Raw genomic sequence first — 56,782 nt, 5'->3', positions numbered from 1 at the left:
AGCGACCGTCACTAATAACCATGGCAATACGGGAACGGGCGAGCGCGATATCACTATCGACGCCAGCCTGCCGGGGCTGCGCGTGGATACCGTGGCGGGCGACGACGTGATCAACAGCATTGAGCATGGTCAGAATCTTATCGTCACTGGCTCAAGCGACGGGCTGGCGGCGGGGACTACGCTCACCGTCACCGTGAATGGCAAGACCTATGCCGCGTCGGTACTCGCAGACGGCTCCTGGACCGCGGCGATCCCGGCGGCAGACGTGGGTGCTCTGGCCGCAGGCACGGTGACCGTCACCGTAGCGGGTCAGAGCACGGCGGGCAACCCGGTCTCTGTCAGCCACGACGTCACCGTCGATCTGGCAGCCGTGGCGATCAGCATTGATGCCATCGCCACCGACGACGTGATTAACGCGGCGGAGAAAGGCGCGGATCTGGTGCTTTCCGGCAGCACCTCCAATGTGGAAGAGAACCAGACCGTGACCATCACCTTTGGCGGCAAGTCTTACACCGCCAAAGTCGATGCCGACGGCAACTGGACGGCCACCGTACCTTCCTCGGATCTTACGGGTCTGAAAGACGGCGACGCCAGCGTGCAGGTGAGCGTGACCAATGTGAACGGCAACAGCGCGTCTGCGGGCCGGGAGTACAGCGTCGATGCCACGGCGCCAACCGTGACGATTGATACGGTGGCAGGCGATAACGTGATCAACGGCAGCGAAGCGGCTGCGGGCGTTGCCATTTCCGGCACCACCACGGCTGAAGTTGGGCAGACGGTCACCGTTAACCTCGGTGGAAACAGCTATACCGCGCAGGTTCAGCAGGGCGGTATCTGGAGCGTGAGCGTGCCAGCCGCCGATCTGTCCACGCTGGCGGATAACGGCTACACCGTGCAGGTGAGCGTGAGTGACGCCGCAGGTAACCCGGGCAGCGCGGGGAAAGCGATTACGCTTGATACCACGCCGCCGAGCGTCAGCTTTAACGTCGTGGCGGGTGATGACGTCATCAACAGCGTGGAGCACGGGCAGGCGCAGATCGTCAGCGGCACCGCAACCGGCGCCAGCGTCGGCGATAAGCTGGTCATTACGATAGGTTCGAACCAGTACACCACCACCGTTGACGCCAGCGGCAAATGGAGCGTGGGCGTTCCTGCCAGCGACATCTCTGCCCTGACCGACGGCACCGTTACCCTCAGCGCGACAATCACCGACAGCGCGGGCAACAGCAGTACCCAGACCCATGACGTGGTGGTAAATACCGCATCGGTCGCGCTGACCGTCAATACCCTCAGCGGTGATGACGTGATCAATGCGGCAGAAGCGGGCGCGTCGCTGGTCATCAACGGCTCCAGCGCGCAGTTTGCTAACGGCACGCAGGTCACTATCACCCTGAATGGTAAGAGCTATACGGCCACTATCCAGAGCGATGGCTCCTGGACAACCACCGTACCGGCCGCCGACGTGGGCGCCCTGGCCGACGGCGCGCGCTATCAGGTTACTGTTTCGGCGCAGGACAGCGCCGGGAACAGCGCCTCGGCAACGCATACCATCAGCGTGGATACTACCGCGCCGGTGATTAGCGTGAACACGTTGTCGGGCGACGACGTGCTGAATGCGGCGGAAGCCCAGCAGCCGCTCACCGTACACGGCTCTTCCAGCGCGGAAGCAGGCCAGACGGTGACCGTCACGCTGAGCGGCAAAACCTACACTGCGCTTGTGGCAAACGACGGCACCTGGACGCTGGATGTTCCGGCAGTCGATCTGGCTGCACTGAGCCAGGGGGCGCTGACGGTGACCGCGTCGGTGAACGACAAGGCGGGTAATAACGGCCAGACGACGCATACCTTAACGGTCGATACCGTCGCGCCAGCCGTGACCATCAGCACCGTGGCCGATGACGATATCGTCAACAACGCCGAGCAGCTGGCGGGGCAGACCATCAGCGGGACCACCACCGCGGAGCAGGGCCAGACGGTGACCGTCTCCTTCAACGGCCACAGCTATCAGGCGACCGTGGCGGCGAATGGCTCCTGGTCCGTCTTCGTGCCGGGGCGCGACTTCCTCGGACTGAGCGACGGGGATTACACCATTACGGCTACGGTGAGCGATAAGGCAGGTAACCCGGGCAGCACAACGCATAACGTGACGCTGAACGGTGACGTGCCGACCATCGCCATTAACACCTTTGCGCAGGATGATATCGTCAACGCCGCCGAGCACGGCACGCCGCTGGTTATCAGCGGCACCACCGATGCGCCAACGGGCCAGACGGTGACCATCACGCTTAACGGTAAAACCTACACGGCTACCGTTCAAAATGACGGCACCTGGAGCTATACGGTCGGCAGCGCAGACGTGACCGCGCTGGCGGACGGCGGTTCGTACGTGATTAACGCGCAGGTGAGCAACGCCATCGGCAACAGCGCCAGCGATAACCACACCGTCACCGTGGATCTCACCGCGCCGTCGATGGGGATCAGCATTGATTCCCTGCAAAACGATACCTGCCTCAGCGCGAATGACTTCATCACCAACGACAGCCAGGTGGTGGTGAACGGTTCCCTGACCGCGCAGCTCGGCAATAACGAGAAGGCGCAGATCAGCCTTGACGGCGGTACCACCTGGATTGATCTGACCGTCACCGGCACCACTTGGCGCTACACCGATGGCCGCACCCTGACCGACGGTACGTACCAGTACCAGGTGCGCGTGATCGACAATGCGGGCAACGTTGGGGCAACGGACAGCCAGGACGTGGTAATCGATCTGACGAAGCCTGCGGCGGCGACCATTACCGTGGATTCCGTCTCGCAGGATACCGGCCTGTCCGACAGCGACTTTATTACCAGCGACAACCAGATCAGCCTGAAAGGGACGCTCGGCGCGGCCCTGGGCAGCGGTGACCACGCTCAGATCAGCCTCGACGGTGGCGCAACCTGGACTGACGTCAGCGTCAGCGGCCTGAGCTGGACCTACGTTGACGGCCGCACGCTGGCCGACGGAGACTACAACTATCAGCTGCGGGTGATTGACGACGCGGGGAATATCAGCGCCACTACCAGCCAGGTGGTGACCATTGATACCGTCGCGCCGGACGCCAGCAAAACGATCGCTATCGACAGCATCAGCGACGATACCGGCCTGAGCAGCAGCGACTTTATCACCAATGATACCTCCCTGACGCTGCACGGCTCGCTCGGCGCAACGCTGGTCGACGGCGAATATGCCCAGATCAGCATCGACGGCGGCGTCACCTGGCAGAACGTGATCGTCACCGGCAACAGCTGGTACTACGTGGACGGGCGCACGCTGGGTAACCAGACCTATGACTACTACGTTCGCGTAGTGGATGCGGCGGGCAACGTGGGTGCCAGCGCTCATCAGCAGGTGACGGTCGATACGGTCGCGCCGGATGCGGCGATTACGGTGACCGTGGATAACATCACCGTCGATACCGGCTTCGACAATAACGACTTCCTGACCAGTTCGGCCTCGTACACGCTCAACGGGACGCTCGGGGCCGAACTCGGGGCGGGTGAGTATGTGCAGGTGAGCATGGATGGCGGCACCACCTGGGTTTACGCCACGGTAAGCGGTACTCAGTGGCGTTTTACCGACGCGCGCACCCTGGCCGACGGCGATTACCGCTATCAGGTGCGGGTGGTCGATCAGGCGGGCAACGTCGGGGCCACCACCACGCAGGACGTGACGGTGGATACCCAGGCGCCGCAGTACGGCATCACCATTGACAGCATCAGCGAAGATACCGGGCAGTCCGGGAGTGATTTCATCACCATGGACACCTCGCTGACGATCAACGGCTCGCTGGGCAGCGCGCTGGCGAGCGATGAGCGGGTGCAGATCAGCCTCGACGGCGGAAACACCTGGGTTGACGCCACGGTGACTAATCAGCGCTGGAGCTATACGGATACCCGCGATCTGCCTGACGGGGATTACACCTACCAGGTGCGGATCATCGACCAGGCGGGCAACGTCGGCTCAACCTCTTCGCAGGTGGTAACGGTTGATACCACGCCGCCTGACACGGTGGGTACGGTGGTCAGCTATACCGACGGGGAAGGTGAACGTACGGGCAGCTTCGGCGCTTCGGTGGCAACAGATGACAACTCTCCAGTGATTAACGGGACACTTAACCGTGCGCCGGACAATGGCGAGATTGTGCAGCTGTATCGTGACGGTGTGCTGCTGGGACAGGTGACGATGAACGGCGCCGCCAGCTGGTCTTTCCAGGACAGTGGTCTGAATGACGGTAATCACGTCTATATGCTGCGTGTGACCGATCTGGCAGGTAACTTCACCGACTCAGATGATTTCGTGCTGAAAGTGGATACGAGCATCCCGACCACCACCGTGACCATTAACCCTCAGACGACGACAGATACCACACCGATTCTGAGTGGTCTGGTATCAGCGGGACTGACCAACGGCGAGTACGTGGTTATCACCGTGAACGATAAAACCTACACCTCAGAGTCTGGCGGTGCGGTCGTGGTCGATCCGGATAACAACACATGGTATTTGCAGCTCCCGGACGGCGATGCGCTGAGCGTGAAGAATTATGATGTCACGGCACAGGTGAAAAGCAGCGCTGGCAACGGGAATACCGCTGGGTTGACCACCGGTAGCCTGATTATAGGGAGTGAAGAGTCATTGACGCCGACCTGGTCATTTACCGCCGCGAACTACTCCTATTCTGCCAGCTATATGCTTGATTCGGATGGGCTGTGGACGATTATGGCCAACCAGCAATTCGCATCCGCCAATGCCAGTAGCCGTAACGCTTACACCGTTTCAGGCAATTTCACAATGACGGGGAGTTACACAACCGGTACTTACGCGGATATCAACCGCGACGGGCTGGCTGACGTGCTGGCGGAAGGGACAAGCTACTCGTACATGGTGCAGCTGACTAACAATGGAGACGGTACATACACCTCCAGTACGCTGACCAATATGGGGGCTGCGGTATGGTATGGCGCGGTGGTCGCCATTGACATCAAGGGCGATGGTTACACTGACTTTGTCATCGGCGATGCTGGCGGGCCGGATTCCAGCACCGTCATGCTCAATAACAACGGCACGCTGACGGGCAGTTCGAAGTCAGGGACGTACTCCAGTTTTGTATCGGGATCAACGGTAGGTAACTACAACAGCCTGATTGAAACGTCCGGTGTGGATTTGAACAACGACGGGAAAGTGGATATTGCCCAGCATACGACCAACGGGGGCAACAACTATGCCCTGTCGACCATGTTTAACCAGGGCAATGGCTCATTTACGTGGGGGCAAAACTTCACCAATACCATGTATAGCGGCTATGGCTCCGCCGCAGCGTCCAATGCCGTGAGTATGACCTGGGCCGACTTTAACGGTGATGGTTACATGGACCTGTATATGAGCATGTCCCGTACCTCCAGCGGAACCAGCCAGGGTGGCGTGCTAATGCTGAACGACGGTAGCGGTAATCTTCTTGCCGGCACCGCGGTTGGAACGGCGACCACGGATAAGTTTGTGGGTAACGTCAGCGTGGCGGTGGACTGGAACCTCGACGGTAACATGGACATCATCAAGCTGGCGAATAGCGGGCAGTCCTATCTTTACACCAATGATGGACTGGCGGGTACCGCAAGCTTTACTGCTTCGAAATTCAGTACCGCTACGTCAACCCAGGTATCCGGCGCGGCTCTGCTTGATTACGACTGGGATGGCGCACAGGATCTGCTCATTTTCCGTCAAAACGGTACGGTTTTGCTGGAGCGGAATACCAATACGGTCGCACCAGGTACGGCCTTGCATCTGAAAATTGTCGACAGCGAAGGGATTAACGCCTTCTTTGGCAACACTGTCCAGCTGTACAACGCGGCCGGTCAGCTGGTTGCCAGTGAAATCATCAATGCCCAGTCCGGGATTGGCATTAACGATTCCTCGTCGCTCATCAGTTTTTACGGCCTGGATCCCAGCGAGACGTATCACGCGGTGCTGGTTCGTGCCGTTAACGGTGTTTCGAGTAACGTAACCTGGGACGGGCTGACGGCAGGAGACGGTAAGGAAAGTTACGCCCTGACGGCTGAAGCTGCTACGGGCGGTCACCAGGGCACGCTGACAGGTACCGGCTACAACGATACCTTTATCGCTGAAGCAGGGACGTATACCTACAACGGTTCTGGCGGCTGGACGACGACCTCTGAACACGACACGTGGAGCAGTACGGGCGGCATGGATGTCGTGGATTATCGCAACGCCACTTCCGGCGTCACCGTCGATTTGGGACGCTCTACGGCGCAGAGTACCGGATTCGATACCGCGACACTGGTGAATATTGAAGGCATCAACGGCTCCGACTACGACGACGTGATCACCGGCAACAGCGGTGATAACCAGTTCGAAGGCCGGGGCGGGAACGACACCTTCAACATCGGCAGCGGCGGTCACGATACGTTGCTCTATAAGCTGATCAACGCGTCTGACGCGACGGGCGGCAACGGCAGCGATGTGGTGAACGGCTTTACCGTCGGCACCTGGGAAGGGACGGCGGATACGGACCGTATCGATCTGCGCGACCTGCTTTCCGACAGCGGCTATACCGGCACCGGCTCGGCGAGCTACGTCAACGGCGTGGCGACGCTGGACAGCAGCGCGGGCAACATCGCCGACTATATCCGCGTGGTGCAGAACGGCAGCAACACCGAGATCCAGGTTGACCTGGACGGCACCGGCGGTCAGTTCTCGCCCACCACGCTGGTGACGCTGAACGGGGTGCAGACGGATCTGGCGACGCTGCTGGCGAATCATCAATTGTTAATTGCGTAAAACACCGCCGCGGGGAGGGATCCTCGCGGCCTTTTGGCGTTTCTTTAACGAATTGCGTTAACCCGGAGATTATGAAGACACATCCACAGTACGAACCCTGGTTGCAGGGCATGCTCATCATCGCGAAATATTATCGGCTGGATTTTTCGGCGGAGCATGTTCGGGTCACGATTAACCATGAAAGCCAGTCGCCACGCCAGCTGGTGCTGGAGGAGATGGCGCGCCAGCTTGGGCTGGGGATGCGTTGGGTGGCGGCGGAAGCCGTATCGCTCGATCCCTGGCGCTTACCGCTGCTGGCGGAGTTTACCGGCGGGCAAATTGCGGTCATCAACCGTATGGACAACGACGGGAACGTCAGCGTGCAGTTTAGCGGCGACGGGGGGCTGGAGACAACGCTGACGCGCGACGAACTCGGTACGCGGTTAAAGGGGCTGATGGTGCTGCGTCCTCTGGAGTCCACGCCCGATGCGCGCGTGGATGATTACATCAAACCCTATGAGAAAAACTGGTTCTGGCAGCTGGCGCTGAAAGACTGGCGTCGTTACAGCGACATTATGCTGGTGGCGCTGGTCGCCAACGTGCTGGCGCTCTCCGGCATGGTCTTTTCCATGCAGGTGTACGACAGGGTGGTGCCGTCCCAGTCGGAGGCCACGCTGTGGGTGCTGTTTGGCGGCGTGATGATCGCCATCGTGTTTGAATTCATCATGCGCATGCTGCGGGTGCATATTTCGGACGTGGTAGGGAAACGCGCCGACCTGCGTATTTCCGAGCGCGTGTTTGCCCACGCCCTGAGGATCAAAAACGGCGCACGGTCGAAATCGACCGGGTCGTTTATCGCCCAGATCCGCGAGCTGGAGTCGGTGCGGGAGCTGATCACTTCCACCACCATTGCCGCTATATCCGATCTGCCGTTCTTCCTGCTGTTCGTTTTCATTCTGTGGATGATTGGCGGTCCGCTGGTGCTGGTGGTGCTGCTGGCCGTGCCGCTGCTGCTCATACCCGGCCTGCTGGTGCAGCGCCCGCTGGGAAAACTCTCCAGCGAAGGGATGCGTGAATCGGCGATTCGTAACGCCACGCTGGTGGAAGCGGTGCAGGGGCTTGAGGACATCAAGCTGATGCGCGCCGAGCAGCGGTTTCAGAACCAGTGGAATAACACCAATGACGTTGCCGCGAGCGTCGGCATGAAGCAGCGCTGGCTGACGGGGCTGCTGCTGACCTGGACCCAGGAGGTGCAGTCTATCGTCTACGCCGTGGTGCTGCTGGTGGGGTGTTATCTGGTCATCAGCGGCGACATGACCACCGGTGCGCTGGTGGGCACCTCGATTCTGGCGTCCCGGACCATTGCGCCGCTGTCGCAGATTTCCGGCGTGCTCTCCCGCTGGCAGTCGGCAAAGGTGGCCCGCAAGGGGCTGGATGACCTGATGCAGCGCCCGATTGACGATCCCCAGCACGGCAAAAAAGTGCATAAAGCCCACCTGCGCGGTGATTACCGGCTGGACGACGTCGGGTTTTATTACGACGAAGAAGAGAAGCTCACCGTGCTGAATATCAGCAAACTGCGCATTCGCGCCGGGGAGCGCGTGGCGGTGCTCGGGCGGAATGGTTCGGGGAAAAGCACCTTGCTGCATCTGCTGGCGGGAATGCAGGAGCCGCAGCAGGGCAGCATTTTGCTGGACGATATTGCTCTCAATCATCTTGACCCGGCCGACGTGCGCCGCGACATGCAGCTGCTCAGCCAGCAGGCGCGGCTGTTCTTCGGCTCCGTACGGGACAACATCCTGATGGGTAATCCGCTGGCGACAGACGAGGAAATCCATCAGGCGCTGGTCAACAGCGGCGCGCTGGAGTTTGTGCGCAAGCAGAAAATGGGGCTGAACACCATCATCAATGAGGGCGGAACGGGGCTTTCCGGCGGGCAACGTCAGGCGCTGCTGCTGGCCCGCGCGCTGATCACCTCGCCGAATATTCTGCTGCTGGATGAACCCACCGCCTGGCTGGATGAGGTCAGCGAGAAGCAGTTTATCCAGCATCTGCACCAGTGGCTCGGTAAGCGCCGGACGCTGGTGGTGGCGACGCATCGCCTGCCGATTCTGGACCTGGTTGACCGCATCATCGTGCTGGAAAACGGCAAAGTAGTGATGGATGGCCCTCGTGATGCCATTTTACGCCAGCACGGAATGGCCCCGCAGCAGGCGCCGCAGCGCACGGTCAAACTGAAAACGGAGGGCGTGGCATGAATGATTTCTCCCGTTTTAACAGCCGGCTGAAGGAGCCCCGCCTGCCGCGATCGTCGCTGGTGGCATGGTCGCTGTTTGCCCTGCTGATGGTGTTTATTACCTGGGCCAGCCTGTTCCAGCTGGATGAGGTCACGACGGGCAGCGGCAAGGTGATCCCGTCCTCCCACGAGCAGGTGATCCAGTCCCTGGAAGGGGGGATAATCCACAGTCTGATGGTACGCGAAGGCGATATCGTCGAGCGTGGTCAACAGCTTGCCCAGCTGGACCGGACGAAAACCGAGTCCAGCGTGCTGGAGAGCGAGTCTCGATTAAACGCTGCGATGGCGACGGCCGCGCGTCTGAATGCCGAGGTGAACGACACCGCGCTGGTCTTCCCGGCAGAGCTGGATGACGACGTTGAGCTGGTTAAACAGGAAACGGCGCTTTATCAGTCACGTCGCGAAAGCCTTGAAAAAGGGCTGGCGGGTTTACGCCAGGGAGCAGATCTCGTGCAGCGTGAACTGGCATTAACGCGCCCGCTGGTGACGCAGGGGGCGGCCAGTAAGGTCGAAGTCTTACGCCTTGAACGTCAAAAAAATGAGCTGGAGAGCAAAATCACCGAGATGAAAAACCAGTACTACGTTCGCGCCCGCGAAGAACTGGCGAAAGCGAACGCGGAAATGGAAGCGCAGCGTTCGGTCATGAAAGGACGCGAAGATTCACTCACCCGCTTAACGTTTAATGCGCCGGTGCGTGGCATCGTGAAGGACATTGACGTGACGACGGTGGGCGGGGTGATCCCGCCGAACGGCAAACTGATGAGCCTGGTACCGCTTGATGACCAGATGGTGATAGAAGCGAAAATCTCGCCGCGCGATGTCGCGTTTATCCATCCCGGGCAAAAAGCGCTGGTGAAAATCACCGCCTATGACTACTCCATCTACGGCGGGCTGGAAGGGGAGGTGACGATGATCTCCCCGGATACCCTTCAGGACGAGGTGAAACGGGATGTTTATTATTATCGCGTTTATATTCGTACTGACAGTAACCATCTGACCAACAGGCAGGGCAAGGAATTTCCGGTGTTCCCGGGCATGATAGCCACGGTTGATATCAAAACCGGCAGTAAATCCGTCATTGATTATCTGCTGAAACCGTTGAATAAGGCGAAAGAGGCGCTGCGCGAGCGATAAAAAAGGCGTTCAGCAAACCGAACGCCCGTCAGATCAGAGTGTAGACGTCATGTTGACAGCATGGCGTCGTTCTTTTGGCACCACGTTGATGTAATGTGTAACATAGGCAAAATATAATCCGGCATAATTTTCGACCAGCTCGATAAAGGCCGGGTAAATTGACATCCGGCCATCGCCGCGATCTTTAAGATAACCTGCCTCCTGCGCCGATTTGATAATGCGGTTGACGTGAATACGCGAGACGAAAAATTCTTTTGCCAGCGTGCTGGCTGAATACGCTATTATGGCACCGTGTGCTGTTTTGTTTTTAATGGCCTGCAAATAGAGATAGAGCATAATCATTCGGCCACCATCCTTATCAATAAATAAACCCACCTCCGGAAGCACTTTCCTGAATGTTAATCCGCGGAAAAGGTACTCTGCGGCGCGTCGGAAAAAGTTGTGCCTCAGAATGTCATTGTCCAGAAGATTAACATTAATGTTGAATGCAGGATAAAGAATGCTGACAGGCGTAAACGCCCCGGACATATAGCGTTTAAGCTCATCGAGTCCTTTTTCCGTCGGCGCGATTTTTGTTTTTCGGCGATCTTCAATACAGCGCCAGGTCTTAATTCGCCCGGTGGTTTTAAGTATGGTGATGATCGCGATAACGCTGTTAGGGCTGGCGATATTATAGCGGGTGCATAGCGCCTTAATCTCTGAAACTGACTCAGCCTGATTGCCAAAAACAAAACAACACATGGACAGTATTATGTTGAAGCGTGATTCCTGAAGCATCGTTTTGTAGAACAAGGGTTGTTTTTTATAAATGGCATCATTAATTCTGTAGTGTTCTGTTATAGCTTCACCAAATCGCGGGTTGTTTTTAATGACATCCCTTCGATGTAGCAAAGCCCTGGATGAGATGTGATTATCCATAGCATTTTCTCTTTTTGTCTGGGCCGATAAGATGAAGTGTCCGGTCTTCTTTTTCGGAATTTTCATTATACCTTGAGAAGTGCATATTTACTGTCGTTATATGAAAAGAAAGTAATATTTATGCCGCATATGGATGAGTCGGTTGATTAACGCAAAGATGTTCATGTGCATAACATTGATAACGGTTTATTAACCAGGCAGGGTGCGATAAAATTATTCAACGCGACAGGGAATATTGGTTTCAATTACAGGTGGGAATACTATTTGCATTCTCAGGAGCAGGTTATGTCTCAAAATTTACCTTTTATACAAGGTACGTGCTACAAGCAACGGTTTGTTATTTCAGCCTGCGGTTTCACCTTCGAAGGGTATAGCCTGCTTCTCAAGTCTCGTGGCGTAAACGCCACGCGGCTCCATTTTGTAGAGGATGAAGTTTGCTCAGGTGATGTTCAAAAAATGATGCAAAATCAACGACCTGAGATTTCTGTTTTTCCTGGTCGCGACGTCGCTGCCTTTCTTGAAAGCCTGAAGCGATTGGTATCGGTGCTGAATGCACTGCCGGTTATTTGTAGCGTGACGCTGTATGGCGCAATACCAGAGAGATGGCTTTATGCCACGTTGAGAAGTCTCGTTAATAATACCAAGTCGTTATCGATGATCAGGATAGCGAATATTTCAGATGTAATGGACTGTGCAGACAACATTTATGACGCGCATGCCGATTCGTCACGCTTATTGCGTGAAGGACCTGAGAAAGAAAGTAAGGAAAGCCTGCATGGTTTAACAAAACGCGAATTAACCGTATTGCTGAATTTTTACCGGGGCATTTCGATTAAAGAGCAGTCTGCGAGGTTAGGGTTGTCAGATAAAACCATTTATACCCATCGAAAAGTAGGGCTGGGTAAATTATATCTTATCAGAGTATGGTTTAGCGATGCGCGTGTCTTCAGGGATGAAGTCTGTACAGTAAAAAATAAAGCGCAGGGGTTTTCGGATGCGGAAATAGATATTTTGCAGGCGTTACATAAGCGAGAGATCTTTGCGGCTTACCAAATTATTACCGATGGTGATAAAAAAGGAGTAGGCTTCGAAATTCTGCTGCGCTGGCATAAAAACGGTCAGGTTCTGAAGGCAGCCCAATTTCTGGACGGGGTAAAAAATGGCGAAATCTGGCTCAAGCTGACGGCGTTAGTCATCCACGCGGCCGTATCAGGTATCAACAGATATAATGGGAAATATTATTTCTCGGTGAATATTCCGCCTCCACTGGCTACCGGGAACGCGCTGCCGGGAATGGCGAAAAAAGCCGTTGAGATGTTACTGAAGCCGCAGTGGGCCGGAAAACTTGTCTTTGAATTAGCTGAAACGATTGACGTAACAAAGGACCCAAATATTCCTGTCACTCTCCAGCGTTTACGCGCCGAGGGGTGTCGGCTGTTTCTGGATGATTGCTTTTCCAGAGATCACGCTATGTTACCTATCCGACAGATTAACGTTGATGGACTGAAGCTTGACCGCGATATAGTTGAGCACTTTGTTGCTAACGACAATGACTATAGCATTATTAAAGCGATACAGATATACAGCGACATGACGGGAAGAGAATGCGTTGCGGAAGGCGTCGATAGCGAAGAAAAATTTGAGAAACTTGTCGCGTTAGGGGTTAAACGCTTCCAGGGATATTATCTTTCCCGGGCGGTTAAAGAAGAAGAACTGGATAGAATGGTACGTCTATTTAGTTAATGGCTTCACTGTGCTGGTGGTACGACAGACTTAACTCTTCGACCACCAGCAAAAACAGTCACTCACCAGCGCAATAATTTGTTATCAGATATCATCGCGCGTAAAACCGACAACAATTTCAAGCGTATTTCGAATGACATCGCAGGCTTCGGGCTCCTCGGTAATTTCGAGGGCGTGAATCAGTTGCAGGATAATCTCTTTATTTGAGAGATTGTCACCGGTCAGCATAATACAGCGTATTGCCGAGCCCAACACTTCAACCTCACCACTGAGATGTTTTCCTGCATTAAGAAAATGTTCCGCCAGTCCTTTATCGTGCAGGGCTTCAAAATTATACGTCTGCTGCATAATCGCTTTACTCATGGTGGTCACCGTTTCGGTTAAAATTAGTGTTTCTTGTCTGGGGTCAGAAGCGTGTTGTGAGTAAAGAGAGATCGCATGCGACCAATGTCATAATCGCCCATCACTCTTCCCCGGTCGTGCGAGACGCCGGTTACACGCTGGCGCACTTCATCTTCAGCGGCAATCAATGCATTTTTACGTTCATCATTTGATTCAACGTTAGCCATCGCCCGCAGGCGATTAGCAAGAGACACAAAGGTAATAGGTCCGTTCTCTTTCAGTATGGATAATACGGCCTCACCGATAAGGTCATCCTTAAGTCGTTCAAATTTAGTTCTATGCATAGCTTCAATCTCACTCTGCTACACGCGGCAGGCTGTAGCATGGGGTTAGTCATCGCATTCAGGAACTCTATTCTCACTCAGCATGACTAACTTAGTAAGTTAAAAAACAGTGTTCAGGTTAACGCTCGAAGAAGAGGGCTATCAGACCGTTGTAGTGCGCTTTCTCAACGTCTGACGTTGATTCTTCAATTCTGCGCAACAGCTTTGTACAAATTGTCATTCTGCTCAGTTGTACATTTTCTTTGATGATCTCACTGACGATGGCACCAAGGGTTTCCTGCTGTGTCGGGACGTTATCCTTGTTAAAATACAAGGTGATAGCGCTTTCTGCTGTAGAGGGAGCATGGTTGCGACGCATAATTTTCCACCGTTAACAAACAATTTTGTAACATCAGTGGCATCGAATTTATACTATATGGTCAAATCTGTACATCAAAATTGTACAACTTTTTCGTATGGATCGGGCTTTTATCAGGAGAACTATCAAAATTAGGGGGGAAGAGAAGGAAAGAGGGGGAAAAGAAAAGGCCCCGGAGGGCCTGAAATTATTTGCGTCCCAGCAGAAGTCCCAGAACGATACCTACCGCACCCGCAGCGATTAAGCCCGTTAACGGGTTATTTCTGACGGCTTCAGTAACATCCGAGACGGCATCACTGGCCTGGGCAGCATATTTTTTCGCTGCACCTTTCACCTGGTGTTTAGGGGAGTCAACGAATTCACCAAACTGCTGCTGCGCAGAGCCGGATAATTCATCAAGTTTGTTTTTGGCTTTATCGCCAGCGTATTGTGCATTTTTATCAGTGTCGAAATCAGACATTCCAGCCTCCTTTTGTTGATAGTCTAAGGATAGACGCTGATTTCAGGCGTGAGAGAGATTTCGCTGAAATCGACGCCTGATTGCCCCTTTTTAGGATATGTCTTTCTTACATGGCCACCCTAACGTCCTAAGGATGTCGTTGACCAATATTTCCCTCGCCATCTCTCTACGCAGCACCAGGAGATTATTTTTGTCGTGCGTGAGCGGGAAAGGTAACGTAATAGCCAAGGGATGCAGCAAGGCACAGCATATAGCCGAACGATTCCGAACCTTCCTCCACGGCGTTTTTCACGACACGCATATAGCCATGCTCCAGGATGGCGTGCCACAGCACCTGCATCCCAAAGAGGCGGGAGAAGACCAGTACAGCCAGCAGGCCGCTCAACAGAATACCGTACCAGGGGGATTGGGTATATTTTGCCAGCTGTTCCAGGGTAGCGCGAAAATGCATAACGGGGCGAATTAGCGCCAGCAGAGCGGTAATCAGCGCGAACCACACCCAACTCCCATGAGAAATGAGATCAAAAAGCGCGTCCAGTTCACGAATTAGCATTGTCAGGAAAAATCCGCCCACCAGAATATTACAGTAACGCATGGATTCGTCCATTTTCGCCAGACGAAAATGGAGAAAGACAATAGTCGCTAATACCGTTTCCTGCATAATTTCGGTCAGTGATAATTCCGGAATATCATGGCCGACAAACCGCATATCAACCCAAAGACAAAGTACAATAAGTGCGCAAGCGGCCGCCGCGCCAACGAAGAATAAAAAGCTCTTTAGTACAATCATTAACACCACCATTTTGTTTGTAGCGAGTATGTTAGGTGACGAGAATGTTATTTCTGTTCACATTGTGCCATATAAGTGCGGATTTTTAACATTTCGAGCTAAATAGGGTTGGTCACGACGAGACGAAAGCGTAAATATCGTCAACAACGTCTGTGCTGTTTAGGCGGGGCGATGTCATTGCGGAGGGTGCCATCAGGCAACGTGATGTCAGGGTATTGAGGGACCAGCGAGAGGTGGAAAACACAGCTGCGGAACTATCTTGTCGATGTTTTCTTAAGAACGTACTTTGATTGAGAAAGCGTTCAGTTCCACAAAAAATGCTGTTTCTCCACCCTGGGAATTATTTTTCTTCTGTGTACTCACCTTTTGATTTCAGTTTATCTCTAACCAGGTTGGCGCAACTGGTTGCATTCTGTAAACTCAGGTCGTTTACAATAGAAGATCGAGATTTTAAAACTTCGTTGTAAGCTTCTTTAACTTTCGGACTGACTGTTGCAGCAAAACTATCTGGTGGGAAGTTACCCAAAGGTTCTTTGTCACCGCTTAAGGCCTTAGCACAAGCATTATTAATTTGGTCATCAATGCTTAATTGATTAGCGATAGCTGATAACGAAAAAGATAAAACCAAAGAGGCGAGAACAATTCTTTTCATACTTAGTCATTCCTTAATGATGAAGCGTTGTGATCCGAATTCAATATGTAAAACCCAATTGTGATAGTAATATTTATCAGAGTGTATAAAAATTCTTTTGGATAAACCGGATCAGGACCAGTTTCAGCAATGTTTTCTGTCCGAACATGCTGCACCCGACTTATTTTGTTTACTACAGGCTACATGTTATCAAAGATAAATATATCCAACAGTATTAGTCTATTCTTTTTCGTATTCTTATGATACCTACGTTCTTTAGTGGGGGTTAGTGTGATTGCACAAGTCTTTTAAAGTAGGATTTTTAAGAAAGAATGATGATGTATGACTTCATCTGTACCACACTTGCATTACACTCAATAACAAGAACAACCAACACGTTAATTTTAAAGGGACAGTGCATGGCTGCAATGGATTTATCCAAAATGGGCAATGCCAAAGTGGTGCTGAATACCAGTGATTGCAATCATATAGTTATAGAAAAGTGGCCTGTCAGCGATGTTGAGTGGGCCTTTTATCTCTACGCGGCAACAGAGCTTAATCAGGCAGGGATTGCTATGCCAACGCTTTTGTCTGCTGATGCCACCTTACGCCAGTTAAGACTGGAGTATATTCCTTATAAGGTTAATCAGACCGCTGTGGCAAACGATTATGCCATAGCTATGCTGGGGCGCCTGCATCGCTATCCGGCAAATTCTGAATGGCTCTATCATACGCATACGTGGACAGAAACAGCGCTTGAAAACGCTCTCATGCTTTTGGCATTACCTGAAAAAAATGCCCGGCAGCTTCGACGATTTCAGCAGAATAGTAATGCGTTATTCGCCTGCCAAAGCCTGGTTTCAGGCGACAGCAATGCAGGCAACTGGGGAAGAAGAGAAAGCGGTAATTTAGTTCTTTTTGACTGGGAAAGGTTTGGCAAAGGGAGTCCTGCTATTGACCTGGCTCCCCTCATAAGGGGAATGGGGACAAAACAAGAATTTATAGACCTTGCAGGACGCTATTGCCAGCTATCCTCCCATCAAAATATCAGGGAGCTGGCCAGAGAAATTGCTATTGTCAAAGTCTGGATTGTCACGGAAGTGATTGTCCTGCTTCATATGCGGCAAAAGAGTGCATTTCCCTTGTATCTCAACTGGTATAGAGAACATCTTCCCGACTGGTTAGACAACGTGGAAAAAATGTTATGAAGCATGAATTCTAAAAATTCTGCTTTTTATAGCAATACCTATTTTTCGCTTCTGACGCACCTGATTACCCACTTCTGATATATCAGCGAGTCACTAATATTAACTCGCTGATTTTCACATTACCTACGGTTCTACTTAAAACCCACAATAAACTTCGTGTTTACATAAAATCGTATTAACAGATACAATACCCCCCTATAGTATCAGGAGGGCGTATGCCGCATTCACCCGAAGATAAAAAACGTATTCTGACCCGCGTCCGCCGCATTCGGGGCCAGGTTGATGCCCTTGAACGCGCCCTGGAATCGGGCGATCCCTGTCTCGCCATTTTGCAGCAAATTGCCGCCGTGCGCGGCGCTGCCAATGGCCTGATGGGGGAAATGGTTGAAATTCACCTCAAAGATGAGCTGGTGACGGGGGAGACCACCCCGGATCAGCGGGCTGTGCGGATGGCGGAAGTCGGCCATTTGCTGCGCTCTTATCTAAAATAAACCCACACACCTCACAACAAGGGAAAGACATCATGAAATCTCGCGCAGCTGTCGCGTTCGGCCCAGGCCAGCCGCTGAAAATCGTTGAAATTGATGTTGCTCCGCCGAAGAAAGGCGAAGTGCTGATCAAAATTACCCACACCGGCGTCTGCCATACCGATGCGTTTACCCTGTCCGGTGACGATCCGGAAGGCGTATTCCCGGCGGTGCTCGGCCACGAAGGGGGCGGTGTGGTGGTGGAAGTGGGTGAAGGCGTCACCAGCCTGAAGCCCGGCGACCATGTGATCCCGCTCTACACCGCAGAGTGCGGCGAGTGTAAGTTCTGCAAATCCGGCAAAACTAACCTTTGTCAGGCCGTGCGCGCCACGCAGGGCAAAGGTCTTATGCCGGACGGCACCACCCGTTTCTCCTATAACGGCGAGCCCATTTATCACTACATGGGGACCAGCACCTTCAGCGAATACACGGTGTGCGCCGAGATCTCCCTGGCGAAAGTGAATCCGCAGGCCCCGCTGGATAAAGTCTGTCTGCTCGGCTGCGGTGTCACCACCGGCATCGGCGCGGTGCATAACACGGCGAAAGTGAAAGAGGGTGACACCGTGGCGGTGTTCGGCCTGGGCGGGATCGGTCTGGCGGTCATCCAGGGCGCGGTACAGGCGAAAGCTGGCCGTATCATTGCTGTGGATACCAACCCGGAAAAATTTAAGCTCGCAGGTGAGATGGGCGCGACCGATTTCATCAACCCGAAAGACTACGACAAACCGGTTCAGGAGGTGATCGTTGAGCTGACCGACGGCGGCGTGGACTTCAGCTTCGAATGTATCGGCAACGTCGATGTGATGCGCTCAGCGCTGGAGTGCTGCCACAAAGGCTGGGGCGAGAGCATTATTATCGGTGTGGCTGGCGCGGGTCAGGAGATCAAAACCCGTCCCTTCCAGCTGGTCACAGGGCGCGTATGGCGCGGGTCGGCATTTGGCGGCGTGAAAGGCCGTACTCAACTGCCGGGCATGGTTGAAGATGCGATGGTCGGTAAAATTCAGCTCGACCCGTTCATTACGCACCGCCTGCCGCTGGAGCAGATCAACGAAGCCTTCGATCTGATGCACGAAGGAAAATCCATTCGTACCGTTATCCATTTCGGCGACAACTGATTATTCTGCCAGCGGTTATTTCCGCTGGCATTTCTTCCCTGATCTTCTCTAAAGTGTGACCTGTCTGGCGCTTTTAGACGTAATCTAATTCCCCGCCGTGCCGATGACTCTTTTACAGGCGTGTTTTTACGCATCTTACCTATAAGAGAGTCGACGGTCATGGACAACACAACATCGATGCAGACGCAGCACAAGCTGAGTTTCTTGCATCACATCCGGCTGGTTCCGCTGTTTTCCTCCATTCTCGGTGGCATTATTCTCCTGTTTGCATTGAGCTCGGGTCTGGCAGGCTATTTCCTGCTCCAGGCCGATAACGATCAGCAGGATGTCACGGCAGAAATCCAGGTGCGCACCGGTCTGTCAAACAGTTCCAACCATTTACGCACCGCCCGTATCAACATGATCCACGCGGGGGCGGCGAGCCGTATCGCGGAGATGGAGGCGATGAAACAAAACATCGCTGAGGCTGAGACCCGCATCAGGCAGTCGCAGGATGGATTTGCCGCCTATATGAAGCGCACCGTTCGCACCCCGGCTGATGAAGCGCTGGACGGCGATCTGAAAGCCCGCTATGACGCCTACATCGCCGGTATGCAGCCGATGCTGAAATACGCCAAAAACGGCATGTTTGAAGCCATTATTAACCACGAAAATGAGACCGCGCGTCCGCTGGACGATGCCTATAACGCGGTGCTGCTGAAGGCGATAAAAATCCGCACTGAACGCGCCAACGCGCTGACGGCGCAGGCTCACACCCGCACCCGGCTGGGGCTGATGTTTATGTTCGGCGCGTTTGGCCTGGCGCTGGCGCTGGCGGTGATCACCTTCGTGGTGCTGCGCCGTACGGTGATAAACCCGCTCCAGCGAGCCGCTACGCGTATCGAAAATATCGCAAAAGGCGATTTGACCATGCCGGACGAACCGACCGGGCGCAGCGAAATTGGCCGCCTGACGCGCGATCTGCAAACGATGCAGCACGCGCTGGTGACCACCGTAGGCACCGTGCGGCAAGGGGCGGAGGAGATCTACCGCGGAACCAGCGAGATTTCTGCGGGTAACACCGATCTCTCTTCCCGTACCGAGCAGCAGGCGGCGGCGATTGAACAGACGGCGGCCAGCATGGAGCAGCTTACCGCGACGGTGAAACAGAACGCCGATAACGCGCATCATGCGAGTAAACTGGCAGAAGATGCCTCCGGTAAGGCCAGCCGCGGGGGGCAGATGGTCTCCGGCGTGGTGAAAACCATGGGTAATATTTCCACCAGCTCGAAGAAGATCTCTGAAATTACCGCCGTGATTAACAGCATTGCGTTCCAGACCAATATTCTGGCGCTCAACGCGGCGGTCGAGGCGGCGCGTGCGGGTGAACAGGGACGCGGCTTTGCGGTCGTGGCGAGTGAAGTTCGCACCCTGGCAAGCCGCAGCGCGAACGCGGCGAAAGAGATTGAAAGCCTGATTAATGAATCGGTGTCGCTTATCGATCAGGGTTCCGGGGAAGTGGTTGCGGCGGGCAATACCATGAATGAGATCGTCGAGGCGGTTAAACGCGTCACCGATATCATGCTGGAGATTGCCGCGGCGTCCGATGAGCAGAGCCGCGGCATTGTTCAGGTAAGCCAGGCGATTTCCGAGATGGATAAGGTGACGCAGCAGAATGCCTCGCTGGTGGAAGAAGCTTCTGCGGCGGCGGCCTCGCTGGAAGAGCAGGGCGCACGTCTGACGGAAGCCGTTGGCGCGTTTCGTCTCAACGGGGCGCGCGCAGGACGGACTACAGCCGCTGCAACCGCAGCGAAACCCGCGCCTTTAACCCCGGCGGCGGCCGTCTCAGGTGATAACTGGGAAACGTTCTGAGTAAGACAGACCCGCCCTCGCGGCGGGTTCTGCGTTTAGGATCAGAGAGGCATTGATTTACGAATGGCGCTTAACAGCGTTTGGGCGCCCTCAGAGAGCGGGGCATCTACCCGCGTCAGGATCCCAATCGGTTCTCCCGCGCCGGGCGATGTTACCGGCAGCGCCGTAAGCACGCCGCGTCGCAGATCGTCCTTCACCGCGCCTGACGGCACAAACCATACGTAGTCGTAATCCACCGTAAGCTGGCGCGACAGCGACGCCGAGAGCGTTTCAATACACCCGGAAGGCAGCGTGCAGCCCTGCATTTGCAGCAACGCTTCCGCATTCTGACGCGGAACGGTTCCTTTTGGTGAGACCACCACCGGCCACTCCATCACGCGGCTCAGGGTCACGGTGTCCTGCAACAGGGGATGATTCGGACGCACCACCAGCTTCAGCGATTCCAGGAATAGCAGTTCGTAGTTAAGGCCGCTCATCAGTTCCGGATCGGACATCCGTCCAATGCCCAGATCCAGCTCGCCTGACTTCAGGCCCGCCAGCAGCATGGTATTATTCATGGTCGCGACCTGAAGCGTGGCGTGCTTTTGCTGACGGTGGAACTGGCCGATCGCCGCAGGCAGTATGCCCAGCGCCGCCGTTGGCAGCGCGCCCACGCGCACGATGTCGCTGGCCGGTTCCTCTTTACGGTTTAACGCCTGACCGGCGGTATTGAGGGCATCGAGAACTTTAACGGCATGCGTCAGGAACTGTTCGCCCACGAGCGTAAGCTGTGCCCCCAGACGGCCGCGATCGAACAGGCGGGTCCCGGTAAGCTGTTCCAGTTCGTTCAGCGTTTTGGATAGTGCAGGCTGACTGAGGTTAAGGGTTTCAGCCGCTCGCCCCAGCGTTCCCTGTTGAGCGACGGCCACAAAAGTATGCAAATGGCGCAAGCGTATGCGCTGACTGAACAGACCATTTTTTTCCATAGGCGATGTTAAAAACAGAGCGACGCGGGTGACAAGTTAAGATGTTTGAATTTGATAACCTGATAGCAAAATATTTTTAACATTTGATCTGTTTGAGTTACAACCGTTTTTCGAAAATGCCCACGCTTTGACCACTCGTCTGCCTGGATCACAATTCGTAAATTCTTCCCAACGAAAGGAACGGGCTTCTCTACACTCCAGGTAGTATTCACTGGAGGCATGACATCATGGCGAACACCATCACGGCTGATGATATTCGGGAACACTTTTCGCAGGCTATGTCGGCGATGTACCAGCAGGAAGTTCCGCAGTACGGCACCTTGCTGGAACTGGTGGCGGACGTTAACCTGGCGGTTCTGGAAAATAACCCACTTTTACATGAACAACTGGCAAACGCAGACGAACTGGCGCGCCTGAATGTTGAACGTCACGGTGCGATCCGCGTTGGCACCGCGCAGGAGCTTTCCACCCTGCGCCGGATCTTCGCCATTATGGGCATGTACCCGGTCAGCTATTACGATCTCTCCCAGGCGGGCGTGCCCGTCCACTCGACGGCGTTTCGTCCGACAGACGATGCGGCGCTCTGCCGTAATCCGTTTCGCATTTTTACCTCGCTGCTGCGCCTGGAGCTGATTGAAAACGTTGCGCTGCGCGAAAGGGCGGCGGAGATCCTCTCCCGGCGCAACATCTTTACCCCGCGCTGCCTGGAACTGATCGACCTGCATGATGCGCAGGGACACTTTACCGAGGCACAGGCGCGCGAATTTGTGCAGGAAGCCCTGGAAACCTTCCGCTGGCATCGCCATGCGACGGTCGATCAGGAAACCTATCTGGCGCTGAGCAACGAACATCGCCTGATTGCCGACGTGGTCTGTTTCCCGGGGTGCCACATCAACCATCTCACGCCGCGCACGCTGGATATCGACCGGGTGCAGGAGCTGATGCCGAAGTACGGCATTGAGCCGAAAATTCTGATTGAAGGCCCGCCGCGCCGCGAGGTGCCGATCCTCCTGCGCCAGACCAGCTTTAAGGCGCTGGAGGAGCCGGTGCTTTTCGCAGGAGAACACAAGGGCACCCATACCGCGCGTTTCGGTGAGATTGAGCAGCGCGGCGTGGCGCTTACGCCGAAAGGGCGCGAGCTGTACGACAGTCTGTTAAATCAGGCCGGGACCGGCAAAGACAACCTGACCCACCAGCTTCACCTGCGCGAGATCTTCAGCGCGTTCCCGGACAGCGAAATGTTCCTGCGCCGTCAGGGGCTGGCCTATTTCCGCTACCGTCTGACCCCGACAGGTGAGGCGCATCGCCACGCGTTTCGTCCCGGCGACGATCCGCAGCCGCTGATCGAACGCGGCTGGGTTGTGGCACAGCCCATCACCTACGAGGATTTTCTGCCCGTCAGCGCAGCGGGGATCTTCCAGTCGAATCTCGGCAATGAAACGCAGGCGCGCAGCCACGGCAATGCCAGCCGCAATGCCTTCGAAGCCGCGCTCGGCTGTGCGGTGTACGACGAGTTTTCGCTTTACGAGGAGGCGGAAGCGCGCAGCAAACAGCGTTGCGGTTTGCTCTGAAACCGTTACTCTGCAAGGGTGTGATGGAAAAAGAAGGTTGGTATGGAAAATCCCTCCGCCCCTGTGGTTGAAACGCGCCAGGGCGCATTGATTGGTTTTACTGAAGGCGATACTCATGTGTGGTGCGGCATTCCCTATGCGGCACCCCCTGTTGGCCCGTGGCGCTGGCGCTCCCCGCGTCCCCCCGCGCGCTGGGATGGCGTACGTCCGGCGACGGCGTTCTCCGCCTCCAGCTGGCAGAGCAGCGAAAGCTGTCAGGAGCTGGGCGGCGGCGATCCCGGCCAGTTCTCTGAAGACTGCCTGTACCTTAACGTCTGGTCGCCAGTGGCACGCGCCGATCCGCTTCCGGTGATGGTCTGGCTGCATGGCGGAGGATTTACCCTCGGCGCTGGCGGGCTGCCTCCGTATAACGGCAGGGCGCTGGCGAAGCGCGGCGCGGTGGTGGTAACGATCAATTACCGTCTCGGACACCTCGGTTTTTTTGCCCATCCGGCGCTGGAGGGGGAAGAAGAGCGCGTGGTGCATAACTTTGCGCTGCTCGACCAGATCAAGGCCCTGGAATGGGTGCGCGATAACATCGCCGCGTTCGGCGGCGATCCTGAGAACATCACCGTATTTGGCGAGTCGGCCGGTGCGCGCAGCGTGCTCTCGCTGATGGCTTCCCCGCTTGCGGGAGGACTGTTCCATAAAGCCATTGTGCAAAGCGGGTACACGCTGCCCGACACCCCGCGCGAGCAGGCCATGCATAAAGGCGAAGCGATTGCCGCCCATTTCGGCCTGCACAATGCCACCGCGGAACAGCTTCGCGCGATCCCGCCTGAGGCGTTCTGGCCTCTGACCTCGCCGCTGAATATCGCCCCTGCGCCCATCGTGGGGGATTGCGTTTTGCCTGAGGCCATGCTCGACGTTTTCTTCGCGGCTCGTCAGCACCCTGTACCGGTGATGATTGGCTCAAACAGCGACGAAGCCAGCGTGATGTCGGTGTTCGGGGTCGATCTTGCCGGGCAGATCCAGAAGCTTCGCCGTGAACGGCGCTTTGGCCTGGGGCTGATTAAGCTGCTTTATCCTGGCGTGAAGGGCGATGAGGAACTTGGCAGGCAGGTATGCCGCGACATGGCCTTCACCACCATGGGATACGTGGTGATGCAGGCCCAGCAGCGGGCGGGCGGCCTGTGCTGGCGATACTGGTTTGATTATGTGGCCGAAGCGGAGCACGCGACGTACATCAACGGCGCCTGGCACGGCAACGAAGTGCCCTACGTGTTCGATACCCTTGGACAGGTGGAACCCTCGCGGCAGTATGTGAATGAACGCGATCTGGCCTTCGCCGCTCAGGTGGCGGACTACTGGGTGAGCTTTGCCCGGAATGCGGGGGCACGCGATAGCCTGACAGGGCCCACGCGCTGGCCCGCCTGCCGGAAAGGGCGAGACGTGCTGTTACGTATCGGCGTGAATAAACATGCAGGTTTTCGGCTTGAAAACCGCTTCATGCGTGCCCGTATGAGCCTCTTCAAACGGGTGATGAAACACCACGTCAGCCTCGACTGAGCAGACAGGCGCGAAACGCATCCAGTCCGTTTTCCGGGCCGGGTGCGTCGCGTAATACCAGCCGGTAGCTCGCCCCCGTCTTTATGCTCGTGTCAAAAGGCCGCATCAGCCGTCCGGCGCGCACATCCTCCTCCACCAGCGTTTCATCCGCGATGGCGATGCCCAGCCCCTGAATGGCGGCGGTAATGGCCAGATCCATGGTTTCGAAGTGTTGATTTTTGAGCATAGCTGGCGGCGGACCCGGCTGTTTCGCCAGCCACAGCGTCCAGTCCGTTTTGTCCCGCGTGGGGTGAAGGAAGGTGAGTGTTTCCAGCACAGAACCGGCCCGCAGCGGGCTCATCACAGGGGTTAAGGCCTCTTCGAACAGCAGATCGCCGGCGCTCATGTGCGTCCCAAACACAATCGCCGCGTCACAGGATTCGGTTTTGAAATTGACGTTGTGATCGGTGGTGGTGGTCAGCGCAATCTGGAGTTCCGGCTGTTCGCGCTCCACCTGTAGCAGACGCGGCACCAGCCAGCGCATCGCGCAGGTAGGCGCTTTCAGACGAATAACGGTCTGGTGCGTTCGCGCCTGTTCAGCAACGTTCAGCAGGTGCTCAAACGCAGATTGCAGCTCCGGCAGCAGGGCGCTTCCCTGAGAGGAGAGGCGCAGGCCGCGCGCATGGCGCTCGAACAGCGGGAAGCCGAACCAGCTTTCCAGCGAGGCAATTTTGCGGCTTACCGCCCCCTGCGTCAGACAAAGCTCCTTCGCGGCATGGGTAAGATTCAGGTGACGCGCGGTCACGATGAACGTCTCTACGGCATTAAGCGGAAATGAACGACGCGACATATCTCACCTTAGCTATGCGTTTTTGTCATGGCTATTATGACAACAATTCGATTGTCCCGGCAATGAAGTTGTTGTTTGAATAGTTATGCATTCACCACGAGAAGGGACAGAGGATGACTTTGAAAACGCCGGTGCAGACACGATCCAAATTGCCCGATGTGGGAACCACCATTTTTACCGTTATCGGCCAGCTTTCAGCCCGGCATAACGCCATCAACCTTTCTCAGGGTGCGCCGAATTTTTCCTGCGACCCAAAACTTATCTCCGGCGTGACCCGCGCCATGGAGGCAGGGCATAACCAGTACGCCTCCATGACCGGGCTGCAACCGCTCAGGGAGCGCATCGCGGACAAAATTGCCACGCTCTATGGCACACGCTATGACCCGGCGAGTGAGGTGCTGGTGACCGCCAGCGCCAGCGAAGGGCTTTACTCAGCCATCAGCGGGCTGGTTCATCCTGGTGATGAGGTGATCTATTTCGAGCCCTCCTTTGACAGCTATGCGCCGATTGTGCGTCTGCAAGGAGCGACGCCGATCGCCATTAAGCTGACGGTACCGGATTTTGCCGTGAACTGGGATGAAGTACGGGCGGCCATTACCCCGCGCACGCGGATGATCATCGTCAATACGCCGCACAACCCGAGCGGACAGGTGTTTTCAGCCGCCGATCTGCACCAGCTGGCAGCGCTGACGCGCCACACCGACATCATCATTTTGTCTGACGAAGTGTATGAGCACGTCGTTTTTGATGGCGAACCGCACCACGGAATGGCGACGCACCCGCAGCTGGCGGAGCGCAGCGTGATTATTTCTTCTTTCGGAAAAACCTATCACGTCACCGGCTGGCGTGTGGGTTATTGTGTGGCACCCGCAGAGCTGATGGATGAGATATGTAAGGTCCATCAATTTTTAATGTTCTCTGCCGATACGCCGATGCAGTACGCGTTTGCCGAACACATGACCGATCCGCAAACCTGGCTGTCGCTGGCGGCGTTTTATCAGCGCAAGCGCGATCTGTTGCAAAGTTTGCTCGCCGACTCACCGTTCAGGCTGCTACCCAGTGCCGGTTCGTTCTTTCTGCTGGCGGATTACAGCGGCTTTAGCGACGAGCGCGACAGCGAGCTGGTGAAAAGGCTGATTGTCGAGTTCGGGGTTGCCACCATTCCGCTGTCGGCGTTTTATGCCGATGGCACGGACAATAAGTTAATCCGTCTCTCTTTTGCGAAGGATGAGGCGACGTTACGGGCAGGTGCCCAGGCCCTTTGTCGGGTTACACCACGTTAAGGAATTTGAGATGAAATTACGCGCGTTAGTTGTCGGCATGGGACTGCTGTGTTCATTCTCGTCGTTTGCCGCTACCGAGTTGCGATACGGGCTGGAAGCGGAATATCCGCCGTTTGAAAGCCGCAATGCGTCAGGGGAGCTGGAAGGGTTTGACGTAGAGCTGGGAAATGCCATCTGTAAAGCCGCCGCGCTGAAGTGCAGCTGGGTTGAAACCTCGTTTGATGCGCTTATCCCCGGTCTGGTGGCGAAGAAGTTCGACGCCATCAACTCGGCGATGAACATCACCGAACAGCGTCGCAAGAGCATTGATTTCACCCAGCCCATCTATCGCATTCCCTCCCAGCTGGTGGGCAAAGCCGGTTCAGCGGTAGAGGCTACCCCCGAAGGGCTGAAGGGCAAAACCATCGGCGTTCTCCAGGGTTCCATTCAGGAAACTTACGCCAAAGAGCACTGGGAAAAGCACGGTGTCACCGTGGTGTCTTATAAAGATCAGAATATGGCCTGGGGGGATTTGCTGAATGGCCGCATCGATGCCTCGCTGGTGATGTCAGCGGCCGGGCAGGCGGGTTTCCTCAGCAAGCCGCAGGGTAAAGGGTTTGGCTTTATCGGCAAACCGGTGTCGGACGACACCATCCTCGGCAGTGGGATCGGCTTTGGGCTGCGTAAGGGGGATGAGGCCACCAAAAAGCAGCTTGATGCCGCAATTGATAAAGTACGTGCCGACGGCACGATCGCTAAACTGGCTGATAAGTACTTCCCGGGTATCGATGTCAGCGTAAAATAACCGCCTCGTTGGTCCCGGCTGTTGATGTCCAGCCGGGACTCTTTTATACATAACTTTACCCCTTTTTCAGGCCGTTCTGGTCGACAGAAAATATTTCTCGGTTTGTTCAGATAATCACCCGCCAACAATTGGATTCTTAACCGTTTTTGTTTAGGCTGTGCGTTCTTTCTTGCCGTCATTTCGCTGCGCGCGAAACTCATTCACACGACCATAAGGACGTTTTCTCAGGCATGAATCGCAGACGTTTTCTCAAAGGTTCCCTGGCAATGGCTGCCCTGAGCGGCACTTCTGGCCTTGCTTCTCTGTTTTCCCAGGCGGCATATGCTGCTGACTCCGACATTGCCGACGGTCAGAGCCGTCGCTTTGACTTCTCTGTTCTGCAATCCATGGCGCACGATCTGGCGAAAACCCCGTGGGGCGGTGCGCCGCGTCCACTGCCGGAAACGCTGGCCACCATGACGCCGCAGGCGTACAACGCCATCCGTTACGATGAGAAGCAGTCGCTGTGGAATAACATTGAAGGCCGTCAGCTGGACGCCCAGTTCTTCCATATGGGGAAGGGATTCCGCCGCCGCGTGCGCATGTTCTCGCTGGATCAAACCACCTCTCAGGCGCGTGAGATCCACTTCCGGCCTGAGCTGTTCAGCTACGGCGATACGGGCGTGGATACCCGCCAGCTTGAAGGGCAGAGCGACCTCGGCTTCGCCGGATTCCGCGTCTTTAAAGCGCCGGAGCTGGCGCGACGCGATATCGTTTCCTTCCTGGGCGCAAGCTACTTCCGGGCGGTGGATGATACCTACCAGTACGGCCTCTCCGCGCGCGGTCTGGCGGTGGATACCTTTACCGACACCCCGGAAGAGTTCCCGGATTTCACCTCCTTCTGGTTTGAAACCGTGAAGCCAGGTGATACCACCTTTACCGTCTATGCGCTGCTGGACAGCCCGAGCATTACCGGTGCCTATAAGTTTGTGATCCACTGTGAGAAGAGCCAGGTGATCATGGACGTCGAAAACCATCTCTATGCGCGCAAAGACATCAAGCAGCTCGGCATCGCGCCAATGACCAGCATGTTTAGCTGCGGCAACAACGAACGCCGCATGTGCGACACCATTCATCCGCAGATCCACGATTCAGACCGCCTGGCGATGTGGCGCGGTAACGGGGAGTGGATCTGCCGGCCGCTGAACAACCCGCAAAAGCTGCAATTTAACGCCTACCTGGATAAAAACCCGAAAGGCTTTGGTTTGTTGCAGCTTGACCGTGACTTCTCTCATTACCAGGACGTCATGGGCTGGTATAACAAGCGACCAAGCCTGTGGGTCGAGCCGCGCAACAACTGGGGGAAAGGTTCCATTGCCCTGATGGAGATCCCGACAACCGGCGAGACGCTCGATAACGTGGTCTGCTTCTGGCAGCCAGAGAAACCGGTGCAGGCGGGTGATGAGCTGGACTTCAAATACCGTCTCTACTGGAGCGCGCAGCCGCCGGTGCGTTCCCCGCTGGCAAATGTCTACGCCACCCGTACCGGTATGGGCGGCTTCCCGGAGGGCTGGGCGCCGGGTGAAAATTACCCGAAAGTGTGGGCCCGTCGCTTTGCCATTGACTTCGTCGGGGGCGATCTGAAGGCCGCCGCACCGAAGGGCATTGAGCCGGTGATCACCCTCTCCAGCGGTGAAGCGAAGCAGGTGGAGATCCTCTATGTCGAGCCGTTCGACGGGTATCGCATTCTGTTTGACTGGTATCCAACCTCTGACTCCACCGAGCCGGTGGATTTGCGCCTGTTCCTGCGCTGTCAGGGCGATGCCATCAGCGAGACCTGGCTGTACCAGTACTTCCCGCCCGCGCCGGACAAACGTAACTACGTTGACGACCGGATCATGCGCTAGTCCTTATGGGTTTGTGCCGGGTGGCGACCCGGCCTGCTCCGGACGCATTTGTAGGCCGGGTAAGCGTTAGCTCCACCCGGCAATTAAGAGGCACCATGTCTTCAGAAATCATCCCTGTTAACCAGGAAATCGAGCTTCGCGCCGTCGAAGAGCGCTATACCACCGATCTGCATAACCTCGTAATCAAAAACAAAACCTGGCTGCAAACCGCCTTCGACTGGGCGCAGCATGTCGGCAGCGAAGAGGACACGCGCCGCAACGTGCAGAGCAACCAGATGCTGCACCAGCGCGGTTACGCCAAAATGTTCCTGATTTTTATGAATGACGAGCTGGTGGGCGTGCTGTCTTTCAACGCGATCGAGCCTGCGAATAAGGCCGGGTATATCGGCTACTGGCTGGACGAAGCGCATCAGGGGCAGGGAATACTTTCTCAGGCGCTCCAGGCGTTTATGCGCTATTACGTTGAGCGCGGCGAGATCCGCCGTTTTGTGATCAAGTGTCGCGTGGATAACCAGAGCAGTAACCGGGTGGCGCAGCGCAACGGTTTCACGCTCGAAGGTTGTTTGCGGGAAGCGGAAATGCTCAACGGCCGTTACGATGACGTGAACCTGTACGCCAGAATCTTCCCGCTATAGCGCCCCCAGAAGCGGCGTCCGGGTGATCCGCGTGTCGCCGTTGATCACTTTGGCTCCCCGGACGCGAATGCTGTCACCGTCCAGCGCCTCGATAACCGCATCGTCCGTTATTTCCACCTGATGCTCAATCAGGACATCGCCGCTGATACGCGCCCGCCCCTGAATAACCACTTTGTCGTCAATCAGGATCGGCCCGCCGCGTAACCACGCCTCACCGCCTATTAATACGTGGTGTTTAATGACGCAGTTGCCTTCGACGAGAGCGTTTTCCGCGACCTGTGAACTGTACCGCACGGTCGGGATGGCATCCTCCTCCAGACCGGCCAGCAGACGGGCGTTGCCGTACACTTTGGCGCAGTCGCACACCCAGACGTTATTCAGCGCGTTGCCCTCAAGAATGGCGCGATCGAACACCTCGGCGCGGTGCTCAACAAAGGCCCAGGTCACCATGGCATCACCGTAGATTTGTGCCTGATGCACAATACGCGACTGGCTGACCGTGGCTCGGTCATAGATTTGCAGGATCTGCTCACGGTCGGGTGTCAGCCCTTTGGCTGCAATCACCAGGCTGTTATGCAGCACCCGCGCGTCACCCGCGATACGGCATTCCCCGCGTACGGTGGAGTGCTGAATGGTGACGTTGTCACTTATTACCGCCCCGTGACTCACCTCTGCGGCGTCAAGCCAGCTGTTGCCGCCCACGTGTGCGCGGTGGCTTACGATGCAGGGTTGGGTGAGGCGGGCGTTACCGGATATTCTGGCCCCGGCAAACACCACGCTGTTTTCATCATAAACCCAGCAATCCCCGTCCTGGGCGAGCGCGTGTTCATCCTCAACCCAACCGCCTTTAGTCCCGCTGGTCACATCGTTAAAATCCTTCACGGCAATAATTTGTCTGAGAGGCGTTGTGCACGGCGTTGAGCCGTCCTGCCAGCGCCAGAGACGCGTTTCATTGCCAAGTCGATATTTTGTCATCGTGTTATCCCTGAAAAGCCTTTCAATAAACGTAGCAAACTTTTGGTTTTTCGAAGTGCTGGCGTCCGCTCAGGAAACCCCTTAAAATGGCATTTAAAATACATTTTAAAGTTTAAAAAAAATGCATAACCAAAACCAACGCGTTCTTAACTTGCCCGCCGGGTATTTCGGTATGGTCCTCGGGACCATAGGCATGGGGTTCGCCTGGCGTTATGCCAGCACCATCTGGCCGGTGACGCGCTGGCCGGGCGAGATCCTGGTGGCGCTGGCGGTGGCGATCTGGTTCCTTCTGAGCGTAGCGTTTCTTACCCGTGCGGTACGGTTTCCATATAGCGTGCTGGCCGAGATGCGGCATCCGGTAATGAGCAGTTTTGTCAGCCTGTTTCCTGCCACCACTCTGCTGGTGGCCATCGGCTTTGTGCCGTGGTATCGCCCGGTGGCGCTGGGGTTGTTTAGCGTGGGCGTGGTGATCCAGCTTGCGTATGCCGCCTGGCAAAGCGCCGGGCTGTGGCGCGGCAAGCATCCGGAAGAGGCCACGACTCCGGGACTGTATCTGCCGACGGTAGCGAACAATTTTATCAGCGCGATGGCCTGCGGTGCGCTGGGTTTCCACGATGCGGGGCTGGTGTTCCTTGGCGCCGGGGTCTTTTCCTGGCTAAGCCTGGAGCCGGTCATTTTGCAACGCCTGCGCAGCGCGGGCGAACTGCCCGCGGCGCTTCGTACCTCGCTTGGGATCCAGCTTGCGCCTGCCCTGGTAGCCTGTAGCGCCTGGTTTAGCGTCAACGGCGGCGAAGCGGACACCTTCGCCAAAATGCTTTTCGGCTATGGTCTGTTGCAACTCCTGTTTATGCTGCGTCTGATGCCGTGGTATCTGTCACAGCCGTTCAACGCGTCGTTCTGGAGCTTCTCGTTCGGGGTGTCGGCGCTGGCGACCACCGGTTTACATCTTGGGCAGAGCAGTCCGTCAGGGTTCTTTCATGCCCTCGCGGTTCCCCTGTTTATTTTCACCAACGTCATCATCGCGATGCTGCTGGTCCGTACTTTTATCTTGCTGATGCAGGGCAAACTACTGGTGCGCGCTGATAAGGCACTGCTTATGCAATCTGAGGAAAAATAATGACTGTCGATGAAAACTACTTTACTGAGAAATATGGGCTGACCCGCACGCACTCAGAGGTGCTGCTCAGCGCGGACATTGTTAAGCCGGGTAAAACGCTCGATCTGGGTTGCGGGAATGGCCGCAACAGCCTCTACCTCGCTGCCAATGGCTATGACGTGACGGCGTGGGATAAAAACCCGATGAGCATCGATAACATCGAGCGCATTAAGGCGGCGGAAGGGATCGCGAATCTGCAAACGGCGATTAAGGATCTGAACAACCTGACCTTTGACGGCGAATATGATTTTATTCTTTCCACCGTCGTATTGATGTTCCTCGAAGCGAAAACCATCCCTGGTCTTATCGCCAATATGCAGCGTTGCACTAAACCAGGCGGCTATAACCTGATCGTTGCCGCCATGGATACGGAGGATTATCCGTGCACCGTCGGCTTCCCGTTTGCCTTCAAAACCGGTGAACTGAGCAACTACTACGAAGGCTGGGAGCTGATCAAGTACAACGAAGAGGTGGGGGAACTCCACCGTACCGATGCCAACGGGAACCGTATCAAGCTGCGCTTCGCCACCATGCTCGCACGCAAGCCCGCTTAACGCGCCGCCAGCAGACAGAGTTGCAGTGCAGTGCGACAGGAGGCCTCGAACGACGACAGCGGTAAAAACTCAAACTTCGAGTGGAAGTTATGGGCACCGGTGAAGAAGTTCGGGGTGAGCAGGCCTTTAGCTGACAGGGCCGCCCCATCCGTGCCACCGCGCATGGGGATCGGTTTTGGGGTGATGCCGAGCGACTCCATCGCCTCGAACATCAGGTCGATCGCGCGGCGGTCTTCGCCAATCGCGTTGCTGATATTGCTGTAGGTATCCTCAATGCGGTATTCCACGTTTGCCGTGGGATGCTGCGCGGCTATTTGCGCCGCCACATCGGCAATGTGCTGCTTGCGGGCGGCAAAGCCGTCTTTGTCAAAATCACGAATATTGGCTTTCAGTATCGCTTCGTTCTGCCCGGCCTGGATGCTGTTAAACCAGATATAACCTTCGCGCCCCTCGGTGCATTCCGGGGTTTGCCGGCGATCGAAATGGCTGATGAAATCCGTTGCCATCAGCAGCGGATTGACCAGCACCCCTTTGGCGGACATCGGGTGAGCCGTGACGCCGGTAAAGCGAATTTCAGCCGCTGCCGCGTTAAAGTTCTCGTAAACAATTTCCCCCAGCTCGCAGCAGTCGATGGTCCAGGCAAAATCGACGTCGAAGCGCTTCAAATCCAGCGCTTTCGCCCCGCACAGGCCAATCTCTTCATCGGGCACAAACGCCACCACAATATCGCCATGCTTGTGTTCAGCGGTGAGGTTTTCCAGCACCGTCATGACCACGGTGACGGCCGCTTTATTATCTGCGCCTAATACGCTGGTTCCGTCGCTGAAAATAATCTCCTCATCAGGATAAGCCAGAATTTCAGGGTGCTCATTTACGCGCAGCCAAATATCTTTCTCTTTATTCAGGCAGAGATCATCCCCCGTAAACGTTAATATTTGTGGATGAATATCCGGGGATAAACCGACGTCGACGGTGTCGATATGGGTAATAAAACCAATCCGCGGCGCGCCGGGAACATTACCTTTTTTCACGGCGGTAACGGTGGCGAACTCATCTATCACAATATCGTCTAACCCCAGCGTTTCCAGCTCCTTCGCCAGCTCCCGCGCCATGTCGTGCTGACCCGGGGTGGAGGGCAGGGTTTTGACTTTCGGGTCGCTCTGGCTGGTGATGGCGAGATAGCGGAAAAAGCGTTGGGTTAATTGTCTGGAGAGTTCTGAGCCCATAGTGTTTCCTTCTGTATTTATTTTTCATGTGTTTGCGCCATCACTTTAATGTTATTTATGAAATGGCAAAAGAAGTAATTAGCCGTCGAATTAAAAAGACAGGAATAAATGATGAAAAGCACATTCACAATGATAACGCTGGCGCTTGCTGCGCTGACGGTCAGTTCCACCGTCGCGGCAAAAACGCTGGTGTATTGCTCCGAAGGATCGCCGGAAAATTTCAATCCTCAGCTCTATACGTCGGGGACCAGCGTGGACGCCAGCGCCGTACCGGTTTATAACCGTCTGGTCGATTTCAAACCGGGCACTACCGAACTGGTGCCGAGCCTGGCGGAAAGCTGGGAGGTAAGCGAGGATGGCAAGGTCTACACCTTCCACCTGCGCAAAGGGGTGAAATTCCACAGTAATAAGCTGTTCACGCCGACGCGCGACTTCAACGCGGATGACGTGATTTTCTCGTTTATGCGCCAGAAGGATGTGAATCATCCTTACCATAACGTCTCCAACGGCAGTTATTCCAACTTCGAAAGTCTGGAGTTCGGCAGCCTGATTACCGCTATTGATAAAGTTGACGACCACACCGTGCGCTTCACCCTGGCGCATCCGGAAGCGCCGTTTGTCGCTGATCTGGCGTGGTACTTTGCCTCCATTCTGTCGGCGGAGTATGCCGATGCCATGCTGAAAGCGGGCACGCCAGAAAAGGTCGATATGCAGCCGATTGGCACCGGGCCGTTTAAGCTGGCGCAATACCAGAAGGATTCCCGCATCCTCTTTACCGCTTTCCCGGACTACTGGCAGGGAAAATCGAAGCTGGATCGTCTGGTGTTCACCATCACGCCGGACGCCTCGGTACGTTTTGCCAAAGTCGAGAAGAATGAGTGCCAGGTGATGCCGTTCCCGAACCCGGCGGACCTGCCGCGTATGAAGGCTAACAAAGACATCAACCTGATGAGCAAGGCCGGTCTGAATACCGGTTTCCTGGCGTTTAACACGCAAAAGCCGCCGCTGGATAACGTAAAAGTGCGTCAGGCGCTGGCGATGGCGATTAATAAACCCGCCATCATTGAGGCGGTCTTCCACGGCACTGGCACGGCGGCGAAAAACCTGCTGCCGCCTGGCGTCTGGAGTGCCGACAGCGAGCTGAAAGACTACGATTACGATCCAGAAAAAGCGAAAGCGCTGTTAAAGGAGGCGGGATTTGCCAACGGCGTAAGCATCGATCTGTGGGCCATGCCCGTGCAGCGGCCGTATAACCCGAACGCGAAGCGTATGGCGGAGATGATCCAGGCGGACTGGGCGAAAGTGGGCGTACAGACCAAAATCGTGACCTACGAATGGGGCGAATACCTGAAGCGCGTAAAGGGCGGGGAGCATCAGGCCGCACTGATGGGCTGGACAACGGCGACGGGCGATCCGGATAACTTCTTCGGCCCACTGTTTACCTGTACGTCCGCCAACGGCGGGTCGAACTCGGCCAAATGGTGCTATAAGCCGTTTGATAACCTGATTGCCGAAGCTAAATCGATAACCGATCGCGAAAAACGCGTGGCGCTGTACAAGCAGGCGCAGCAGATGATGCACGATCAAATGCCGGCGGTAATGATTGCCCACTCGACGATTTTTGAGCCAGTCCGTAAAGAGGTCACGGGTTACGAAATCGATCCCTTCGGCAAACACCTGTTCTGGCAAGTGGACCTGAAAGAGTAATTCTCACTGCCCGGTTTCGGTCGGGCAATTTTTCCGCTATTTGTGCTGTCTTCGTCATTTTTTGCCACAACACGCCCCCCGATTTTTTGTTATAACTTCAAGTGCATACTTGCAGATAACATGGAATACCATCATGCGTACTCACACTTTTTTTAAAGTTGCAGTGCTTTCTGGTCTGTTGGCCCTTTCAGGCTGTGCGTCCAAAGTCGCAGCCCCCGATCAATATTCAGGTTTTTTAAAAGATTACTCCGGCTTGCAGGAGATGAAATCTGCAACCGGGAAGCCAACCCTGCGTTGGGTTGACCCGTCCTATAATGAGGCGAATTACGACAGCATTATCTGGACTCCGATAACCTATTATCCGACGCCAAAACCGACCACTCAGCTTGGGCAAAAAACGCTTGATGAGCTGTTGAATTATACCAATACCAAACTGAAAACCGCGATTGGTCAGCGTAAGCCGATTGTGACGACGCCGGGCAAACATAGCCTGATCTTCCGCGGCGCCATTACCGGTGTGAGCTCAGACAAAGAAGGTTTGCAGTTCTATGAAGTGGTGCCTGTGGCGCTGCTGGTTGCGGGTACGCAGATGGCAACGGGCCATCGCACCATGGATACGCACCTGTTCTTCGAAGGTGAGTTAATCGATGCGGCCACGAACAAACCGGTGATTAAGGTTGTTCGTAAGGGTGAAGGGAAAGAGCTGGCGAACGAGAATACGCCGATGGGCTTCGGCACCCTGAAGCAGGTTGTGGATGACATGGCGACGGATGCCACCATGTTTGATGTCCATCAGACAACAAAATAATAAAAAACGGCCTGCATTTTCGCAGGCCGTTTTTTTATGCCGTCCGGAGGCGGCGGAACCAGGTTTCCGGCTTCGTAAACATCACCATATTTCCCCCCAGTATCAACAGCAGGCCGACGATCCCGTTGAGATGCCACACGTAACCCTCGTACACCGTTGAAATCGACAGCGCCACCAGCGGGAACAGCAGGGTGCTGTACGCGGCTTTACCGGGACCAATGCGGCCTACCAGCGTAAAGTAGGCGCCGAAGGCAATCACCGAGCCAAACAGCGCAAGATAGAGCAGCGCCCCCATATAGCTCACCGTCCATTCCGGCATAAAGCTGTCGCCCCTGAAGAGCGCGATAAGGCCCATCACGACGGTGCCGTACAGCATCGCCCAGGCGTTGGTGGTCATGGTTTCCAGCCCGTTTCGCTGATGACGCATGCTGATCATATTCCCCAGCGAGAAGCCGTAGGTGCCGAGGGCGGAAAGCCCGATGCCCGTAAGCAACGACGCGCTCCAGCCGCTGGCGAGCAGATCGTCCCAGAACAGGGTAATGATCCCGATAAGCCCCAGCGCTGCCGCCGTCCAGAAGCGGGCGGGTGGACGCTGGCCGAAGAAGATAAAGCTGTTGATGGCGTTATACAGCACGGCCATCGAGAAAATCACCGACTCAAGGCCGGTATTGATATGGGCGGCGGCGGTGTAAAAGCACCAGAAGTTGAAACAGAAAACGCAGCAGCCCTGAAGCATGCAGTAGAGATGATCCCGCAGCGCCAGCCTGCGCAGGCGGCGAAGGGCGACCAGGACGATCATCATCGTGGCGCTGGCCACGGCGAAGCGCCAGAAAATGGAGACCGGCGCTGCAACCGGCCCCTGTTGCAAAAAAATAGCGATCCAGGTCGTGCCCCAGATCACAACGACCAGCCCATAGAGTAATGCGTTCATGGTTTCTCTCTTCTCATACCGCGAAAAACAACAGTGTGGCGAAAGAAGGGGGGCCCGGCTTTCATCATCTTGCGCCGGACTTGCAAATTCTTGCGCTTTTTTCTCGCGCGATGGCTGGTAACAGGCTGCAACACTTCTTAGACTGACAGTCTGATTAATCACCTGTTTACGGCCATGTCTCTCGTTTACGACACCTTTGAAACGTTACGCCAACAAAATGCAGTGCTGCGGGAAACCGTCGCGCTCAATACTGGCATTCAACTGGCGGCGTGGTACAACAAACACGACACGATCACCGTGAAAAGCAACCATCACACCCTTAGCCTGTACGTGGCGGATGGTTATGAAAGCTATCAAAAAACGCCGGGTGGCTGGAAAAATGGCGGCGGGCCGGACCGTTTTTGTCTGATGCCGGAAGAGAGCGAATCCACGTGGGATATTCGTGACGACCTGTCGTTCGTGCACCTCTACTGCACCGATGAACACCTGCGGGACGTGGGGGAGAAAATCTGGGATAAACGACCGCTATCGCTGACGCTGGAGGAAAAAATCTTCGGCAGCGATCCGAAAATCACTGCCCTTTATCGCCAGTTTTTGCTCGGCTGCGACTGGCAGCAAAACGCCAATCAGCTCACCCTGAGCACCGCGTCGACCTTATTGCTGACGCATTTGGTCCAGCACTATTCCAGCGTACAGTGGAAGTTACCGGTGGTGACCGGCGGGTTATCGCCGTTTGTACTGCGCAACGTGCTGGCCTTTATCGAGGAAAACCTGGCGCAACCCTTAACGCTGGCGGAACTGGCGGGCCAGGCCGCACTCAGTGAGTATCACTTCGCGCGGATGTTCCGCCAGTCGATGGGGCTGGCGCCGCATCAGTATGTCATGCAGCGCCGCATGGAGAAGGCCAAAGCGCTGGTGCAGCACACGACCACGCCGCTCACCGACATCGCGCTGGCCTGCGGATTTAACTCCGCCAGCCATTTCAGTAACCGTTTTCGCAGCATGACCGGCATCACGCCGTCACAGCTACGCGCGGCGAAGGCGTGAGAAGACGGCGTAACAGATCCCTCCCAGCACCAGCCCCCAGAAGGCGGAGCCAATTCCCAGGAGCGTGACGCCGCTGGCGGTCATCAGAAAGGTGACGATCGCCGCGTCGCGCTCTGCTTCATGGTTCAGTGCCTGATACAAACTGCCGCTGATAGTGCCGAGCAGGGCCAGCCCGGCCAGCGTCTGGATGCCGCTCAGCGGCAGGGCGGCCATCAGCCCGGAAATCGACCCGCCGAACACCCCCGCCAGCAGATAAAACCCGCCTGCCGCCGCCGCGGCCAGCCAGCGTTTACTGGCATCTGGATGGGCGTCCGGGCTCTGGCAGATGGCGGCAGTGATGGCGGCGATGCATATAGAATAAACGCCGAAGGGGGACAACAGCAGCGCCAGCCCGCCGGTGGCAACGATCAGCGGTGAGATCGGCAGCGGATAGCCCGATGCCTGCATGGTGGCGAAGCCGGGCGCATTCTGCGACGCCATGGTCACCAGGAAGAAGGGTAAGCCGATGCTGAGCAGGCTGGTGATGGTAAACGCAGGGGCAATGAATTCTGGCATGATGACCGATAACGTCATCCTGTCCGTGACAACGTCACCTCCGGCCCAGGCCACGAACACGCCCACCAGCAGCGTGGCGACAATGGCGTACCGGGGCGCGACGGCTTTGGCCACCAGCCAGGCGGCCAGCATACTGCCGCAAAGAAAAATGTGTCCCTCAAGATTGCTGAATGCCTTCAGGCCAAACTGTAACAGCACGCCCGCCAGCATAGCGGCGGCAAGCGAGTGCGGGATCAGTTTCATCAACCGGGCAAACAGACCGGTGACGCCGCACAGCAGAATCAGCGCATTCGCGAATATAAATACCCCGATGGTTTCCGCCAGCGTCACGCCATGCAGGCTGGTGGCGAGCAGCGCCGCGCCAGGCGTCGACCAGGCGGTCAGCACCGGGGCTTTATACCACCACGACAATGCCAGCGTGCTGATCCCCATCCCGAGCCCCAGCGCGGTCATCCATCCGGCGATTTGCTGTGTACTGGCGCCAGCCGCCGCAGCCGCCTGCCAGATAATGGCGGCAGAGCTGGCATAGCCCACCAGCACGGCAACAAAACCGGCCAGCACGGCAGGAAAGAGAGAGGCAGTCGATCGCATGGAAACTCCGTTGTGCGTTATAACGTCCGGGATAAGGTATCACTGTGCGCTATAGCGTACAAGTGGTATGCTTTGCCGCAACGGGAGGAACTATGGATATCACTCAACACCTGGCAACCACACTGAAAGCGCTGCGTCAGGCGCGGGGCTGGAGCCTGTCGAAACTGGCGGAAGAGACGGGCGTGTCGAAAGCGATGCTTGGGCAAATCGAACGCAATGAGTCCAGCCCGACGGTCTCTACCTTGTGGAAAATCGCCACCGGGCTGAACGTACCTTTTTCGGCGTTTATCACTCCAGAGAGCGAACCGCAGGCGGTGTTCGATCCGCAGCAGCAGGCGATGGTGGTGAAACCGCTTTTCCCCTGGGATGAACAGCTTAAGTTCGACCATTTCTCCATCACCCTGTCGCCCGGCGCGCTGAGTGAGTCCACGCCGCACGAAGCCGGGGTGATCGAACACGTGGTGGTGATAAGCGGTGAGCTGGACATGCAGATCGACGGTGTCTGGCGCACGCTATACGCTGATTCCGGCGTGCGTTTTGCCGGCGACAAACCGCACGCATACCGCAACAGCAGCGCCCGGACGGTGCATTTTCACTCTCTGATCCATTATCCCCGCTAAAGCGACGCAAAACGGTTTCACTGGCACAGACTTCTGACTACAATAGCCGCCATTTTGACCATAACGGATAACGACGAAGTATGCGCCTGCACTCCCATCATCTTGAACTGCTAAGCCCGGCCCGCGACGCCGCCATTGCCCGTGAAGCCATTCTTCACGGGGCGGATGCCGTCTACATTGGCGGCCCTGGCTTCGGTGCCCGTCATAACGCCAGCAACAGCCTGCGCGACATTGCCGAGCTGGTCCCGTTCGCCCACCGTTTCGGGGCGAAGGTGTTCGTGACCCTGAACACCATTCTTCATGATGATGAGCTTGAGCCCGCGCAGCGTCTGATTACCGATCTCTACCAGACCGGCGTTGACGCCCTGATCGTTCAGGATATGGGCGTTCTGGAACTGGATATCCCGCCGATTGAGCTGCACGCCAGCACCCAGTGCGATATCCGCACCGTTGAGAAGGCGAAGTTTCTTTCGGACGTCGGGTTTACGCAGATTGTTCTGGCGCGCGAGCTGAACCTGAATCAGATCCGCGATATCCACCAGGCGACCGACGCGACCATTGAATTCTTTATCCACGGTGCGCTGTGTGTGGCCTATTCCGGGCAGTGTAATATCTCTCACGCCCAGACGGGGCGCAGCGCGAACCGGGGAGACTGCTCTCAGGCCTGTCGTCTGCCGTATACCCTGAAAGACGATCAGGGCCGCGTGGTGGCATTCGAAAAACACCTGCTGTCGATGAAAGATAACGATCAGACGGCCAACCTCGGCGCGCTGATCGACGCCGGTGTACGCTCCTTCAAAATTGAAGGGCGCTACAAGGACATGAGCTACGTGAAAAATATCACCGCCCATTATCGTCAGATGCTGGATGCCATCATCGACGATCGCGGTGACCTGGCGCGCGCGTCCGCCGGTCGTACAGAGCATTTCTTTATTCCGTCGACGGACAAGACCTTCCACCGCGGCAGCACGGACTATTTCGTGAATGCCCGTAAAGGGGATATTGGCGCGTTCGATTCACCGAAGTTTATCGGCCTGCCGGTGGGTGAAGTGCTGAAAGTGGCGAAAGATCATCTTGATGTTCAGGTTACAGAGCCGCTGGCGAACGGCGATGGTCTCAACGTGATGATCAAACGTGAAGTGGTGGGTTTCCGCGCCAATACGGTGGAGAAAACCGGCGAAAATCGCTATCGCGTCTGGCCGAACGAAATGCCTGCCGATCTCTACAAAGCCCGTCCTAATGCGGCGCTTAACCGTAACCTGGATCACAACTGGCAGCAGGCCTTGCTCAAGACGTCTAGCGAGCGCCGCATTGCGGTGGATATCGCGCTGGGTGGCTGGGAAGAGCAACTGATCCTGACCATGACCTGCGAAGACGGTATCAGCGTGACGCATACGCTCGACGGCCTGTTCGAGGTGGCGAACAATGCGGAGAAAGCGCTTAGCAACCTTAAGGATGGCGTGGCGAAGCTGGGGCAGACCATTTATTACGCGCGCAATATTGAGGTGAATCTGCCGGACGCGCTGTTCGTGCCGAACAGCCTGCTGAACCAGTTCCGCCGTGAAACGGCAGAGATGCTGGATGAAGCACGTCTGGCAAACTATCCGCGCGGCAGCCGTAAGGCCGAAGCGGTGCCTGCGCCGGTCTACCCGGACACGCATCTCTCGTTCCTCGCGAACGTTTACAACCACAAAGCGCGTGCGTTTTATCATCGTCACGGCGTGCAGCTGATTGACGCCGCGTATGAAGCGCATGAAGAGAAGGGCGATGTGCCGGTGATGATCACCAAACACTGCCTGCGGTTTGCCTTTAACCTTTGTCCGAAACAGGCGAAAGGCAATATTAAAAGCTGGAAAGCGACGCCGATGCAGCTGGTGAATGGCGATGAAGTGCTGACGCTGAAGTTTGACTGCCGTCCGTGTGAAATGCACGTTATCGGCAAGATGAAGAATCACATCTTCAAAATGCCGCCGCCGGGAAGCATTGTGGCCTCCGTCAGCCCTGACGATTTGATGAAGACCCTGCCGAAGCGTAAAGGCAGCTAACCCGCAGAGTGGGTATCCGGTTTGCGCGATTTCTGCCAGGCATGGTGCTCGCGCAACCCCTCCGCAGACTCCTCAGCCGCGCTGCGTAACTCGTCGCTGTCAGCTTCATGACGAAGCTGATGGTCGGCGTTTTTCACATACACAAATTCATGCCCTTTGTGCTCCGCCATAATCTGCCCTGAGAACAGGGCGCTAATCACCAGCAGTAGCGAAAATTCTTTTCTGAACATCCTTTATCCCCTGAAAATACGCTACGGTCATCGTAGGGATAATTTCATAGAGTAATTATTCGACTCTTTAAATTTGAGAAAATAGACTGTCAAAAATTGTGGTCGCAATAAAACCCACTTAAGACTATTCTTAAAAGCAATATCGCCGTTGTAAACTCCCATTTCTGGTATGCAAAGAGAAGCTAGATTTATTGGGAAATCATTTACAATAAGATTTTTCTGGCTAAGGATTGGATCGAATAAATGAAAAAAATAATCGTGCTATCACTTCTGGGCGTAGTGGTTGCGGTGGGTGCTGCGGCCAGCATCTATTCAAATGAAGAACCAGGATATATTCAGTCAGCAAAAAGCCGTGTCGGATCGTATTTAACCAGCGATTACGGACGTGTCGAATGTAATAGCACCCAGGTAAGTGAAGATCGCTGGGAGCTGGGCTGTACCAATAAGGCGAGGGGCAAAACCTTCCAGTTCGCCGTTTACCCATCCGAGCAGGCGCCGTATGGGGTCTCTCGTGCGTTTTATCTCGAAGCGATTAATGATGATGCCCGCCAGAGTGCAGAGCAGGGACTGATGCGTTATCTGCAAATTAATACCAAAGCGGGTTAATCGATTCGTTTATGCTTCGTTGAGGCTCACAGTGGTAGATTGCAGGTGATCCACATCCCGGTATGGAATACCGGAGCGTAGATACCAAAATACAAATCTATCCATGCAAGCATTTACCGCCAGATTATGGCGGTTTTTTTTGCCCGTTTATCGTACCGGCTGTAAAAATTGTTTGCGATATTGCGCGGGCGAAAGCGCAAATTGCTGCCGGAAATGGTGGCGCAGCGTGCCGCTTTGTCCAAAACCGGTTTGTTCCGCAATATTGTCGATGCTGAGCCGACTGTTTTCGAGGTAATCTTTTGCCCGCTGCAATCGCGCAGTCAATAACCAGCGCGCGGGCGTTGTTCCGGTCGCGTCCTGGAAACGGCGCAGAAAGGTGCGCTGACTCATACCCACCCGCAGGGCCAGCGATTCGACGGTATGGGAAACGGCCAGATGCTGGTGAAGATAATCAAACAGCTGGCCCAGGCGCTGGCTCTCCCGCAACTGAGCCACCGGTCGGCTAAGCTGCTGGGTTTGCGAGCCGTCCCGATGGGGCGGGATCACCAGCCGACGCGCCACGCGGTTTGCCGCTTCAATACCGTAATTCCGGCGCACCACGTGCAGGCACAGATCAATCCCCGCGGCGCTGCCTGCGGAAGTGAGAATATCGCCTTCGTCCTGGTACAGCACATCGTCGACCACGGTGATGGCGGGAAAGCGTGTTTTCAGAGCTTGCGTATAGCGCCAGTGGGTGGTTGCCTTCCGCCCGTCAAGCAGGCCTGAGGCTGCCAGAACGAAAACGCCAGAACAGATCGAGAGTAGCCGGCAGCCGCGGGCATGCGCCGCGCGGAGCGCCTGGCAGAGCGCGTCGGGTACGGGGTCGTCCAGCCCTCGCCAGCCGGGTACGACAACCAGATCCGCCGTTTCCAGCAGACCCAGATCGCCATCGGCCAGAATACGGATCCCGCCCGTTGCCCGAAGTTCGCCGTCATCCACGCTCGCCACGGCGAACTGATACCAGTCCTCGCCCATCTCCGGGCGCGGCAAGCCAAAGATTTCTACCGCCACGCCAAACTCAAAGGTACATAAACCGTCATATGCCAGCACGACCGCGCGCGGCGAGGGATGTCTTAAGTTTGTCATCTTTTTGCTGTTTTCTGGCATAGGCGGACGCATTCATGGGCTGAAGTAAGGGATAGAGTAGTGTTAACACAAACACCACAAATGAGGAAGATTCATGAGCTATGTTACTGAATTTCCGGCTGCTGAGCCGCAGGAAGCCGTGGGGCATTTTCTGCGTCGTCTGAGCGTCGAGACGGACTGCGCCGATGTCCATCACGCGGTATCCAGCGGTGAGCAGGACTTTGTTCTGCTGCACGTTGTCGGAAAACCTGAACATTTTGCCCGGCGGCATCTGCCCGGCGCGCTGCATTTACCCTGGAGCCAGATCACCGCCGAGCGGATGAAAGCGTGGCCAGAGGGCACGCTGTTTGTCGTCTATTGTGCAGGCCCGCACTGCAACGGGGCGGACAGGGCGGCGCTGAAGCTGGCGCGACTGGGTTTGCCGGTCAAGGTTATGCTCGGGGGCATGACCGGCTGGGAAGATGAGCGGTTCGCGTTTGCGGGATCTTCATCACCCGCTCTGTGAACATGAATTTATTTCAACACAGATGAAATTTTCTCGTTTGTCGGCGGCGAGTCGGTATGACATCTTTTCAGGACGTTTAGACATCCAGAAGTCTAAAGATTCAAAAGATGAATTATCACTGTGGGCAATTAACGCCGACAGACAGAGGAGATTTCCATGCAGCGACACCACGCCCCGTACCGCGCCGATGTAGTCGGCAGTTTTTTACGCCCGGATTCCATTAAACAGGCCCGTCTGCAATTCGCCAGCGGTGAGATCGATGCCGGTCAGCTTCGCGCGGTTGAGGACGAGGCCATTCGCCATGTTGTCGAGCAGCAGTGCGCCTGCGGTCTGCATGTGGTAACGGATGGTGAATTCCGCCGCGCCTGGTGGCACTTTGACTTTTTTGATGGGCTACAGGGCGTGGAGCGTTATGATTCCCAGCAGGGCATTCAGTTCAACGGGGTGCAGACCAAAGCCCATGGCGTGCGCGTAACGGGCAAACTGGGCTTCGGCGATCATCCTATGCTGGAAGATTTTCGCTACCTCAAAAGCATCAGCGGTAACGCACAGCCGAAGATGACTATTCCGAGCCCGAGCGTGCTGCACTTCCGCGGTGGCCGCAAGGATATTGATGCCACGGTATACCCGGATCTGAAAGATTACTTTGACGATCTGGCGACCACCTGGCGTGATGCCATTCGGGCCTTTTACGATGCAGGCTGCCGCTATCTGCAACTGGATGACACCGTCTGGGCCTACCTTTGTTCAGAAGACCAGCGCCGCCAGATCCGCGAGCGCGGTGATGATGCAGACGAACTTGCCCGAACCTATGCCCGGGTGCTGAATAAGGCGCTGGAGGGCAAACCGGACGATCTGACCATCGGGCTGCACGTCTGCCGCGGTAATTTCCGCTCAACCTGGATTTCCGAAGGCGGCTATGAGCCGGTGGCGGAGGTGCTGTTCGGCACGGTGAACGTCGATGCGTTCTTCCTGGAGTACGACAACGACCGTAGCGGCGACTTCGCGCCACTGCGTTTTGTGCGCCCGGGTAAACAGCAGGTGGTGCTGGGGCTGATCACCACCAAGCACGGTGAGCTGGAGAACCCGGAAGGGGTGAAAGCGCGTCTGGAAGAGGCTGCGCGCTACGTGGCGAAAGAGCAGATTTGCCTTAGCCCGCAGTGCGGATTTGCCTCCACGGAAGAGGGTAACAGCCTGAGCGAAGCCCAGCAGTGGGATAAAGTTCGCCTGGTGACGCAAATCGCCAGCGACGTCTGGTAACATCGTTCACAGCGCTGCATTATTACAGTGCAGCGCTGTACCATTCTGAGTCGTTTCCCATCAATCTTCTCTTCGAACCCGTATAAATCCTGCCTCTGCAACCTGGCACCCTTTTTGCTCTCCTGAAACTGACGTTACTTTTTCTGCGTCCGGGCGGTAACGGACGTCTTCGCACAGCTTTCTTTTTCAGGAGTGAAAATATGCACCGTCGTACCTTTATAAAAGCGTTCGCCTTGTCCGCCTCCGTGGTCGCCATGGGGGTCAGTTTTGGCGTCCAGGCCGCAGAGACCATTAAAATCGGGATCATGCACTCACTCTCCGGCACGATGGCCATTTCAGAAACGCCCCTGAAAGATGTCGCCCTGATGACCATCGATGAAATTAACGCCAAAGGCGGCGTGCTCGGGAAAAAGCTGGAGCCGGTGGTGGTTGACCCGGCCTCCAACTGGCCGCTGTTTGCCGAAAAGGCCCGCCAGCTTCTGAGCCAGGATAAGGTCGCCGTGGTGTTTGGCTGCTGGACCTCCGTATCGCGTAAATCGGTTCTGCCGGTTTTTGAGGAGCTGAACGGTTTGCTGTTCTATCCGGTGCAGTACGAAGGTGAAGAGATGTCACCTAACGTCTTCTATACCGGCGCGGCGCCTAACCAGCAGGCGATCCCGGCGGTGGAGTACCTGATGAGCGAGGACGGCGGCAGCGCGAAACGCTTCTTCCTGCTGGGAACGGACTACGTTTACCCGCGCACCACGAACAAGATCCTGCGCGCCTTCCTGCACTCGAAAGGCGTGGAAGATAAAGATATTGAAGAGGTCTACACCCCGTTTGGTCATAGCGATTACCAGACCATCGTTGCCAGTATCAAGAAATTCTCTGCGGGCGGTAAAACGGCGGTGGTCTCAACCATCAACGGTGATTCCAACGTGCCTTTCTATAAAGAGCTGGCGAACCAGGGGCTGAAAGCCACGGACGTGCCGGTGGTGGCGTTCTCGGTGGGCGAGGAGGAACTGCGCGGCATTGATACCAAACCGCTGGTGGGTAACCTGGCGGCGTGGAACTACTTTGAATCCGTCGATAACCCGACCAACCAGACCTTTGTCGCGGCCTACAAAGCCTACGCGAAAGCCCATAAGCTGCCGAATGCCGATACCGTCGTCACCAACGATCCGATGGAAGCGACCTATGTCGGCCTGCATATGTGGGCGCAGGCGGTTGAAAAAGCGGGGACAACCGACGTGGACAAAGTGCGCGCGGCAATGGCGGGCCAGTCGTTCAACGCGCCGTCCGGCTTTACGCTGACCATGGATGCCACCAACCACCACCTGCATAAGCCCGTCATGATTGGTGAAATCGAAGGCAACGGCCAGTTCAACGTCGTCTGGCAAACCGAACAGCCGGTACGCGCTCAGCCGTGGAGTCCGTTTATCGCCGGGAATGACAAAAAGCCTGACCAGCCGATGAAAACCGCCAGCAACTAAGCCACCACCAGGGAGAGACGTCATGAACGCCATGCGCATGATGATTGCGATTGTGTGGCTTACCGGACTGCTGCCAGGGATGGCGCAGGCATCGGATGCCGATGATTTTGTTGCCGCTACCCGCAGCCAGCAGACCGCCATGCTGACCCGCTGGGCAGCCACGCCGGAATCTGCACGTTTGCCGCTGCTTAAGGCGCTGCAACAGGAGAATCTTTACACCGACAGCCAGAAGAAGGCTTTTACCCGCATCGACGGTGAAATGGTGGCCCTGGGCGCGGCAAAACGCGCCGAAGGAACGACCAAAGCCGTGCGGCTGACCAATCGGCTGCGCGTGTTAACCGTCACGGCGCTGGCGACGCATCAGCTTGTTAGTGACAGTGTCACAGAAAGGCGTCATGCCGCGCGGCAGCTTCAGCGTGACGCCCAGCCGGATATGCTCGGGTTTCTGCAACAGCGGGCTAATCGCGAAACGGACGACGTCACCCGACAGTCGCTGAGGCTGGCGCTGGCAAATCTTCAGCTGGCGAGTCCGCAGGCGGAAACGCGCCTTAACGCGGTTGAACTGCTGGGACAGTCTGACGATCCGGACGTGCAGGCCACGCTGACGCCATTCACCCGGGCGCAAACCGAGCCGGACGCACGGGTACGTGCCGCCGCCGCTGAGAGCCTGGAGCGTATTCAGCACCGGCTGATGTGGGGTGAACTGCTGGGGCAGGCCTTCATGGGCCTGTCGTTGGGGTCGGTACTCTTGCTGGCCGCGCTCGGGCTGGCTATCACCTATGGTCTGCTGGGGGTGATTAACATGGCCCACGGCGAAATGCTGATGCTCGGGGCGTATGCCACCTGGATGGTGCAGCAGGTTATGGCGCAGTGGATGCCTCAGTGGCTGGCGCTTTATCCGGTGGTGGCGCTGCCGGTGGCGTTTTGCCTGACGGCAGGTATCGGGATGGTGCTGGAGCGCACGGTGATCCGCCATCTGTATGGCCGCCCGCTGGAAACCCTGCTCGCCACCTGGGGGATCAGCCTGATGCTTATCCAGCTGGTGCGCATGACCTTTGGCGCCCAGAACCTTGAGGTCGCGAACCCCGCCTGGCTGTCCGGCGGGGTGCAGGTTTTCGCCAACCTGACGCTGCCGTGGAACCGTATTGTGGTGCTTGGGTTTGTGCTGCTGGTGCTGTTCTTCACCTGGCTCATTCTGAATAAAACGCGTCTGGGGCTGAACGTGCGGGCGGTGACGCAAAACCGCAGCATGGCGGCCTGCTGCGGCGTCCCCACCGGACGGGTAGATATGCTGGCGTTTGGCCTCGGGTCCGGCATTGCCGGGCTGGGCGGCGTGGCGTTGTCCCAGCTGGGAAACGTGGGACCGGAGCTGGGCCAGGGATACATCATTGATTCGTTCCTGGTGGTGGTGCTCGGCGGCGTCGGCCAGCTGGCCGGTAGCGTCGCGGCGGCCTTTGGTCTGGGGATCTTCAATAAAATTCTTGAACCGCAGATGGGCGCCGTGCTGGGCAAAATCCTGATTCTGGTGGCGATCATTCTGTTTATCCAGAAACGTCCGCAGGGGTTATTCGCACTTAAAGGGAGGGTGACAGACTGATGAGCCAGCTATTGACCTTAACACTGGCGCGCAGGGCACCGCGCTCCACGCAAATCTTCGGCAGTCTGCTGGTTGCGGCGCTGCTGGTGCTGCCTTTTCTCGCGCTGTTGCCCGCCACCCATCCGCTGGCCGTTTCTACGTGGATGTTGACGCTCATCGGCAAGATCCTCTGTTACGCGGTTGTCGCCGTGGCCCTCGATCTGGTCTGGGGCTATGCCGGTATGCTCTCGCTGGGGCACGGCATATTCTTCGCCCTGGGCGGCTATGCGATGGGCATGTACCTGATGCGCCAGGCGGCCGGGGACGGGCTGCCCGCGTTTATGTCGTTTCTCTCGTGGAGCGAGCTGCCCTGGTTCTGGTGGGGAACGCAGCATTTCGCCTGGGCTCTGGTGTTAATTGTGACGATCCCCGGCCTGCTGGCGCTGGTCTTCGGCTGGTTTGCTTTTCGCTCGAAGATCAAAGGAGTCTATTTCTCCATCATGACCCAGGCGCTGACCTATGCGGGCATGCTGCTGTTCTTTCGCAACGAAACCGGCTTTGGTGGCAATAACGGCTTTACCGGCTTTACCACGCTGCTCGGGTTTTCCGTCACGGCGAACACCACGCGGATCGCGCTGTTTCTCGCGACGGTCATGCTGCTGCTTCTGGCCCTGGGCACAGGATACGCGCTGGCGAAGAGTAAATTTGGCCGCATTTTAACGGCGGTGCGTGATGCGGAAAACCGTCTCACGTTCTGCGGCTACGATCCGCGCGGTTTCAAGCTGTTGGTCTGGACGCTTTCCGCCGTGCTGTGTGGCCTGGCGGGGGCGCTGTACGTTCCGCAGGTGGGCATTATCAACCCGGGTGAAATGTCGCCAACCAACTCGATTGAAGCGGCCATCTGGGTAGCGCTGGGTGGACGCGGCACGCTGGTGGGCCCGGTGATTGGCGCGGCGCTGGTCAACGGTGCGAAGAGCTTTTTCACCGTGGCGATGCCGGAGTACTGGCAGCTGTTTCTGGGGCTGATTTTCATCGCCGTGACGCTGTTTTTACCGCGCGGCGTGTTCGGTCTGTTTCGTAAGGGAGAGAATTAATGCAGCCCTCTGAAGGACTCTTTACCCGCCAGCTACCGGGAGACCGTTACCGCGAGCAGACCGATCCGGTGTTGCAGCTCGAGGCCATTAACGTCAGTTTCGACGGTTTTCAGGCGTTGACCGATCTCTCGCTGAACATCGGCGTCGGAGAACTGCGCTGCATCATTGGCCCTAACGGCGCCGGTAAAACCACGCTGATGGACGTGATCACCGGCAAAACCCGGCCAAAAAGCGGGAAAGCTATTTACGATCAGTCCATCGATCTGACTGCCCTGGAACCGGCGGCCATCGCCCGTCAGGGTATTGGCCGTAAGTTCCAGAAGCCGACCGTGTTTGAAGCGTTGTCCGTAGGGGAAAACCTCGAAATCGCCATGAAAGCCGACAGGTCCGTCTGGGCGAGCCTGCGGGCCACGCTCAGCGGCGAACAGCGCGACCGCATTGATGAGATGCTGGTTTTGCTGCGGCTTGCCAGCGAGCGCGATCGCCGTGCCGGGCTGCTTTCCCACGGACAGAAGCAGTTTCTGGAGATCGGCATGCTGCTGGTGCAGGACCCGCACCTGTTACTGCTGGACGAACCCGCCGCCGGTATGACCGACGCAGAGACGGAATACACTGCCGAGCTGTTCCGCACCCTGGCAGGCAAGCATTCGCTGATGGTGGTTGAGCACGATATGGGCTTCGTCGAGACCATCGCCGACCACGTCACGGTGCTGCATCAGGGGCGCGTGCTGGCGGAAGGATCGCTTCGCGAGGTACAGGCCAATGAACAGGTGATTGATGTCTATCTGGGACGTTAAGGAGAGGGGATGTTACAGGTTAGCGAACTGAATCAGTTCTACGGCGGAAGTCATATTCTGCGCGGGGTGAGCTTTGAGGCGGCCGTCGGGGAAGTTACCTGCCTGCTGGGGCGCAACGGGGTGGGCAAAACCACGCTGCTGAGGTGCCTGATGGGGCTGATCCCGGTGAAAGCCGGGGAGGTGGTCTGGCAGGGAAAGACCATCACTCACAGTAAACCGCACCAGCGGGTGCAGTCCGGCGTGGCGTATGTTCCGCAGGGGCGGGAGATTTTTCCGCGTCTGACCGTAGAAGAAAACCTGCTGATGGGGCTGTCGCGCTTCTCTGCGGGAAACGCAAGGAGCGTGCCGGAGGAGATTTGGCAGCTTTTCCCGGTGCTGAAGGAGATGAAGCACCGACGCGGAGGCGATCTTTCCGGTGGTCAGCAGCAGCAGCTGGCGATTGGCCGCGCGCTGGCGAGCCGTCCACGGTTACTGATTCTGGATGAACCCACGGAAGGTATTCAGCCGTCGGTGATTAAAGAGATTGGGCAGGTGATCCGCAGCCTGGCGAACCGGGGGGATATGGCGATCCTGCTGGTGGAGCAGTTTTATGATTTTGCAGCAGAGCTGGCCGACAGCTATCTGGTGATGTCGCGCGGCAGCATCGTCCAGCAGGGGCGCGGGGAGAACATGGAGCAGGAGGGCGTTCGCGGGCTGGTTGCGATCTGAGATGTTATAATATAACATCCCCATTCTTATAAAACGGAATGAGGATTTTGCTGTGGCTACACAACTTGCAAAAATTGCGCTGACTCTGGGAACGCTGCTGGTAAGCGGCTCGCTTTTTGCCCATTCGCACGGTCATCAGATGACAGAGGCGGAACAGAAGGCGGCAAACGGCGTCTTTGAGGATAAAGACGTCAGGGACAGGAAGCTGTCTGACTGGGACGGGACCTGGCAGTCCGTTTATCCGTTCCTGCTTGATGGCTCGCTGGATCCGGTTTTCGAAAAGAAAGCGCAGAAGGGAGAAAAATCCGCTGCCGAGGTGAAGGCCTACTACCGTAAGGGGTACGCGACGGACGTGGACGCCATCGGCATTGAAAACAACGTGATGGAATTCCACCGAGGCAAAACGGTGAGCAGCTGCCGCTACGACTACAGCGGCTACAAAATTCTGACCTATGCGTCGGGGAAAAAAGGCGTGCGCTACCTGTTTGAGTGCAAGGATAACGCGAGCCAGGCGCCAAAGTTTGTGCAGTTCAGCGACCATACCATCGGGCCGAAAGCCTCTTCACACTTCCATCTCTTTATGGGCAACACCTCCCACGAGGCGCTGCTGAAAGAGATGGATAACTGGCCGACCTACTACCCGAATGAAATGTACAAAGAGCAGGTGGTGGAGGAGATGTTGCACCACTAAGCTGTGGGATTTGCCGGGTGGCGGCTTCGCCTTACCCGGCTTACGATTAGGGTTTTGTCGGTCGGGTAAGCGCAGCGCTACCCGACACGCTATTTTCACTTTTCACGCGCATCCCGCGCAATATCATCAGCCACGCCGCAATGATGGCGGCCATCATAATGATAAATAATGACCAGTGCGGCAGATGGGTCAGGATGAGCCCGGTGATCATTGGGTTCGCCGCCGCGCCGAGCCAGCCCAGCGCCTGGGCGGAGAAATAGCTCGCCTTCATGCCCGGCGGGGCGATATTGTCGATCAGCATGTATTCACCCGGTGCATAAATAATTTCACCCAGGGTGAAAATCGCCGCCGCGATCCCCCAGTAAATCAGGTTCTCGCCGGAAAGCATAAACCCGCCCAGCCCGAGGATGAAAAAAAGCGTCGCGGCGGTCATTAGCGGACGGATATTGCTGGCGGTGATCTTACGTCCAAGCGCGTATTGCAGGGTGACGACCACCGCCGCGTTGACGGGCAGCACAACGGCCACCACCTTTTCTGCAAAATCACTGTCCGCATGTGCGGCGAGGACATACTGGGAAATGCAGGTGGCGAACGATCCACCCACATACGACGCCAGCAGGCCGGAGAGCGTGTACCAGAACAGCGCCCGGTCTTTCAGCAGCACCGAGGGCTGCCATGGCATTTTCTCCTCAGGGCTGTCTGAGGCTATGCTTTTCTGCACAAAGAAATGGATAAACCCGAGCGGCAGTGCGGCGCAGAAGGCGGCCAGCCAGAACGGCAGTTGCAGGCTGTACATCACCAGCAGGGTGCCGATCGGCGGCCCGATCGTCCAGCCGATGTTCAGGAAACTGTAGTTGAGTGAGAAAACGCGCGCCTTTTCGCTGGAGGTCAGCACGTCGGCAAACCACGCTTTCAGCACCGTTGAGAAGACGGAATAGGCGCAGTTAATCAGGGCAAAGAACAGCACCACCAGCGTCACGTTATTCACCAGCGGAATCGCCACAAACCCGGCGATAAAGGCCACGATGGCGATCAGCATATAGCGTTTTTTGTCGAACTTATCCGCCAGGATACCAAACCCCAGGCTAAACACCACGCCAATGGTCAACGCCACGGTCAGGGCATAGCCAATATTCTCCACGCTCATATCGTAAACGCGTGTGAGATATATGGTCATAAAGGGCAGCGTTGCCCCGCGGCCAATTGTTAATAACAATGACGATGCCAGCAGCGCTGCGGTTGAGCGCCTGATTGATGGTTTCATTTTCCTGCCCGACAAATGCTTATGCTTTTTTTGTTGTGTTATTACAGGATTATCATGGGATCGGCAGCTTGTATAGCACCCAATTTATCCGCAGGTGCTTCTCTTCAGTACCAAAATTAATGATCTTCTCGCGGGGCTATTTTTTCTGTTACCTTGAAGTGTTTACAAAATTTTAATAATTCAGGGGCGGAAAATGACGCGGAAAGACGGGCTGTTAGCGTTGCTGGTTGTCGTGGTGTGGGGACTCAATTTTGTGGTCATCAAAATGGGGTTGCACAACATGCCTCCACTGATGCTGGCGGGGCTGCGTTTCCTGCTGGTGGCGTTTCCGGCGCTGCTGTTCGTCGCCCGCCCGAAAATTCCCCTCAAGCTGCTGCTGGGCTACGGCCTTACCATCAGCTTTGGTCAGTTTGCGTTTCTTTTTTGCGCCATCAAATTCGGTATGCCTGCGGGCCTGGCTTCGCTGGTGCTTCAGGTGCAGGCGTTCTTTACCATCATTCTCGGCGCATTTGTCTTCGGCGAACGCTTGCAGGGCAAGCAGCTGGCGGGCATTAGCCTTGCGGTCTTTGGCGTGCTGGTGCTGATTGACGGCAGCCTCAACGGTCAGCATGTCGCGCTGCTGGGCTTTATGCTCACCCTGGCGGCGGGGCTGAGCTGGGCGTGCGGCAATATCTTTAACAAGCTGATAATGCAGCACGAGGCGCGTCCGGCGGTCTTATCGCTGGTGGTCTGGAGCGCGTTGATCCCCATCGTGCCGTTTATGGCCGCGTCGTTTATTCTGGAGGGTCCGCAGGCGATGCTGAAAAGCCTGGTGGAGATCGACCTGACGACCATTTTGTCGCTGATCTACCTGGCGTTAGTCGCCTCAATCATTGGCTACGGTATCTGGGGATCGCTGCTCGGACGCTATGAAACCTGGCGCGTGGCGCCGTTATCGCTGCTGGTACCGGTGGTCGGGCTTGCCAGCGCTGCCCTGTTGCTGGATGAAACGCTCAGCGCGCTGCAACTGTGTGGCGCAGGGCTGATTATGGCCGGGCTGTATATCAACGTCTTTGGCTTGCGGATGCGTCGGGCGACGCGGGTGCGGGGTTAAGGCAGAAAAAAGCCCCGCATGAGCGGGGCAAAAACGAATTACAGGTCGTGGTTGTAATACGGCACGCCTAATTCGTCGGATTTGTCGCTGCCAGCGCCCATGTGATTGAAGTCCCAGGGCGACTGGTTTTGCGTGGACGGCATAATCATGGTGTCACGATTATTTTGCTGCCCCGCACTGGGGGTTTGCTCCGCGAAGCTCTGGCCGGAAACCAGCACCAGCAAGGTGAGGGCGGCGGAGGCGATAAATTTCATGATTTCCTCGGTTACGTCTTAACAGGCGATGATTAACTGCAATGTTTTAGCGGATACAGATAACGGGATTCACCCGGCATACTGGTAATACGGTACTTATGAGGCGGCACGTCAAAGTAGTTCTTGAACGTACGCGTCAGGGTTTGTTGCGATTCAAATCCGTAGCGTTCCGCCAGATAGAGGATCGGCTCATTGCTTTCTTTCAGTTTTTGGGCAATCTCCGTCAGCTTGCGGCTGCGAATATATTGTCCTAATGAATGGCCGGTCTCTTTTTTAAACATCCGTTGCAGGTGCCATTTTGAGTAACCTGAACGCTCAGACACTTTCTCAAGGGAGAGTGGAGATTCCAGGTTATCTTCGATCCAGTCCAAAATGCTATGAATGGTGATAGCGTCAGTATTGCGTCTGGACATCGTCATACCTCTTTTTCTGTTTACGGCAGGATTTTCTTGAGTAAAAGCTCAAGCGTTGCCACTTCATCTGCCGTTAAGTTTTTTGTCAGTTCCTGGTGCAGTGTTTGTCCTACTAATTGATGACATTGCTCACACATGGCCGCGCCATCGCTGGTCAGTTTCACCAGTACGCCACGTTTGTCATTCGGGTTAGGGCTTCGTTCTACCCATCCTTTACAGACGAGACGATCCAGCATGCGGGTTAACGCACCCAGATCGACAGAGAGCACCTTTTTCAGCTCAACCGGCGTGATACACACTTCGCAGCGAATGGAACACAGCACTTTGAACTGTGTTGCGGTGATATCCAGCGGTGACAGATAGTCATTGAGCAGGCGATCTTTTTTCTGGTTAACCATATGAATAAGACGACCCAGTGGGATTATGTCGTTAAAGAGGTCACTGGTGCTTTTCACAATGGTTGCCCTGGCAAGTAGTTTAGTCACGGCAGATATTATTGCTCAGGCAAGTATAAGTCAACTGAATGGATCGGCCGATGCCACGAAATGCTAAAACGCTTCAGGAACACATTCTGTACGCTTTTAAACCATATAGATAATCTGGGGTTATCAGTTACGCGAGACAATTATGGTTACGCTGCGCGGATGGCTCCGGACGAAGATTTGCCCCTATAATTGCGATGTTGAATAAGGATAAGGACTGCGGTGCATTATGTTGGATTTGATTAAGGCAGTGGGACTTGGGCTGGTGGTGTTGCTGCCGCTGGCGAACCCGTTAACGACGGTGGCGCTTTTTCTGGGGCTGGCGGGGAACATGAACAGCGCAGAGCGCAATCAGCAGTCGATGATGGCCTCTGTGTATGTCTTTGCCATAATGATGGTGGCTTATTACGCCGGGCAACTGGTGATGAATACCTTCGGTATTTCGATTCCCGGTCTGCGTATTGCTGGCGGGCTGATTGTGGCCTTTATTGGTTTCCGGATGCTGTTCCCGGCGCACAAAGCGCACGAATCCCCGGAAGCCAAAAGCAAATCGGAGGAGCTTGAAAGCGAACCGAGCGCCAACATCGCGTTTGTGCCGTTAGCCATGCCGAGCACGGCGGGGCCGGGGACGATTGCGATGATCATCAGTTCCGCCTCAACGGTGCGTGATGGGTCGACATTCCCGCACTGGGTTATCACCGTTGCGCCGCCGATCATTTTTGCGCTTATCGCCATTATCGTCTGGGGATCATTGCGCAGTTCCGGGGCGATTATGCGCTGGGTGGGCAAGGGGGGGATTGAAGCTATCTCCCGTCTGATGGGTTTCCTGCTGGTCTGTATGGGCGTGCAGTTTATTATTAACGGCGTACTGGAGATTGTTAAGACGTATCATTGAGAACGTTGCCGGGTGGCGGCTTCGCCTTACCCCTGTCTCTTATACACATCTGACGCTGCCGACGACTAACCTC

The 56,782-nt window shown here is 56.0% G+C and carries 51 protein-coding genes (1 of these 51 cut by a window edge); 32 read left to right on the top strand and 19 right to left on the bottom strand.

Annotated elements, in window-relative coordinates; all coding sequences use genetic code 11:
• The 3 genes from ACNQ0W_RS14480 to ACNQ0W_RS14470 all read left to right on the top strand — a co-directional run.
• A protein-coding gene (locus ACNQ0W_RS14480; RefSeq protein ID WP_417933209.1) for an Ig-like domain-containing protein crosses the window boundary here: on the top strand, window positions 1–6,832 show its 3' portion. 11,222 nt of this gene lie to the left of the window's left edge; 6,832 of the gene's 18,054 nt are visible here — the last part of the coding sequence; the start codon falls outside the window, past its left edge; its stop codon occupies window positions 6,830–6,832.
• Between the two features lie 71 nt (window positions 6,833–6,903).
• Window positions 6,904–9,069 (top strand): type I secretion system permease/ATPase, encoded by a 2,166-nt coding sequence (locus tag ACNQ0W_RS14475; RefSeq protein ID WP_032648253.1) that lies wholly within the window; start codon window positions 6,904–6,906, stop codon window positions 9,067–9,069.
• On the top strand, window positions 9,066–10,241 hold the full coding sequence (locus ACNQ0W_RS14470; RefSeq protein WP_048982874.1) for an HlyD family type I secretion periplasmic adaptor subunit: 1,176 nt from the start codon (window positions 9,066–9,068) through the stop codon (window positions 10,239–10,241). Before ACNQ0W_RS14475 ends, ACNQ0W_RS14470 begins: the two co-directional genes overlap by 4 nt.
• Before the next feature lie 33 nt (window positions 10,242–10,274).
• Here the strand turns inward: ACNQ0W_RS14470 and ACNQ0W_RS14465 are convergent, their stop codons facing one another.
• Window positions 10,275–11,159 (bottom strand): MarR family transcriptional regulator, encoded by an 885-nt coding sequence (locus ACNQ0W_RS14465; protein WP_116329832.1) that lies wholly within the window; start codon window positions 11,157–11,159, stop codon window positions 10,275–10,277.
• A gap of 285 nt (window positions 11,160–11,444) precedes the next feature.
• Here ACNQ0W_RS14465 and ACNQ0W_RS14460 point away from each other — a divergent pair, with 285 nt between their 5' ends.
• The gene (locus ACNQ0W_RS14460; protein WP_062932684.1) at window positions 11,445–12,902 is read left to right on the top strand and encodes an EAL domain-containing protein; all 1,458 of its coding nucleotides are present in this window, start codon (window positions 11,445–11,447) and stop codon (window positions 12,900–12,902) included.
• A gap of 84 nt (window positions 12,903–12,986) precedes the next feature.
• Here the strand turns inward: ACNQ0W_RS14460 and ACNQ0W_RS14455 are convergent, their stop codons facing one another.
• From ACNQ0W_RS14455 to ACNQ0W_RS14430, 6 genes are all read right to left on the bottom strand, one after another.
• Entirely contained in the window at window positions 12,987–13,265 is a 279-nt protein-coding gene (locus ACNQ0W_RS14455; RefSeq protein ID WP_044596271.1) for a biofilm development regulator YmgB/AriR family protein, read from the bottom strand.
• Window positions 13,266–13,288: 23 nt separating this feature from the next.
• Window positions 13,289–13,588, bottom strand: coding sequence for a hypothetical protein (locus tag ACNQ0W_RS14450; protein WP_023296588.1), 300 nt, complete (start codon window positions 13,586–13,588; stop codon window positions 13,289–13,291).
• A gap of 118 nt (window positions 13,589–13,706) precedes the next feature.
• Window positions 13,707–13,946 carry a regulatory protein YcgZ gene (gene ycgZ, locus ACNQ0W_RS14445; protein WP_003857265.1) on the bottom strand — a complete coding sequence of 80 codons (240 nt, stop codon included), beginning with the start codon at window positions 13,944–13,946 and terminating at the stop codon, window positions 13,707–13,709.
• A 187-nt stretch (window positions 13,947–14,133) separates the two neighbouring features.
• The gene (locus tag ACNQ0W_RS14440) at window positions 14,134–14,406 is read right to left on the bottom strand and encodes a DUF883 family protein (RefSeq protein WP_003857263.1); all 273 of its coding nucleotides are present in this window, start codon (window positions 14,404–14,406) and stop codon (window positions 14,134–14,136) included.
• Between the two features lie 184 nt (window positions 14,407–14,590).
• Window positions 14,591–15,196 (bottom strand): hypothetical protein, encoded by a 606-nt coding sequence (locus ACNQ0W_RS14435; RefSeq protein WP_062932685.1) that lies wholly within the window; start codon window positions 15,194–15,196, stop codon window positions 14,591–14,593.
• Between the two features lie 340 nt (window positions 15,197–15,536).
• Window positions 15,537–15,848 carry a hypothetical protein gene (locus ACNQ0W_RS14430; protein ID WP_032648262.1) on the bottom strand — a complete coding sequence of 104 codons (312 nt, stop codon included), beginning with the start codon at window positions 15,846–15,848 and terminating at the stop codon, window positions 15,537–15,539.
• Between the two features lie 398 nt (window positions 15,849–16,246).
• Between ACNQ0W_RS14430 and ACNQ0W_RS14425 the strand changes: the two genes are divergently transcribed.
• From ACNQ0W_RS14425 to ACNQ0W_RS14410, 4 genes are all read left to right on the top strand, one after another.
• Window positions 16,247–17,035 carry a phosphotransferase family protein gene (locus ACNQ0W_RS14425; protein WP_062932686.1) on the top strand — a complete coding sequence of 263 codons (789 nt, stop codon included), beginning with the start codon at window positions 16,247–16,249 and terminating at the stop codon, window positions 17,033–17,035.
• Between the two features lie 215 nt (window positions 17,036–17,250).
• Complete coding sequence (locus tag ACNQ0W_RS14420; protein ID WP_003857256.1) at window positions 17,251–17,526, top strand: metal/formaldehyde-sensitive transcriptional repressor; 276 nt, start codon at window positions 17,251–17,253, stop codon at window positions 17,524–17,526.
• A 32-nt stretch (window positions 17,527–17,558) separates the two neighbouring features.
• Window positions 17,559–18,677 carry an S-(hydroxymethyl)glutathione dehydrogenase/class III alcohol dehydrogenase gene (locus ACNQ0W_RS14415; RefSeq protein WP_003857251.1) on the top strand — a complete coding sequence of 373 codons (1,119 nt, stop codon included), beginning with the start codon at window positions 17,559–17,561 and terminating at the stop codon, window positions 18,675–18,677.
• A 159-nt stretch (window positions 18,678–18,836) separates the two neighbouring features.
• A complete protein-coding gene (locus ACNQ0W_RS14410; RefSeq protein WP_062932687.1) occupies window positions 18,837–20,528 on the top strand; it encodes a methyl-accepting chemotaxis protein in 1,692 nt (563 codons plus the stop codon).
• A 41-nt stretch (window positions 20,529–20,569) separates the two neighbouring features.
• Here the strand turns inward: ACNQ0W_RS14410 and ACNQ0W_RS14405 are convergent, their stop codons facing one another.
• Window positions 20,570–21,493, bottom strand: a complete 924-nt coding sequence (locus ACNQ0W_RS14405) for a LysR substrate-binding domain-containing protein (protein ID WP_003857247.1) — start codon at window positions 21,491–21,493, stop codon at window positions 20,570–20,572.
• Between the two features lie 227 nt (window positions 21,494–21,720).
• Here ACNQ0W_RS14405 and ACNQ0W_RS14400 point away from each other — a divergent pair, with 227 nt between their 5' ends.
• Together ACNQ0W_RS14400 and ACNQ0W_RS14395 are read left to right on the top strand one after the other, a co-directional pair.
• Window positions 21,721–23,064, top strand: coding sequence for a VOC family protein (locus ACNQ0W_RS14400; RefSeq protein ID WP_003857245.1), 1,344 nt, complete (start codon window positions 21,721–21,723; stop codon window positions 23,062–23,064).
• Between the two features lie 42 nt (window positions 23,065–23,106).
• Window positions 23,107–24,612, top strand: a complete 1,506-nt coding sequence (locus ACNQ0W_RS14395) for a carboxylesterase/lipase family protein (RefSeq protein ID WP_062932688.1) — start codon at window positions 23,107–23,109, stop codon at window positions 24,610–24,612.
• Here ACNQ0W_RS14395 and ACNQ0W_RS14390 read toward each other — a convergent pair.
• The gene (locus ACNQ0W_RS14390; RefSeq protein ID WP_062932689.1) at window positions 24,599–25,441 is read right to left on the bottom strand and encodes a LysR family transcriptional regulator; all 843 of its coding nucleotides are present in this window, start codon (window positions 25,439–25,441) and stop codon (window positions 24,599–24,601) included. The two genes, ACNQ0W_RS14395 and ACNQ0W_RS14390, sit on opposite strands and share 14 nt — an antisense overlap.
• Before the next feature lie 113 nt (window positions 25,442–25,554).
• On the opposite strand from ACNQ0W_RS14390, the gene ACNQ0W_RS14385 reads away from it, so the two are divergent.
• From ACNQ0W_RS14385 to rimL, 4 genes are all read left to right on the top strand, one after another.
• Window positions 25,555–26,724: a pyridoxal phosphate-dependent aminotransferase gene (locus ACNQ0W_RS14385; protein WP_062932690.1), complete on the top strand. Its 1,170-nt coding sequence runs from the start codon at window positions 25,555–25,557 to the stop codon at window positions 26,722–26,724.
• 10 nt (window positions 26,725–26,734) lie between these two features.
• Entirely contained in the window at window positions 26,735–27,508 is a 774-nt protein-coding gene (locus ACNQ0W_RS14380; protein ID WP_003857237.1) for an ABC transporter substrate-binding protein, read from the top strand.
• 230 nt (window positions 27,509–27,738) lie between these two features.
• The gene (locus tag ACNQ0W_RS14375) at window positions 27,739–29,394 is read left to right on the top strand and encodes a glucan biosynthesis protein D (protein ID WP_417933208.1); all 1,656 of its coding nucleotides are present in this window, start codon (window positions 27,739–27,741) and stop codon (window positions 29,392–29,394) included.
• A gap of 95 nt (window positions 29,395–29,489) precedes the next feature.
• The gene (gene rimL / locus ACNQ0W_RS14370) at window positions 29,490–30,029 is read left to right on the top strand and encodes a 50S ribosomal protein L7/L12-serine acetyltransferase (protein WP_032653529.1); all 540 of its coding nucleotides are present in this window, start codon (window positions 29,490–29,492) and stop codon (window positions 30,027–30,029) included.
• Here the strand turns inward: rimL and ydcK are convergent.
• Window positions 30,024–31,004: a YdcK family protein gene (gene ydcK / locus ACNQ0W_RS14365; RefSeq protein ID WP_116329826.1), complete on the bottom strand. Its 981-nt coding sequence runs from the start codon at window positions 31,002–31,004 to the stop codon at window positions 30,024–30,026. The genes rimL and ydcK overlap by 6 nt on opposite strands.
• Window positions 31,005–31,125: 121 nt before the next feature.
• On the opposite strand from ydcK, the gene tehA reads away from it, so the two are divergent.
• Together tehA and tehB are read left to right on the top strand one after the other, a co-directional pair.
• The gene (gene tehA / locus ACNQ0W_RS14360) at window positions 31,126–32,121 is read left to right on the top strand and encodes a dicarboxylate transporter/tellurite-resistance protein TehA (protein WP_047050895.1); all 996 of its coding nucleotides are present in this window, start codon (window positions 31,126–31,128) and stop codon (window positions 32,119–32,121) included.
• The gene (gene tehB, locus ACNQ0W_RS14355) at window positions 32,121–32,714 is read left to right on the top strand and encodes a tellurite resistance methyltransferase TehB (protein WP_023296596.1); all 594 of its coding nucleotides are present in this window, start codon (window positions 32,121–32,123) and stop codon (window positions 32,712–32,714) included. The genes tehA and tehB overlap by 1 nt, the downstream gene beginning before the upstream one ends.
• On the opposite strand, the gene pepT is transcribed toward tehB, so the two are convergent.
• A complete protein-coding gene (gene pepT / locus ACNQ0W_RS14350; protein ID WP_062932693.1) occupies window positions 32,711–33,940 on the bottom strand; it encodes a peptidase T in 1,230 nt (409 codons plus the stop codon). The genes tehB and pepT overlap by 4 nt on opposite strands.
• Window positions 33,941–34,051: 111 nt before the next feature.
• Between pepT and ACNQ0W_RS14345 the strand changes: the two genes are divergently transcribed.
• Window positions 34,052–35,647: an ABC transporter substrate-binding protein gene (locus tag ACNQ0W_RS14345; RefSeq protein WP_062932694.1), complete on the top strand. Its 1,596-nt coding sequence runs from the start codon at window positions 34,052–34,054 to the stop codon at window positions 35,645–35,647.
• A gap of 133 nt (window positions 35,648–35,780) precedes the next feature.
• Window positions 35,781–36,455 carry a DUF3313 domain-containing protein gene (locus ACNQ0W_RS14340; RefSeq protein ID WP_015570552.1) on the top strand — a complete coding sequence of 225 codons (675 nt, stop codon included), beginning with the start codon at window positions 35,781–35,783 and terminating at the stop codon, window positions 36,453–36,455.
• Between the two features lie 34 nt (window positions 36,456–36,489).
• Here ACNQ0W_RS14340 and ACNQ0W_RS14335 read toward each other — a convergent pair whose 3' ends face one another.
• The gene (locus ACNQ0W_RS14335) at window positions 36,490–37,386 is read right to left on the bottom strand and encodes a DMT family transporter (RefSeq protein WP_023296600.1); all 897 of its coding nucleotides are present in this window, start codon (window positions 37,384–37,386) and stop codon (window positions 36,490–36,492) included.
• Between the two features lie 174 nt (window positions 37,387–37,560).
• On the opposite strand from ACNQ0W_RS14335, the gene ACNQ0W_RS14330 reads away from it, so the two are divergent.
• Entirely contained in the window at window positions 37,561–38,433 is an 873-nt protein-coding gene (locus ACNQ0W_RS14330; RefSeq protein ID WP_006810606.1) for a helix-turn-helix domain-containing protein, read from the top strand.
• Here the strand turns inward: ACNQ0W_RS14330 and ACNQ0W_RS14325 are convergent.
• Entirely contained in the window at window positions 38,413–39,579 is a 1,167-nt protein-coding gene (locus tag ACNQ0W_RS14325) for a benzoate/H(+) symporter BenE family transporter (protein WP_062932695.1), read from the bottom strand. The genes ACNQ0W_RS14330 and ACNQ0W_RS14325 overlap by 21 nt on opposite strands.
• A gap of 92 nt (window positions 39,580–39,671) precedes the next feature.
• Between ACNQ0W_RS14325 and ACNQ0W_RS14320 the strand changes: the two genes are divergently transcribed.
• Both ACNQ0W_RS14320 and ACNQ0W_RS14315 read left to right on the top strand, forming a co-directional pair.
• Window positions 39,672–40,199 (top strand): helix-turn-helix domain-containing protein, encoded by a 528-nt coding sequence (locus ACNQ0W_RS14320; protein WP_015570550.1) that lies wholly within the window; start codon window positions 39,672–39,674, stop codon window positions 40,197–40,199.
• A gap of 80 nt (window positions 40,200–40,279) precedes the next feature.
• On the top strand, window positions 40,280–42,244 hold the full coding sequence (locus ACNQ0W_RS14315) for a peptidase U32 family protein (RefSeq protein WP_062932696.1): 1,965 nt from the start codon (window positions 40,280–40,282) through the stop codon (window positions 42,242–42,244).
• On the opposite strand, the gene ACNQ0W_RS14310 is transcribed toward ACNQ0W_RS14315, so the two are convergent.
• Entirely contained in the window at window positions 42,241–42,474 is a 234-nt protein-coding gene (locus tag ACNQ0W_RS14310) for a DUF2554 family protein (RefSeq protein WP_015570548.1), read from the bottom strand. The two genes, ACNQ0W_RS14315 and ACNQ0W_RS14310, sit on opposite strands and share 4 nt — an antisense overlap.
• A gap of 243 nt (window positions 42,475–42,717) precedes the next feature.
• Between ACNQ0W_RS14310 and ACNQ0W_RS14305 the strand changes: the two genes are divergently transcribed.
• Window positions 42,718–43,080, top strand: coding sequence for a hypothetical protein (locus ACNQ0W_RS14305; RefSeq protein WP_062932697.1), 363 nt, complete (start codon window positions 42,718–42,720; stop codon window positions 43,078–43,080).
• Between the two features lie 147 nt (window positions 43,081–43,227).
• On the opposite strand, the gene ftrA is transcribed toward ACNQ0W_RS14305, so the two are convergent.
• Complete coding sequence (ftrA, locus tag ACNQ0W_RS14300; protein ID WP_062932698.1) at window positions 43,228–44,226, bottom strand: transcriptional regulator FtrA; 999 nt, start codon at window positions 44,224–44,226, stop codon at window positions 43,228–43,230.
• A gap of 73 nt (window positions 44,227–44,299) precedes the next feature.
• Here ftrA and ACNQ0W_RS14295 point away from each other — a divergent pair, with 73 nt between their 5' ends.
• The 8 genes from ACNQ0W_RS14295 to zinT all read left to right on the top strand — a co-directional run bounded on the left by ACNQ0W_RS14295 (window position 44,300) and on the right by zinT (window position 52,308).
• Window positions 44,300–44,710: a rhodanese-like domain-containing protein gene (locus tag ACNQ0W_RS14295; RefSeq protein ID WP_015570546.1), complete on the top strand. Its 411-nt coding sequence runs from the start codon at window positions 44,300–44,302 to the stop codon at window positions 44,708–44,710.
• Between the two features lie 156 nt (window positions 44,711–44,866).
• A complete protein-coding gene (locus ACNQ0W_RS14290; RefSeq protein ID WP_023324640.1) occupies window positions 44,867–45,970 on the top strand; it encodes a cobalamin-independent methionine synthase II family protein in 1,104 nt (367 codons plus the stop codon).
• Between the two features lie 200 nt (window positions 45,971–46,170).
• Complete coding sequence (gene urtA, locus ACNQ0W_RS14285) at window positions 46,171–47,442, top strand: urea ABC transporter substrate-binding protein (RefSeq protein ID WP_062932700.1); 1,272 nt, start codon at window positions 46,171–46,173, stop codon at window positions 47,440–47,442.
• Between the two features lie 22 nt (window positions 47,443–47,464).
• Window positions 47,465–49,039, top strand: coding sequence for an urea ABC transporter permease subunit UrtB (gene urtB / locus ACNQ0W_RS14280; RefSeq protein WP_062932701.1), 1,575 nt, complete (start codon window positions 47,465–47,467; stop codon window positions 49,037–49,039).
• Complete coding sequence (gene urtC / locus ACNQ0W_RS14275; RefSeq protein WP_062932702.1) at window positions 49,039–50,112, top strand: urea ABC transporter permease subunit UrtC; 1,074 nt, start codon at window positions 49,039–49,041, stop codon at window positions 50,110–50,112. The genes urtB and urtC overlap by 1 nt, the downstream gene beginning before the upstream one ends.
• A complete protein-coding gene (gene urtD, locus ACNQ0W_RS14270; protein ID WP_180261510.1) occupies window positions 50,112–50,909 on the top strand; it encodes an urea ABC transporter ATP-binding protein UrtD in 798 nt (265 codons plus the stop codon). Before urtC ends, urtD begins: the two co-directional genes overlap by 1 nt.
• Before the next feature lie 9 nt (window positions 50,910–50,918).
• Complete coding sequence (gene urtE / locus ACNQ0W_RS14265; RefSeq protein ID WP_062932704.1) at window positions 50,919–51,617, top strand: urea ABC transporter ATP-binding subunit UrtE; 699 nt, start codon at window positions 50,919–50,921, stop codon at window positions 51,615–51,617.
• 52 nt (window positions 51,618–51,669) lie between these two features.
• Window positions 51,670–52,308: a metal-binding protein ZinT gene (gene zinT / locus ACNQ0W_RS14260; RefSeq protein ID WP_062932705.1), complete on the top strand. Its 639-nt coding sequence runs from the start codon at window positions 51,670–51,672 to the stop codon at window positions 52,306–52,308.
• 46 nt (window positions 52,309–52,354) lie between these two features.
• Here zinT and ydeE read toward each other — a convergent pair whose 3' ends face one another.
• The gene (ydeE, locus tag ACNQ0W_RS14255) at window positions 52,355–53,572 is read right to left on the bottom strand and encodes an efflux MFS transporter YdeE (RefSeq protein WP_062932706.1); all 1,218 of its coding nucleotides are present in this window, start codon (window positions 53,570–53,572) and stop codon (window positions 52,355–52,357) included.
• Between the two features lie 193 nt (window positions 53,573–53,765).
• On the opposite strand from ydeE, the gene eamA reads away from it, so the two are divergent.
• Window positions 53,766–54,665, top strand: coding sequence for an O-acetylserine/cysteine exporter (gene eamA / locus ACNQ0W_RS14250; protein WP_062932707.1), 900 nt, complete (start codon window positions 53,766–53,768; stop codon window positions 54,663–54,665).
• 38 nt (window positions 54,666–54,703) lie between these two features.
• On the opposite strand, the gene marB is transcribed toward eamA, so the two are convergent.
• Genes marB through marR form a run of 3 tightly spaced genes read right to left on the bottom strand, consistent with a single transcriptional unit; the run spans window position 54,704 to window position 55,787 of the window.
• Complete coding sequence (gene marB / locus ACNQ0W_RS14245; RefSeq protein ID WP_003857184.1) at window positions 54,704–54,919, bottom strand: multiple antibiotic resistance protein MarB; 216 nt, start codon at window positions 54,917–54,919, stop codon at window positions 54,704–54,706.
• A 32-nt stretch (window positions 54,920–54,951) separates the two neighbouring features.
• Window positions 54,952–55,332, bottom strand: a complete 381-nt coding sequence (gene marA / locus ACNQ0W_RS14240; RefSeq protein WP_001303241.1) for an MDR efflux pump AcrAB transcriptional activator MarA — start codon at window positions 55,330–55,332, stop codon at window positions 54,952–54,954.
• Window positions 55,333–55,352: 20 nt separating this feature from the next.
• Window positions 55,353–55,787: a multiple antibiotic resistance transcriptional regulator MarR gene (marR, locus tag ACNQ0W_RS14235; protein ID WP_003857182.1), complete on the bottom strand. Its 435-nt coding sequence runs from the start codon at window positions 55,785–55,787 to the stop codon at window positions 55,353–55,355.
• Between the two features lie 256 nt (window positions 55,788–56,043).
• On the opposite strand from marR, the gene ACNQ0W_RS14230 reads away from it, so the two are divergent.
• On the top strand, window positions 56,044–56,709 hold the full coding sequence (locus tag ACNQ0W_RS14230; protein ID WP_003857180.1) for a MarC family NAAT transporter: 666 nt from the start codon (window positions 56,044–56,046) through the stop codon (window positions 56,707–56,709).
• The last annotated feature ends 73 nt before the right edge of the window (window positions 56,710–56,782 follow it).

This window comes from Enterobacter cloacae complex sp. 6730903 (assembly GCF_048283985.1).
Taxonomy (GTDB): domain Bacteria; phylum Pseudomonadota; class Gammaproteobacteria; order Enterobacterales; family Enterobacteriaceae; genus Enterobacter; species Enterobacter hormaechei_C.
The sequence above is the reverse complement of the archived record's forward strand: the minus strand, read 5'-3'. Positions and strand labels throughout refer to the sequence as shown.

What these genes read in the sequence shown, in the direction of transcription:
- marB (WP_003857184.1), bottom strand. Translation starts at nt 54,919, where the DNA reads ATGAAATTTATCGCCTCCGCCGCCCTCACCTTGCTGGTGCTGGTTTCC.
- ACNQ0W_RS14420 (WP_003857256.1), top strand. Translation starts at nt 17,251, where the DNA reads ATGCCGCATTCACCCGAAGATAAAAAACGTATTCTGACCCGCGTCCGC.
- marA (WP_001303241.1), bottom strand. Translation starts at nt 55,332, where the DNA reads ATGTCCAGACGCAATACTGACGCTATCACCATTCATAGCATTTTGGAC.
- ftrA (WP_062932698.1), bottom strand. Translation starts at nt 44,226, where the DNA reads ATGCCAGAAAACAGCAAAAAGATGACAAACTTAAGACATCCCTCGCCG.
- ACNQ0W_RS14455 (WP_044596271.1), bottom strand. Translation starts at nt 13,265, where the DNA reads ATGAGTAAAGCGATTATGCAGCAGACGTATAATTTTGAAGCCCTGCAC.
- urtC (WP_062932702.1), top strand. Translation starts at nt 49,039, where the DNA reads ATGAGCCAGCTATTGACCTTAACACTGGCGCGCAGGGCACCGCGCTCC.
- ACNQ0W_RS14400 (WP_003857245.1), top strand. Translation starts at nt 21,721, where the DNA reads ATGGCGAACACCATCACGGCTGATGATATTCGGGAACACTTTTCGCAG.
- ACNQ0W_RS14405 (WP_003857247.1), bottom strand. Translation starts at nt 21,493, where the DNA reads ATGGAAAAAAATGGTCTGTTCAGTCAGCGCATACGCTTGCGCCATTTG.
- ACNQ0W_RS14425 (WP_062932686.1), top strand. Translation starts at nt 16,247, where the DNA reads ATGGCTGCAATGGATTTATCCAAAATGGGCAATGCCAAAGTGGTGCTG.
- ACNQ0W_RS14230 (WP_003857180.1), top strand. Translation starts at nt 56,044, where the DNA reads ATGTTGGATTTGATTAAGGCAGTGGGACTTGGGCTGGTGGTGTTGCTG.
- ACNQ0W_RS14315 (WP_062932696.1), top strand. Translation starts at nt 40,280, where the DNA reads ATGCGCCTGCACTCCCATCATCTTGAACTGCTAAGCCCGGCCCGCGAC.
- ACNQ0W_RS14335 (WP_023296600.1), bottom strand. Translation starts at nt 37,386, where the DNA reads ATGAACGCATTACTCTATGGGCTGGTCGTTGTGATCTGGGGCACGACC.
- urtD (WP_180261510.1), top strand. Translation starts at nt 50,112, where the DNA reads ATGCAGCCCTCTGAAGGACTCTTTACCCGCCAGCTACCGGGAGACCGT.
- ACNQ0W_RS14440 (WP_003857263.1), bottom strand. Translation starts at nt 14,406, where the DNA reads ATGTCTGATTTCGACACTGATAAAAATGCACAATACGCTGGCGATAAA.
- ACNQ0W_RS14460 (WP_062932684.1), top strand. Translation starts at nt 11,445, where the DNA reads ATGTCTCAAAATTTACCTTTTATACAAGGTACGTGCTACAAGCAACGG.
- ACNQ0W_RS14470 (WP_048982874.1), top strand. Translation starts at nt 9,066, where the DNA reads ATGAATGATTTCTCCCGTTTTAACAGCCGGCTGAAGGAGCCCCGCCTG.
- ACNQ0W_RS14320 (WP_015570550.1), top strand. Translation starts at nt 39,672, where the DNA reads ATGGATATCACTCAACACCTGGCAACCACACTGAAAGCGCTGCGTCAG.
- ACNQ0W_RS14435 (WP_062932685.1), bottom strand. Translation starts at nt 15,196, where the DNA reads ATGATTGTACTAAAGAGCTTTTTATTCTTCGTTGGCGCGGCGGCCGCT.
- pepT (WP_062932693.1), bottom strand. Translation starts at nt 33,940, where the DNA reads ATGGGCTCAGAACTCTCCAGACAATTAACCCAACGCTTTTTCCGCTAT.
- urtE (WP_062932704.1), top strand. Translation starts at nt 50,919, where the DNA reads ATGTTACAGGTTAGCGAACTGAATCAGTTCTACGGCGGAAGTCATATT.
- ACNQ0W_RS14475 (WP_032648253.1), top strand. Translation starts at nt 6,904, where the DNA reads ATGAAGACACATCCACAGTACGAACCCTGGTTGCAGGGCATGCTCATC.
- tehB (WP_023296596.1), top strand. Translation starts at nt 32,121, where the DNA reads ATGACTGTCGATGAAAACTACTTTACTGAGAAATATGGGCTGACCCGC.
- ACNQ0W_RS14415 (WP_003857251.1), top strand. Translation starts at nt 17,559, where the DNA reads ATGAAATCTCGCGCAGCTGTCGCGTTCGGCCCAGGCCAGCCGCTGAAA.
- ACNQ0W_RS14325 (WP_062932695.1), bottom strand. Translation starts at nt 39,579, where the DNA reads ATGCGATCGACTGCCTCTCTCTTTCCTGCCGTGCTGGCCGGTTTTGTT.
- urtB (WP_062932701.1), top strand. Translation starts at nt 47,465, where the DNA reads ATGAACGCCATGCGCATGATGATTGCGATTGTGTGGCTTACCGGACTG.
- ACNQ0W_RS14395 (WP_062932688.1), top strand. Translation starts at nt 23,107, where the DNA reads ATGGAAAATCCCTCCGCCCCTGTGGTTGAAACGCGCCAGGGCGCATTG.
- ACNQ0W_RS14305 (WP_062932697.1), top strand. Translation starts at nt 42,718, where the DNA reads ATGAAAAAAATAATCGTGCTATCACTTCTGGGCGTAGTGGTTGCGGTG.
- ACNQ0W_RS14375 (WP_417933208.1), top strand. Translation starts at nt 27,739, where the DNA reads ATGAATCGCAGACGTTTTCTCAAAGGTTCCCTGGCAATGGCTGCCCTG.
- ydeE (WP_062932706.1), bottom strand. Translation starts at nt 53,572, where the DNA reads ATGAAACCATCAATCAGGCGCTCAACCGCAGCGCTGCTGGCATCGTCA.
- ACNQ0W_RS14290 (WP_023324640.1), top strand. Translation starts at nt 44,867, where the DNA reads ATGCAGCGACACCACGCCCCGTACCGCGCCGATGTAGTCGGCAGTTTT.
- ACNQ0W_RS14380 (WP_003857237.1), top strand. Translation starts at nt 26,735, where the DNA reads ATGAAATTACGCGCGTTAGTTGTCGGCATGGGACTGCTGTGTTCATTC.
- ACNQ0W_RS14310 (WP_015570548.1), bottom strand. Translation starts at nt 42,474, where the DNA reads ATGTTCAGAAAAGAATTTTCGCTACTGCTGGTGATTAGCGCCCTGTTC.
- ACNQ0W_RS14385 (WP_062932690.1), top strand. Translation starts at nt 25,555, where the DNA reads ATGACTTTGAAAACGCCGGTGCAGACACGATCCAAATTGCCCGATGTG.
- ACNQ0W_RS14430 (WP_032648262.1), bottom strand. Translation starts at nt 15,848, where the DNA reads ATGAAAAGAATTGTTCTCGCCTCTTTGGTTTTATCTTTTTCGTTATCA.
- ACNQ0W_RS14390 (WP_062932689.1), bottom strand. Translation starts at nt 25,441, where the DNA reads ATGTCGCGTCGTTCATTTCCGCTTAATGCCGTAGAGACGTTCATCGTG.
- tehA (WP_047050895.1), top strand. Translation starts at nt 31,126, where the DNA reads ATGCATAACCAAAACCAACGCGTTCTTAACTTGCCCGCCGGGTATTTC.
- urtA (WP_062932700.1), top strand. Translation starts at nt 46,171, where the DNA reads ATGCACCGTCGTACCTTTATAAAAGCGTTCGCCTTGTCCGCCTCCGTG.
- ydcK (WP_116329826.1), bottom strand. Translation starts at nt 31,004, where the DNA reads ATGACAAAATATCGACTTGGCAATGAAACGCGTCTCTGGCGCTGGCAG.
- ACNQ0W_RS14410 (WP_062932687.1), top strand. Translation starts at nt 18,837, where the DNA reads ATGGACAACACAACATCGATGCAGACGCAGCACAAGCTGAGTTTCTTG.
- eamA (WP_062932707.1), top strand. Translation starts at nt 53,766, where the DNA reads ATGACGCGGAAAGACGGGCTGTTAGCGTTGCTGGTTGTCGTGGTGTGG.
- ACNQ0W_RS14450 (WP_023296588.1), bottom strand. Translation starts at nt 13,588, where the DNA reads ATGCATAGAACTAAATTTGAACGACTTAAGGATGACCTTATCGGTGAG.
- ycgZ (WP_003857265.1), bottom strand. Translation starts at nt 13,946, where the DNA reads ATGCGTCGCAACCATGCTCCCTCTACAGCAGAAAGCGCTATCACCTTG.
- ACNQ0W_RS14295 (WP_015570546.1), top strand. Translation starts at nt 44,300, where the DNA reads ATGAGCTATGTTACTGAATTTCCGGCTGCTGAGCCGCAGGAAGCCGTG.
- ACNQ0W_RS14340 (WP_015570552.1), top strand. Translation starts at nt 35,781, where the DNA reads ATGCGTACTCACACTTTTTTTAAAGTTGCAGTGCTTTCTGGTCTGTTG.
- ACNQ0W_RS14330 (WP_006810606.1), top strand. Translation starts at nt 37,561, where the DNA reads ATGTCTCTCGTTTACGACACCTTTGAAACGTTACGCCAACAAAATGCA.
- ACNQ0W_RS14465 (WP_116329832.1), bottom strand. Translation starts at nt 11,159, where the DNA reads ATGGATAATCACATCTCATCCAGGGCTTTGCTACATCGAAGGGATGTC.
- rimL (WP_032653529.1), top strand. Translation starts at nt 29,490, where the DNA reads ATGTCTTCAGAAATCATCCCTGTTAACCAGGAAATCGAGCTTCGCGCC.
- ACNQ0W_RS14345 (WP_062932694.1), top strand. Translation starts at nt 34,052, where the DNA reads ATGAAAAGCACATTCACAATGATAACGCTGGCGCTTGCTGCGCTGACG.